Source organism: Parafrankia sp. BMG5.11, assembly GCF_004337455.1.
Genome location: NZ_SJXI01000027.1, coordinates 513595 through 570841, shown reverse-complemented (window position 1 = coordinate 570841; position 57247 = coordinate 513595). Strand labels below are relative to the sequence as shown.

51 protein-coding genes (1 of these 51 cut by a window edge) are annotated in these 57247 nt (G+C 64.8%); 20 read left to right on the top strand and 31 right to left on the bottom strand.

Translation table 11 applies throughout. From position 1 onward, the window contains the following. The 3 genes from prfB to E0504_RS20730 all read right to left on the bottom strand — a co-directional run. A protein-coding gene (gene prfB / locus E0504_RS20740; RefSeq protein ID WP_131625611.1) for a peptide chain release factor 2 crosses the window boundary here: on the bottom strand, positions 1-387 show its beginning. The gene continues 741 nt to the left of window position 1, outside the view; the window shows 387 of its 1128 coding nt (coding positions 1-387); the start codon lies at positions 385-387; its stop codon lies beyond the left edge, outside the window. Between the two features lie 225 nt (positions 388-612). Beyond that, on the bottom strand, positions 613-3135 hold the full coding sequence (locus E0504_RS20735; protein WP_131625610.1) for a penicillin-binding protein 1A: 2523 nt from the start codon (positions 3133-3135) through the stop codon (positions 613-615). Positions 3136-3176: 41 nt separating this feature from the next. Next, positions 3177-4049, bottom strand: coding sequence for an N-acetylmuramoyl-L-alanine amidase (locus E0504_RS20730; RefSeq protein ID WP_131625609.1), 873 nt, complete (start codon positions 4047-4049; stop codon positions 3177-3179). Positions 4050-4501: 452 nt separating this feature from the next. Here E0504_RS20730 and E0504_RS20725 point away from each other — a divergent pair, with 452 nt between their 5' ends. Next, a complete protein-coding gene (locus E0504_RS20725) occupies positions 4502-7219 on the top strand; it encodes a ribonuclease E/G (RefSeq protein WP_131625733.1) in 2718 nt (905 codons plus the stop codon). A gap of 90 nt (positions 7220-7309) precedes the next feature. Here the strand turns inward: E0504_RS20725 and E0504_RS20720 are convergent, their stop codons facing one another. After that, complete coding sequence (locus E0504_RS20720; RefSeq protein WP_131625608.1) at positions 7310-8863, bottom strand: lipopolysaccharide biosynthesis protein; 1554 nt, start codon at positions 8861-8863, stop codon at positions 7310-7312. A gap of 151 nt (positions 8864-9014) precedes the next feature. Between E0504_RS20720 and E0504_RS20715 the strand changes: the two genes are divergently transcribed. The 4 genes from E0504_RS20715 to E0504_RS20700 all read left to right on the top strand — a co-directional run bounded on the left by E0504_RS20715 (position 9015) and on the right by E0504_RS20700 (position 12136). Then, positions 9015-9797, top strand: a complete 783-nt coding sequence (locus E0504_RS20715) for a succinate dehydrogenase iron-sulfur subunit (RefSeq protein WP_131625607.1) — start codon at positions 9015-9017, stop codon at positions 9795-9797. Position 9798: 1 nt separating this feature from the next. Further along, complete coding sequence (locus tag E0504_RS20710; RefSeq protein ID WP_207974550.1) at positions 9799-10254, top strand: PaaI family thioesterase; 456 nt, start codon at positions 9799-9801, stop codon at positions 10252-10254. Further along, on the top strand, positions 10251-11366 hold the full coding sequence (gene zapE / locus E0504_RS20705) for a cell division protein ZapE (protein ID WP_131625606.1): 1116 nt from the start codon (positions 10251-10253) through the stop codon (positions 11364-11366). The genes E0504_RS20710 and zapE overlap by 4 nt, the downstream gene beginning before the upstream one ends. Positions 11367-11437: 71 nt before the next feature. Continuing rightward, a complete protein-coding gene (locus E0504_RS20700) occupies positions 11438-12136 on the top strand; it encodes a pirin family protein (protein ID WP_131625605.1) in 699 nt (232 codons plus the stop codon). On the opposite strand, the gene E0504_RS20695 is transcribed toward E0504_RS20700, so the two are convergent. The 12 genes from E0504_RS20695 to E0504_RS20640 form a co-directional block, all read right to left on the bottom strand. After that, complete coding sequence (locus E0504_RS20695) at positions 12133-14028, bottom strand: XrtA/PEP-CTERM system amidotransferase (RefSeq protein WP_131625604.1); 1896 nt, start codon at positions 14026-14028, stop codon at positions 12133-12135. The genes E0504_RS20700 and E0504_RS20695 overlap by 4 nt on opposite strands. Positions 14029-14038: 10 nt before the next feature. Further along, a complete protein-coding gene (xrtA, locus tag E0504_RS20690; protein WP_131625603.1) occupies positions 14039-15031 on the bottom strand; it encodes an exosortase A in 993 nt (330 codons plus the stop codon). Then, the gene (locus tag E0504_RS20685) at positions 15021-16244 is read right to left on the bottom strand and encodes a TIGR03087 family PEP-CTERM/XrtA system glycosyltransferase (RefSeq protein ID WP_131625602.1); all 1224 of its coding nucleotides are present in this window, start codon (positions 16242-16244) and stop codon (positions 15021-15023) included. The genes xrtA and E0504_RS20685 overlap by 11 nt, the downstream gene beginning before the upstream one ends. Further along, positions 16244-17308: a FemAB family XrtA/PEP-CTERM system-associated protein gene (locus tag E0504_RS20680; protein ID WP_131625601.1), complete on the bottom strand. Its 1065-nt coding sequence runs from the start codon at positions 17306-17308 to the stop codon at positions 16244-16246. Before E0504_RS20680 ends, E0504_RS20685 begins: the two co-directional genes overlap by 1 nt. Next, complete coding sequence (locus tag E0504_RS20675; RefSeq protein ID WP_207974549.1) at positions 17305-18183, bottom strand: XrtA system polysaccharide deacetylase; 879 nt, start codon at positions 18181-18183, stop codon at positions 17305-17307. The genes E0504_RS20680 and E0504_RS20675 overlap by 4 nt, the downstream gene beginning before the upstream one ends. Positions 18184-18192: 9 nt before the next feature. After that, the gene (locus E0504_RS20670) at positions 18193-19338 is read right to left on the bottom strand and encodes an XrtA/PEP-CTERM system-associated ATPase (protein ID WP_131625600.1); all 1146 of its coding nucleotides are present in this window, start codon (positions 19336-19338) and stop codon (positions 18193-18195) included. A 19-nt stretch (positions 19339-19357) separates the two neighbouring features. Next, positions 19358-20998 carry a preprotein translocase subunit YajC gene (locus E0504_RS20665; RefSeq protein WP_131625599.1) on the bottom strand — a complete coding sequence of 547 codons (1641 nt, stop codon included), beginning with the start codon at positions 20996-20998 and terminating at the stop codon, positions 19358-19360. After that, a complete protein-coding gene (locus E0504_RS20660) occupies positions 20998-22008 on the bottom strand; it encodes a capsular biosynthesis protein (RefSeq protein WP_131625598.1) in 1011 nt (336 codons plus the stop codon). The genes E0504_RS20665 and E0504_RS20660 overlap by 1 nt, the downstream gene beginning before the upstream one ends. Next, the gene (locus E0504_RS20655) at positions 22005-23510 is read right to left on the bottom strand and encodes an XrtA system polysaccharide chain length determinant (protein WP_131625597.1); all 1506 of its coding nucleotides are present in this window, start codon (positions 23508-23510) and stop codon (positions 22005-22007) included. Before E0504_RS20655 ends, E0504_RS20660 begins: the two co-directional genes overlap by 4 nt. Further along, positions 23510-24160, bottom strand: coding sequence for an XrtA/PEP-CTERM system exopolysaccharide export protein (locus E0504_RS20650; RefSeq protein ID WP_165938566.1), 651 nt, complete (start codon positions 24158-24160; stop codon positions 23510-23512). The genes E0504_RS20655 and E0504_RS20650 overlap by 1 nt, the downstream gene beginning before the upstream one ends. Before the next feature lie 174 nt (positions 24161-24334). Then, on the bottom strand, positions 24335-25564 hold the full coding sequence (locus E0504_RS20645) for a pyridoxal-dependent decarboxylase, exosortase A system-associated (RefSeq protein ID WP_131625596.1): 1230 nt from the start codon (positions 25562-25564) through the stop codon (positions 24335-24337). Then, positions 25561-27075 (bottom strand): acyl-CoA ligase (AMP-forming), exosortase A system-associated, encoded by a 1515-nt coding sequence (locus E0504_RS20640; protein WP_131625595.1) that lies wholly within the window; start codon positions 27073-27075, stop codon positions 25561-25563. The genes E0504_RS20645 and E0504_RS20640 overlap by 4 nt, the downstream gene beginning before the upstream one ends. A 25-nt stretch (positions 27076-27100) precedes the next feature. On the opposite strand from E0504_RS20640, the gene E0504_RS20635 reads away from it, so the two are divergent. Genes E0504_RS20635 through E0504_RS20620 form a run of 4 tightly spaced genes read left to right on the top strand, consistent with a single transcriptional unit; the run spans position 27101 to position 29846 of the window. Then, positions 27101-28069, top strand: a complete 969-nt coding sequence (locus tag E0504_RS20635; RefSeq protein WP_207974547.1) for a GNAT family N-acetyltransferase — start codon at positions 27101-27103, stop codon at positions 28067-28069. A gap of 18 nt (positions 28070-28087) precedes the next feature. Continuing rightward, the gene (locus tag E0504_RS20630) at positions 28088-28393 is read left to right on the top strand and encodes an acyl carrier protein (RefSeq protein WP_373693920.1); all 306 of its coding nucleotides are present in this window, start codon (positions 28088-28090) and stop codon (positions 28391-28393) included. Continuing rightward, entirely contained in the window at positions 28390-29076 is a 687-nt protein-coding gene (locus tag E0504_RS20625; RefSeq protein ID WP_207974545.1) for a hypothetical protein, read from the top strand. The genes E0504_RS20630 and E0504_RS20625 overlap by 4 nt, the downstream gene beginning before the upstream one ends. Continuing rightward, positions 29073-29846: a hydrolase 1, exosortase A system-associated gene (locus E0504_RS20620; RefSeq protein ID WP_131625593.1), complete on the top strand. Its 774-nt coding sequence runs from the start codon at positions 29073-29075 to the stop codon at positions 29844-29846. Before E0504_RS20625 ends, E0504_RS20620 begins: the two co-directional genes overlap by 4 nt. Here E0504_RS20620 and E0504_RS20615 read toward each other — a convergent pair. The 6 genes from E0504_RS20615 to E0504_RS20590 form a co-directional block, all read right to left on the bottom strand. After that, on the bottom strand, positions 29843-31027 hold the full coding sequence (locus E0504_RS20615; protein ID WP_131625592.1) for a class I SAM-dependent RNA methyltransferase: 1185 nt from the start codon (positions 31025-31027) through the stop codon (positions 29843-29845). The genes E0504_RS20620 and E0504_RS20615 overlap by 4 nt on opposite strands. After that, positions 31024-32418: an NAD(P)H-hydrate epimerase gene (locus tag E0504_RS20610; RefSeq protein ID WP_131625591.1), complete on the bottom strand. Its 1395-nt coding sequence runs from the start codon at positions 32416-32418 to the stop codon at positions 31024-31026. Before E0504_RS20610 ends, E0504_RS20615 begins: the two co-directional genes overlap by 4 nt. Beyond that, positions 32405-32755 (bottom strand): hypothetical protein, encoded by a 351-nt coding sequence (locus E0504_RS20605; RefSeq protein ID WP_131625590.1) that lies wholly within the window; start codon positions 32753-32755, stop codon positions 32405-32407. Before E0504_RS20605 ends, E0504_RS20610 begins: the two co-directional genes overlap by 14 nt. Positions 32756-32760: 5 nt before the next feature. After that, on the bottom strand, positions 32761-34608 hold the full coding sequence (gene ilvD, locus E0504_RS20600; protein ID WP_131625589.1) for a dihydroxy-acid dehydratase: 1848 nt from the start codon (positions 34606-34608) through the stop codon (positions 32761-32763). A gap of 65 nt (positions 34609-34673) precedes the next feature. Further along, the gene (locus E0504_RS20595) at positions 34674-35405 is read right to left on the bottom strand and encodes an N-formylglutamate amidohydrolase (protein ID WP_131625588.1); all 732 of its coding nucleotides are present in this window, start codon (positions 35403-35405) and stop codon (positions 34674-34676) included. After that, complete coding sequence (locus E0504_RS20590; RefSeq protein ID WP_131625587.1) at positions 35402-36211, bottom strand: 4-(cytidine 5'-diphospho)-2-C-methyl-D-erythritol kinase; 810 nt, start codon at positions 36209-36211, stop codon at positions 35402-35404. Before E0504_RS20590 ends, E0504_RS20595 begins: the two co-directional genes overlap by 4 nt. Positions 36212-36262: 51 nt before the next feature. Here E0504_RS20590 and E0504_RS20585 point away from each other — a divergent pair, with 51 nt between their 5' ends. Beyond that, positions 36263-36715 carry an ion channel gene (locus E0504_RS20585; RefSeq protein WP_131625586.1) on the top strand — a complete coding sequence of 151 codons (453 nt, stop codon included), beginning with the start codon at positions 36263-36265 and terminating at the stop codon, positions 36713-36715. 4 nt (positions 36716-36719) lie between these two features. Here the strand turns inward: E0504_RS20585 and E0504_RS20580 are convergent, their stop codons facing one another. Beyond that, on the bottom strand, positions 36720-38369 hold the full coding sequence (locus tag E0504_RS20580; RefSeq protein ID WP_131625585.1) for an electron transfer flavoprotein-ubiquinone oxidoreductase: 1650 nt from the start codon (positions 38367-38369) through the stop codon (positions 36720-36722). A gap of 35 nt (positions 38370-38404) precedes the next feature. On the opposite strand from E0504_RS20580, the gene E0504_RS20575 reads away from it, so the two are divergent. The 4 genes from E0504_RS20575 to E0504_RS20560 are packed head-to-tail and all read left to right on the top strand — an operon-like array spanning position 38405 to position 42646. Further along, a complete protein-coding gene (locus E0504_RS20575) occupies positions 38405-39226 on the top strand; it encodes a uracil-DNA glycosylase family protein (RefSeq protein WP_131625584.1) in 822 nt (273 codons plus the stop codon). After that, on the top strand, positions 39205-40968 hold the full coding sequence (locus tag E0504_RS20570) for a transglycosylase SLT domain-containing protein (RefSeq protein ID WP_207974544.1): 1764 nt from the start codon (positions 39205-39207) through the stop codon (positions 40966-40968). The genes E0504_RS20575 and E0504_RS20570 overlap by 22 nt, the downstream gene beginning before the upstream one ends. A 12-nt stretch (positions 40969-40980) precedes the next feature. Beyond that, entirely contained in the window at positions 40981-41508 is a 528-nt protein-coding gene (gene moaB / locus E0504_RS20565) for a molybdenum cofactor biosynthesis protein B (protein WP_131625582.1), read from the top strand. 28 nt (positions 41509-41536) lie between these two features. Beyond that, on the top strand, positions 41537-42646 hold the full coding sequence (locus tag E0504_RS20560; RefSeq protein WP_131625581.1) for a PA0069 family radical SAM protein: 1110 nt from the start codon (positions 41537-41539) through the stop codon (positions 42644-42646). Between the two features lie 9 nt (positions 42647-42655). Here the strand turns inward: E0504_RS20560 and E0504_RS20555 are convergent, their stop codons facing one another. From E0504_RS20555 to E0504_RS20540, 4 genes are all read right to left on the bottom strand, one after another. After that, positions 42656-44455, bottom strand: coding sequence for an acyl-CoA dehydrogenase C-terminal domain-containing protein (locus E0504_RS20555; RefSeq protein WP_131625580.1), 1800 nt, complete (start codon positions 44453-44455; stop codon positions 42656-42658). Between the two features lie 27 nt (positions 44456-44482). Then, positions 44483-44926: a MerR family DNA-binding transcriptional regulator gene (locus E0504_RS20550; RefSeq protein WP_131625579.1), complete on the bottom strand. Its 444-nt coding sequence runs from the start codon at positions 44924-44926 to the stop codon at positions 44483-44485. Positions 44927-44957: 31 nt separating this feature from the next. Continuing rightward, positions 44958-45305, bottom strand: coding sequence for a phosphoribosyl-AMP cyclohydrolase (gene hisI, locus E0504_RS20545; protein WP_131625578.1), 348 nt, complete (start codon positions 45303-45305; stop codon positions 44958-44960). Positions 45306-45607: 302 nt separating this feature from the next. Beyond that, positions 45608-46405 carry a ComF family protein gene (locus E0504_RS20540; protein WP_131625577.1) on the bottom strand — a complete coding sequence of 266 codons (798 nt, stop codon included), beginning with the start codon at positions 46403-46405 and terminating at the stop codon, positions 45608-45610. 44 nt (positions 46406-46449) lie between these two features. Between E0504_RS20540 and E0504_RS20535 the strand changes: the two genes are divergently transcribed. Beyond that, the gene (locus E0504_RS20535; protein ID WP_131625576.1) at positions 46450-47208 is read left to right on the top strand and encodes a methyltransferase domain-containing protein; all 759 of its coding nucleotides are present in this window, start codon (positions 46450-46452) and stop codon (positions 47206-47208) included. A gap of 14 nt (positions 47209-47222) precedes the next feature. Here E0504_RS20535 and ppdK read toward each other — a convergent pair whose 3' ends face one another. From ppdK to E0504_RS20520, 3 genes are all read right to left on the bottom strand, one after another. Next, on the bottom strand, positions 47223-49889 hold the full coding sequence (ppdK, locus tag E0504_RS20530; protein WP_131625575.1) for a pyruvate, phosphate dikinase: 2667 nt from the start codon (positions 49887-49889) through the stop codon (positions 47223-47225). Between the two features lie 70 nt (positions 49890-49959). After that, complete coding sequence (glyS, locus tag E0504_RS20525) at positions 49960-52011, bottom strand: glycine--tRNA ligase subunit beta (protein ID WP_373693919.1); 2052 nt, start codon at positions 52009-52011, stop codon at positions 49960-49962. A 50-nt stretch (positions 52012-52061) separates the two neighbouring features. Beyond that, the gene (locus tag E0504_RS20520) at positions 52062-52928 is read right to left on the bottom strand and encodes a glycine--tRNA ligase subunit alpha (protein ID WP_243657558.1); all 867 of its coding nucleotides are present in this window, start codon (positions 52926-52928) and stop codon (positions 52062-52064) included. 126 nt (positions 52929-53054) lie between these two features. Here E0504_RS20520 and E0504_RS20515 point away from each other — a divergent pair, with 126 nt between their 5' ends. The 5 genes from E0504_RS20515 (at position 53055) to E0504_RS20495 (ending at position 56953) form a co-directional block, all read left to right on the top strand. Further along, a complete protein-coding gene (locus E0504_RS20515; RefSeq protein WP_207974542.1) occupies positions 53055-54008 on the top strand; it encodes a TraB/GumN family protein in 954 nt (317 codons plus the stop codon). Beyond that, the gene (locus tag E0504_RS20510; RefSeq protein ID WP_131625573.1) at positions 54005-54883 is read left to right on the top strand and encodes a TraB/GumN family protein; all 879 of its coding nucleotides are present in this window, start codon (positions 54005-54007) and stop codon (positions 54881-54883) included. Before E0504_RS20515 ends, E0504_RS20510 begins: the two co-directional genes overlap by 4 nt. 106 nt (positions 54884-54989) lie before the next feature. Continuing rightward, positions 54990-55640 carry a 50S ribosomal protein L25/general stress protein Ctc gene (locus E0504_RS20505; RefSeq protein ID WP_131625572.1) on the top strand — a complete coding sequence of 217 codons (651 nt, stop codon included), beginning with the start codon at positions 54990-54992 and terminating at the stop codon, positions 55638-55640. Between the two features lie 108 nt (positions 55641-55748). Next, positions 55749-56330, top strand: a complete 582-nt coding sequence (gene pth, locus E0504_RS20500; protein ID WP_131625571.1) for an aminoacyl-tRNA hydrolase — start codon at positions 55749-55751, stop codon at positions 56328-56330. A gap of 62 nt (positions 56331-56392) precedes the next feature. After that, on the top strand, positions 56393-56953 hold the full coding sequence (locus E0504_RS20495) for a CPBP family intramembrane glutamic endopeptidase (protein ID WP_243657565.1): 561 nt from the start codon (positions 56393-56395) through the stop codon (positions 56951-56953). Here E0504_RS20495 and E0504_RS20490 read toward each other — a convergent pair. Beyond that, positions 56950-57180, bottom strand: coding sequence for a hypothetical protein (locus E0504_RS20490; RefSeq protein WP_131625569.1), 231 nt, complete (start codon positions 57178-57180; stop codon positions 56950-56952). The two genes, E0504_RS20495 and E0504_RS20490, sit on opposite strands and share 4 nt — an antisense overlap. Positions 57181-57247 lie beyond the last annotated feature (67 nt).

Sequence of the window (57247 nt, the reverse complement as noted above, 5' to 3'; positions counted from 1 at the left end):
CTCGATATAGGTGTCGTTGGCATCCGCTTCGCCTGAGAGCAGCGCCTGTACTTTGTCGGCATCGGCTCGCTCGGCGAGGCGCGCGAGGCTGGCCAGCCCCTCCTGCTCGATCTCCTGATCGCCTTCCGCCTCGCCCATTTCGACGAACTCGATCGCGTCGCCCATTTCTGCGGTGATCTGGTTAACGGTGCCGATGGCGGCGTCGAGCCGGCGGCGCTCCCGCATGACGGCCTCAGCCTCCCTGGGATCGTTCCACAGGTTCGGATCCTCTACCCGCGCGTTCAGCTCGTCGAGCCGGCGCAGGGCGCGCTCCCAATCGAGCGACTGGCGTACAAGCGCCAGCGCGGCTTCGATGCGATCGATGTGGGCCTGCCCTTCGGCACGCATGGAACTAGCCTTTTCAACGGAAGATGGGCCCGCCGCTTAGCCGAGGCGGGTGGGTTGCGAAAGGTGGCGGTGATCAGTTGCGAGGTTTCGCCGGTAGCTTCCTCAACGCCGCCCGCGTCACCGGGCGTGTTCCTTAATCGCCATCGGAACCGAGGAAAGCGATTCGCCCTGGGTGATCGATGATGAAGAGGTGTTTCGTCGCGGTGTGCAGGACGCTTCTCCGCATCAGTAGATGCCGCCCTGTTCCTCGACGAAATCAGCTTTCGCCTCGACCTCGCGTTTTCGGGTTACTGCAGCCGCTTGTGCGTTGACCTGTCGGCCCCGGCGAATGAGTTCGAGAATCTCGTTGCGTTTGGCTGCGACCTCGTCCTGCCGGGTCGCCCGCGGCGGTTCGGTGCTTGGCTTGAACGCTTCCCATATCACCGAAGCTTTCGGTTCATTGGTCGGCCACGCGTCAAACACGCGCCGCCCACTTTGGCGGTCGATCCGCACCATTCGGACGCCGGCGGGCGCGACAAACGGTTCATCGCTCCAGCGATCGCGGGTCGCCTTCACGAAATCGATGAAGATTGGCGCGCCAGTATTGCCACCCTGCACCCAGCCACCAAGATTCCGCGGCTTGTCGAAGCCGATATAGGCGCCAGCGACGATGTCGGGCGAGCCACCGATAAACCACGCGTTGGTCGGCCCCGTTGTGGTTCCCGTCTTTCCAAAAAGTGGGAGGCCCAGTGAAGCCACGCGCACGGCGGTACCGCGCTGGACCACGCCTTCGAGCATGTGGACGACCTGGTAGGCGGTCCGCGGATCCATCACCTGCCGACCCGAAGCGCCCAGTCGCGGCATGGCCGTCCCATCCCATTCGGCCATGTTACAGCGGGCGCACTCACGCTTGTCAGAGCGCCAGATCACTTTCCCCCGGCGATCCTGTACATAATCGATCAATGACGGACTGTGCATCCGACCAAAATTGGCGAGCGTGGCATACGCATTGACCATCTTCAGCACGGTCGTGTCGCCCGCGCCAAGCGCGAACGCCGGATACGGCTTATAGGAACCAATGCCCAGCCGCTCGAAGGTACGGACCACGTTCGGCATCCCGGCGTCCATCGCAATGTGCACCGTCATCAGGTTGCGGCTTTGCTCCAGGCCCCAGCGCATCGTGTGCACGCCGCCGCCGCCGCCGCCGAAGTTACGGAAGCATTTTTCCCCCAGTGCCGCCCCTTGATAGAAACAGTACGACTGATCGGGAACTTCGGTTGCCGGGGTCATGCCTTGGTCCAGGCCAGTCGCATAGACGAACGGTTTGATCGTAGATCCCGGCTGGCGCAGCGCCTGCGTGGCGCGATTGAAGTCGGTCAACCGATGATCAAAGCCACCTTGTAATGCCAGCACCCGGCCCGTGGCCGGCTCTTCTGCGACCATTCCACCCGAAACTTCCGGCACCGATCGAACGGCGTAGGAACTTCCGACAGGCGCCGCGGCGATGACATCGCCTGCTTTCAGAGCATCGGGCATGCCCGTCAGGGGCGCAGTGTCACCGTCTGAAAACCCGATTCGACCGCTGCCGCCGGATCGTTCGACCACGACGCCGACCCGCCAGTCCTTGTAAGAAATGCCAAGCGGAGACGCGGCAAGCTGGGACTGCCAAGTGTCGTCACTAACATCGATCTGCGCAATCGGACCCGACCATCCTTTGCCTGCGCTATACCGGAGAATGCCGCCCCGCAGCGCATCGCGCGCGGCTAGCTGCAATTCCGGATCAAGCGATGTGCGCACCCACAACCCGCCGGCGTAAACGCTGTTCTTGCCGTCTTCCGCGGTTTCGCCGAACTTCGCCATCAGCAGGCGGCGTACTTCCTCGAGAAAATACCCGGCATCCACTGAAGGCACCGCCGAGCGGGAGGGCTTCAGACCGAGTGGCTGCGCCTTGGCCGCGGCCCCTTCCTGCGCGGTGACGAAGTCGTTTGCGACCATCTGATCGAGGACGAAGTTGCGGCGGGTGATCGCCAGGTCTTCGTACCTCGCGCGGCCATAACGCTCCGGCGCCTTCGGCAAGATCGCGAGAAACGCCATCTCGTGCAGATTCAGCTCGCCGACATCCTTGTCGAAATAGGCTCGCGATGCCGCCTGCACGCCGTAGCTGCGCCGGCCCAGCGGAATCTCATTGAGATAGAGTTCGAGGATCTGGGGCTTGGTCAGAACGCCCTCGATGCGCCGCGCGAGGATCATTTCCTTCAGCTTGCGCGTGACCGAATACTCGTCCCCCAGGAGGATGTTCTTCGCCACCTGCTGAGTGATTGTCGATCCGCCGACCGCACGCTCGCCGGAACTGAACTTGGTCGCGTAATCGAATGCTGCGCCGATCGTGCCCGTGATATCGACCCCGCCATGGCTGAAGAACGTCTTGTCCTCGGCCGCGAGAAACGATTCAATCAGCTCTTGCGGGAAATCGGCATATTGCAGCTGCACCCGGCGTTCACGAGCATACGAATGGACGATTTGCCCATCGATGCCCCGCACGATCGTCGGCAGCGGCGGCTCGTAATCAACTAGCGTGTCCGCGCTCGGCAAGTCCCGTGCGAGGATGATCCACCCGATCACCAGCAGAAGCAGGCCACCAGCGATTAAACTCGCAAGCCACCGAAACCATCGCCGTTCGCGCCAGTTGTCGCGAAACCATTGAATTGCGCCATGGGTATCACGGCGAATGCGATACCGGATGTGCTCTAGGGTCGTGCTGTCCGCCATGTGGCGCGCGCCTTAGCATCGCCCGGCGCGTCTAGGGAAGGTCATTCCTGCGCGGACTGGCGCGCGAAATAGATGCGTACGGCGCGCGCCAGCACGACCGCAAACCGCTCGCGCCCCTCCTCGGAAGCGAGGCGCTTGGCGTCTTCTTCGTTGGAGATGAAGCCCGCTTCATACAGCACCGAAGGGACATCGGGCGCGCGTAACACGGCGAGGGAAGCCGACCTGCGCGCCTGGGGGTGAAACTGCAGCACGCCCTGCCCTTCTCGCTCGATGAGGCGGGCAAACTCTTCGCTGTCAGCTTGAACACGCCGTTGAGAGAGTTGCACGAGGATGGAGGTGACCGCTTCGCTCTGACCAGAGAGCGGGACGCCGTTCATTGTGTCGACTGCGTTCTCGCGCATCGCAAATCGGGCGGCCGCCTCACTCGATGCGTCGTCCGACAACGTATAGATACTCGCCCCGGTGACCTGATCTTCACTCCCGGCAGAATCTGCGTGGATCGACACCATGAGGTCGGCGCCGAGTTCGCGAGCGATGGCAAAACGCTCTGCCAAGACGAGGAAGCTGTCGTCGCTCCGCGTCAGCGCCACCCGCACCCCGCCTTCGGCCACAAGCCGGTCACGCAACGCCCGCGCCAAAGCCATGACGAGCTCTTTTTCTTCAAAACCCTGTCCCTGGGCTCCGGGATCGTGACCGCCGTGGCCTGCATCGATGACGATCAGTGGGCGGGAGCGGTCCGGTGGCCCTTCCACTTTCGGCAGGTCGATCGGTTCCCCCGCCGGCGGGAGCTCGAATTTTACGATGTAGCCGCGGCCCAGCGCGGGCACAGGCAAGGTCGTCCCCAAGGCATACAGTATCGCCAGCACCACGACGGGTGCCAGAAACACGAGCAAAAGCTGGCCGCGTAATGACATTGCGCACGATGGTTAAGGCGTTGCCGGGAGGCGGCGCAATATGGTTGCCGAGTTTAACCCACGATGCTAGCAGATGGCCCAACCGGGGCGATCAGCCTTAGAGCTCACTCAAGGCGCGTCGCACGCGCTGGCCGGGGGCCGGCCCGGCCGCTGACCTTCGCAATCGCGGCGGTCCAATACCAGGTTGACGCAAGCGATGAGCTTTCCTTCTCAGCAGACTGTGACGTCGCTTTTCAGCGGTCGCGCGGTTTTGACTGACCGGGGCGCGTACCGCGCACACGAGTGCACCCTTGCAGACACATCATCCCGGCCCGGCGCTGAACAGCGCATGGGCCGGTTCGCTTTCGCCGTCTCGCCTAATGCGTTTGGCGGCGGTCCAACATTAGCGCGCACGCCCCGCCCACCCTTCGATGGAGATCGAGGCCGGCCGGCATGCGCTCGGAGACAATACAATGGCAACGCGCATGCTTATCGATGCGCGCCACCCGGAAGAAACCCGGGTGGCGGTGGTTCAAGGTAACCGGATCGAAGAATTCGATTTCGAGTCTGCCGAACACAAGCAAATCAAGGGCAACATCTACCTCGCCAAGGTCACGCGGGTAGAACCCAGCCTCCAAGCTGCTTTCGTCGATTTCGGGGGCAACCGGCACGGGTTCCTCGCGTTCAGCGAGATCCACCCCGATTACTATCAGATCCCGAAAGAGGACCGCGAGCAACTTCTGGCTGAAGAAGCCGAGGCTGCCGACGAGGAAGCTCGTCTCCGGGCCGAAGAGGAAGAGGAAGGCCACTCCCCCGGCGACGAATACGATGCCGACGATGAAACGGGCGAGCAGCTTGTCGAGGAATTTGCCGAAGACGGCGTCGAAGAAATCGACACTTCGGAAAAGGACGATGTCTCGACAATCGAGGATGGTCAGGTCGACTACGACGATGACGCGAACCCCGGCGATGACGACACTCGCGACGACGAAGGACGCGAAGACGATCGGTCGCGCGGTCGCGGCCGTGGCCGGCGCCAGGGTAAAGGCGGCGGCCGCAGCCGGGCCAAGGAAGTGGACGAAGTTCGCGCGAAGCGGATGGCTCTGCGCCGCCGTTACAAGATTCAGGACGTTATCCAGCGCCGCCAGGTCCTGCTCGTGCAGGTCGTCAAGGAAGAGCGCGGCAACAAAGGCGCCGCGCTGACGACATACCTTAGCCTTGCCGGGCGTTACTGCGTTCTCATGCCCAATTCGAGCCATGGCGGCGGCATCAGCCGCAAGATCAGTTCGGCGGCTGACCGCAAGCGGCTCAAGTCCATCGTCAGTGATCTGTCGCTGCCGCGTTCCATGGGGCTCATCGTTCGCACCGCGGGCCTCCAGCGCACCAAGCCCGAGATCAAGCGGGATTTCGATTACCTTGCGCGTCTGTGGGATGAAATCCGGGAAAACACGCTCAAGTCGGTCGCACCGGCACTGATCCATTCCGACAGCGACCTGATCAAACGGGCAATCCGCGATATCTACAACAAGGAGATCGAGGAGGTCGTCGTCGAAGGCGAGCAGGGGTATCGCGCCGCTCGTGAGTTCATGAAGCTGCTGATGCCCAGCCATGCCCGCCGGGTGAAGGCTTACAGCGATCCGGTTCCGCTGTTTCAGCGTTACGGCGCGGAAGACCAGCTGCGCGCGATGTACGATCCGGTCGTGCAGTTGAAGAGCGGCGGTTATCTGGTGATCAACCCAACCGAGGCGCTGGTGTCGATCGACATCAACTCGGGGCGCTCGACCAAAGAACATGGGATCGAGGCGACCGCGCTCAGCACCAACCTCGAAGCAGCGCGGGAGATTGCCCGCCAACTGCGCCTACGCGACATGGCCGGCCTCGTGGTGATCGATTTCATCGACATGGAATACGGATCGAATGTCCGTAAGGTCGAAAAGGCGATGAAGGACGCGCTCAAGAACGACCGGGCACGCATCCAAGTTGGTCGCATATCCGGCTTCGGGCTTATGGAAATGAGCCGCCAGCGTTTGCGCACCGGCGTTCTGGAAGCCACTACGCGTTCATGCCCGCACTGCGACGGGACCGGTCTCGTCCGTACGGCGTCTTCGGCCGGCCTTAGCGCCCTGCGCTTAATCGAGGACGAAGCGGCCCGGGGCAAGGGTTCTGTCATCAGCCTTTACGCCTCGACCGAAGCTGCAGTGTACCTGCTGAACGCCAAGCGGGCGGATTTGGCCGAGATCGAAGATCGCTACTCCGTGGCCGTGGAAGTCTTGCCAGAGGGCGAGGATGAAGGCGCCAAGATGCGGGTTGCGAGCAGCGGCCCGCGCCCCACCACCCCGCCCAAGTTCGAGCCGATCATTGATGAGGTCGAGGACGATCCCATCGAGGAAGAGGACGAGATCGACGAGGAAACGGAGGAGAGCCGCGTCGACGAAGATACTGATCACTCCCGCAAGAAGCGCCGCCGCCGCGGCGGCAGGAACCGCCGCGACGACCGCGAAGGCGAGAACGGTGCGGAAATGTCTCCGTCAGCCGAAGAGGATGACGAGACCACCGGCGAGGAGACCGACGAACGGAGCGGTTCCGACGAGCCCGAAGGCGACGAGGACAAACCGCGTAAGCGCCGCCGCCGCGGAGGACGCCGCAGGCGGGGGCGTGGCCGCAGCGACGGCGACGAATCCAGCAGCGAAGGCGAAGGCGAGGCTCAGGCCATCGAAGAGACCGTCGGCCAGCAACTGGAGGACGACTTAGCTGTCGTTGCCAAGCCGGACGAGTTGGATGCACCGCAAGCGGAACCCGAAGAGCAGCCCAGGAAGCGCTCGCGCCGCAAGAAAGTGGTGACCGAAGCTTCGCCGACGGCGGAAGAGGCAATTCCGACGGAGGAAAATGCTCCTGAAGCACCAGCGGAAGAAAAGCCGAAACGCAGCCGCCGCAAGAAGGCTGTAGAGGCCGAGGCGCCGGCAGCGGACAGTGCGATCTCAGCGGATGTAGAGAGCGAAGCTCCTGCCAAGCCCAAGCGTACGCGCGCCCGAAAGGCTCCCGCCGCTGAAGCAAGCGCTGCACCGGTGAGCGCCGATCCTGTCACCACTCCGGCAGAAGAAGCTGATCCGGCTACTGAGCCAGCGGAGCAGTCGGGCGAAGAGCCGCGCGGCGGCAAGCGCGGCTGGTGGCAACGCACCTTCGGCGATTAATGAACCAATCTCCCCCGGTTAGTGAACGACCGGGGGAGACTTTCGATAAGCGGGGCCAGCTCAACTGCGGCAGAGCCGAAGGACCTCTGACTAAATCGGTGTGCCTTGCGGAAGGAGCCGCAATCGCACCGCTAGCTTGCCCAGCGAAGCGCGGTCATCCAGCGGAAGCGCAAGGCGCAAAGATGTCCAGATGGACGCAGCGCCGATTGCGATGATCAGCGGGATCGCGACCTCGTCGACAAACGCGATATCCACCACATCGGCGACCACGCCGGCCGTCACCGCAACTGCCGTGACGACCACGATGACCCGGGGAAAGCGCCGATCAAACGGATGCAGATTCTCAGTCAAATAAAGCTGGATCATCGGGATCGTCGCCATCGTGACAAACCCGATAGCCATGGCCAGCGTGATACCGGTGATGGGATCGAGCGGCCCGACCAGCTCGCGTCCTGCGAGGATCGCTACCGCCAGTCCAAACACGCTGGCGGTGATCTGGTGCTTGTAATGAGCGATGACCTGCAGAACCGGCAACGAAATGCCCAGCATCGCCTCCAGCGCGCGGGCAAACACCAGGATGACCACGGCCGCGGCAGCCACGTCCGCCTGCTTTCCAAACAGGCTCAGGATGGAATAGCGGCCGCCCCCTATTACGGCCGCGAGCGGGAATGCGATCGCCACGATCACCCGCACTGCATAGCTGTAGATCGATGCCACCTGTGCCCGGTCGGTCCGCTCGGCACTCGCCGCGAGAGGCGCCATGACATACACGAAGGCGACCCGGACCAGTTGCACAACGCTCGATAGCTTGCGTGCGATGGTGAACAGCCCTGAGGCGCTCGCGCCCGCAGCGCCCGGCAGCAACTGGTTGAGGATAAGCGTCGGAGATTCGCTGAACATACGCGCGACGATATTGCTCGGCAGGACAGACAAGCCCGCGAGCAGCGTGTGCCGCGCGCAGTCTCCCCACCACTTGCCGGCAAACAGCAGGTCAAGCCGGTAATACTGTCTCAGCAACCGTACGCAGAGCCCGGCGGTGATAGCCAGCGAGATGATGTGGGCGATGAACAGGCCCTTCAGGCCCATCCCCAGGAAGAAGAACAGTCCCGCCAGCACCAGCCTGATGATCTGCTCCCACACGATCCGCAGCCGAATCTCTGCGCCGAACACCATGCGAGCCCGCAAAGCTGAGGTCGCGACTTCGACAAAAGCCCATAGCGGCAGGGTCCAGACGAATATGCGCACCGCCGGGATCAACAGATGCTCGTCCTGTTCCGCTACGTTGAGCAGCGGCGCCAGATCGTGGGCGTAGAGCGAAATCAGGCAAGCGACCGCCAGACAGGGGCCGACGCCGAACAGCAGCGCGGTGCGCAGAGCCTCTGCCGCATCGGCATCGCTCGCGGCCTTGGGCACGGTACGCTGCATCGCGCTGGTCATTCCGAGGTCGCAGATATTTTCGATCAGATTGATCGTCGACCACATCACCGCGTACATCCCGTACCCGGCGAGACCGAACATCAGCACGTAGAGCGGCTGCGCCACGATCTCTACTACCGCACCCATTCGGGCGAGGATCGTCGAGCCGAGTCCGCGCGCAACGCGGCGGCTGTCAACGGTCTCGGGGGGAATAGCGGCGTCGCTCATCGGGCTGCGGCCCCCTAGGGGCAAACGCGGCTGAGGGGAAGCGCGCCGTCCGAAAGACGGTTGAAGATGGTCCGGTCCCGCGTGGCGGCCTTGCCCTCGGCCAGCGAGGCGCTAGATAGGCCACGATCCCTTGACCCGAGGAATGCCGACGATGGCCACCTTCACGCTGCCCAAGAATTCGAAGATTACCGGAAAGGGTCGCGCGCATCAGGCGGCGGGCGCCAGCCGCGTCAAATCGTTCAAGATTTATCGCTTCGATCCGGAAAGCGGAGAGAACCCGCGTTATGACACGTTCCAGATCGATCTGGACGACTGCGGTCCGATGGTTCTGGATGCGCTGATCAAGATCAAGAACGAGATCGACCCCACTTTGACCTTCCGCCGGTCCTGCCGCGAGGGGATCTGTGGATCGTGTTCGATGAACATGAACGGCCGCAACGGACTGGCCTGCACGACTGCGATGGAAGATCTCGATGGCGACGTGAAGATCACGCCGCTGCCGGCGATGCAGGTGGTCAAAGACCTGGTGCCGGACTTCAAGCATTTCTACGCCCAGTACGCGTCCATCAAGCCGTGGCTGCAGACCGTCACGCCCACTCCCTCGAACAAGGAACGGCTGCAGACTCCGGAGCAGCGCGAACGGCTCGATGGGCTTTATGAGTGCATCCTGTGCGCATGCTGCTCCAGTTCCTGCCCCAGTTACTGGTGGAATTCCGACCGCTTCCTCGGGCCCGCGATCCTGTTGCAGGCATACCGCTGGCTGGCCGATAGCCGTGACGAGATGACCGGCGAACGGCTGGAGCAGCTGGAAGACCCCTTCCGCCTCTATCGCTGCCACACGATCATGAACTGCGCCAACGTCTGCCCCAAGGGGTTGAGCCCAGCCAAGGCGATCGCCGAGATCAAGAAGCTGCAGGTCGAAAAGCACGCCTGACGTGGACGGGGACAGCGCGGTCTTCGATCACCGCGATCACCCGGACCACCCGGGCTGGAAGACCTGGCGGTTGCGCGATGACACGCGGTTCAATTCGGTCGTTCTTGGCGAGATGATCGTTCGCGTGGAAGGCGACAAATGCCGCCTGCGGATGTTCCCGGAACGCAAGCACACCAACCTGCAGGACATGATCCACGGAGCGATAACCTTGTCGCTCATTGATGTGTCCCTGTTCGCGGCGATGCGGACCCTGACCCACGGCGACGCGGGACCGGCGGTGACGTTGGAGCTGTCCACCCAGTTCATCGGCGCCGGACGACCCGATGAGCCGCTTGATGCGGTGGTGGAAGTCCTGCGGGAGACAGGGCGGATGCTGTTCCTGCGCGGCGATGTGGTTCAGGATGACCGCCTGGTCGCGGCCTTTTCCGGGCTGGTGCGCAAAGCGTCGAAGAAATGAGCGGGCTTTCGGCGCGGTACGATGCGCTCGTCGCAGCAGGCGAATTGCGGCCGGATGCCGATCAGCGAACCGCTGTGACGGCATTGGCCCGCCTGCAAGATCAACTCGAGGCTCCTGGACAAGCCGGCCTTCTGGGCAAGCTGTTCGGACGCAAATCGTCGCGCCCGCGCGGAATTTACCTGTGGGGCGGAGTGGGCCGCGGCAAGTCGATGCTAATGGACCTGTTCGTCGAGACACTCGCGATCCCAGACAAGCGGCGAACGCACTTTCACGCGTTCATGCTGGAGGTGGATAACCTGATCAGGGATGAGCGGGCCAGGGAGGCAGGCGACCCTATCGCTCCCACAGCAGCCCGGATCGCCCGAAACCTGCGCTGCCTTGCCTTCGATGAGATGGTCGTGACCAACACGGCGGATGCGGCGATCATGGCGCGGCTGTTCACCGCGCTGATGGTGGATCAGGGTGTCACGATCGTGACCACCAGCAACCGGCCCCCACATGACCTGTACAAGGACGGGCTGAACCGGTCGCTGTTCCTGCCGTTCATCGCGCTGGTCGAACATCAACTCGACGTGATCCCCCTGGATGGGCCGACCGATTATCGGCTCGAGCGCCTTGCGGGCATTTCGACCTGGCATGCATCGCTGGGCGATGCCGCCACGGCCAGCGTGCGAGAGGCGTTTTTCCGGCTGACCGATTACAACCCGGAAGACGCCGACCATGTACCAAGCGCTCAGCTCGACCTCGGCGGCGGACGTTCCCTGCAAGTGCCCAAAAGTCTGAAGGGTGTCGGGGTTTTCAGCTTCAAACGGCTGTGCGGCGAAAACCGCGGGGCCGCCGATTACCTCGCGATCGCTCACGCGTATCACACCGTGATCGTTGTCGGCATCCCGCTGATGGGTCCCGACAACCGGGACCAGGCGCTGCGGTTCACGAAGCTGGTCGATGCGCTCTACGAAAACAGCGTCAAGCTGTTCGCCACCGCCGCCGGTGAGCCAGGGGACCTTTACCCAGTAGGACCAGGCAGCTTCGAATTTGCGCGGACGGTCAGCCGGTTGGAAGAGATGCGCAGCGCCGACTACATGGCGCGCGGGCACGGGGTTGCGGGTTGAAGGTGCGCCCGGGCGGCGCCACATAGCTTATATTCCGGCGTAAACATCCCGCCGAGGTGGACTGATTTTCGATGATCGACATTCGACCCAAGGCGAGCCTGGCGCACCGCGACCATGGCTGGCTTGAAACCCGCTATCACTTCAGTTTTTCCGACTATCATGATCCGCAGCGCATGGGCTGGGGCGCACTGCGCGTGTGGAACGATGACCGGATCGCGGCGAAGAGCGGTTTCCCCCCTCACCCGCACCGGGACATGGAAATCGTTACGTTCGTACATTCCGGAGCGATCACGCATCAGGACTCGCTTGGTAACCGCGGCCGGACTGGCGCCGGCGATGTCCAGGTGATGAGTGCCGGCACGGGCATCACTCACGCCGAATACAATCTCGAAGACGACGAAACGACGCTGTTCCAGCTGTGGATCATGCCCGATCGCGCCGGTGAACAGCCGAGTTGGGGAGCGCGCGAATTTCCGCGCGGGGAGCGCAGCGGCAGTTGGGTCACGCTCGCTAGCGGCACCCCCGATGCTGACGATGCACTTCCCATTCGTGCCGATGCGAAGGTCCTGGCGGCCACGCTCGGCGTTGGGGAAACCGTGCGCTACACGGCTGATGAGGCCCGGCATCTGTATCTCGTGCCGGTCAACGGCCAGGTGCGAGTGAACGGGCTCCAGGCGTCTGCTCGCGATGGCGTGGCGATCACGGGCGAGAGCGAGATCACGGTCGAAGCGCTCGACGACGTCGAGTTGGTGCTGGTCGACAGCCGCTAGACTACGCCGAGCCGCGAGAGTGAGCGGTCGAGCATCAGAAGCTGCCACAGCAGGCGAGAGTGATCGCTGCGGCCGGAAATGTGCGCTTCTGCGAGCGTAGAAATCCTCGCGCTATCGAACCATCCCGTACGGGCGAGCGAGGCACCGCGAGCGATCGCGCGCGCCTCGCTCGCCAACGGACCGCGCAGCCACTGCGCGATCGGCGTAACGAAGCCCTGCTTGGGCCGATAGAGCACCTCCCGCGGCAGGTAGCGCTCCATCGTGTGTTTCAGCAGCCATTTGCCCTGCCCCCGGCGGATGCGCAGGTTCTCCGGGAGTGCCGCCGCGAATTCGATGAGGCGATGATCGAGCAGCGGCTCTCGCGCTTCAAGGCTCACCGCCATACTGGTGCGATCGGTTTTCGTCAGGACGTCACCGGGCAACCAGAACTTGAGATCCGCATATTGCGCCCGGTCAAGGCCGGATCGTGCGGGCGCGTTGCGCATCAAGTCGACGAAGGGGCGCTCCGCCTGATAGCCGGCGAGGCCACGGCGGAAGGCATCGCTGTATAACTGATTGCGCAGTTCAAGGGCGGTCACCGAAAGGCCGCGCGCATAACCATCTTCCCCGGATGCAGCGAGCGATTGGAAGGTGCTCTTGGCCCGAAAGGCACGCGGTGCCCAGTCCGCTTTCGGCCAGGCGCGCCCCAGCGCGCCGAAGACGGATGAGCGCACCGATTGCGGCAATACAGCCCGGGCCCGTTCCTCAGCGGCGTGGAACCGGTGGCGGCGGTAACCTGCGAAAGCTTCATCCGCCCCATCTCCCGACAGCGCGACCGTAACCGTCTCGCGCGCTAGTTCGCACACGCGCAGAGTGGGCAGCGCGGAAGCGTCGGCGAAGGGTTCGTCGAACATGGCCGCAAGCCGATCGATCTCGCCGAACTCATCCGCCGAAACGATCCGCTCGCGATGATCGGTGGCGAACCTTTCGGCAATCTGCCGGGCATAGGCTGTCTCGTCGAGCGATGCTTCGTCGAAACCGATCGAACAGGTTCGCACCGGAGCGGACGAAACCTCCGCCATCAACGCGACCACGCTGGAGCTGTCGACCCCGCCGGAGAGGAACGCGCCGAGCGGCACGTCGGCGACCATGCGGCTGCTGACAGCCTCCCGCAGGTGAAAGAGAAGTTCGGCCTCAAGGTCGGCCGCTTTGTCCTTCCGCCGATCAGCGAACGAAACGTCCCACCACCGAACGGGGCCCGCCGGAGGTGCATCGTGTTTCAGCAGTCGGTAGTGTCCCGCCGGCAGCTTCTCCACTCCCGCCAAGATCGAGCGATGGTCGGGCACGTACCCCCAGGTGAGGTAGTCTTCGACCGCAAGCGGATCGACCGAGCGGCGCAGCAACGGGTGGGCGAGAAGTCCCTTGAGTTCCGAAGCGAAAGCCAGGCTGCCATCGCTGAGCATGGCTGTGAACAGGGGCTTCACGCCCAGCCGGTCGCGGGCCAGGAACAACTCTCGCCGCTCCGTATCGTAGATAGCGAAAGCGAACATTCCGTGCAGCTTGTCGAGGCACCGCGGTCCCCATTGCTGCCATGCCGCCAGGATGACCTCGCTGTCTCCATGGGTGTCAAAGCGGGCGCCCAGCCCTTCAAGCTCGCGGCGCAACTCGCGAAAATTGTAGATCTCGCCATTAAATACCAACATGGCCCGACGATCGGGCGAGGCCATGGGCTGCGGCGACCCCGCCAGATCGATGATCGACAGCCGGCGGTGGCCCAACGCTACGCCCGGCGCACTCCACACCCCTGCGCCATCAGGCCCGCGGTGCGCGATTGCATCGCACATCTTGGTCACCCGCGCCGGATCGACCGGCTTGGGCGTGCCGCAATGAAATATCCCCGCAATTCCGCACATGCCGCCGGCCCTAGATCAGGCGCGCAAGAACGGCAAAAGCTGCGGCGATCACGCAGAGCAGCACGAGCGCGAGGTCAGGTGCGATTACACCCGCGGGAAATCGCTGGGCGATCGCGTCGGCCTCGGTCGCCGAAAGCCCGGCATCCGCCGGATCGCGGTCGATGAACCGCCACCCGACCCCAAGCACTAGCGCGATCACGAGAGCGAAAAACACCCAGCCATAGACGATGTGATCAAAGCCCCCGGCGCGCTCGGCGCCGATGTACTGGGCCACAAAGATGGTTGCCCATGCGCGTATTCCGTTTGCCACCACCGATACGCACGCCGCGGCAAGGACGAAGATCACGCGCCTCTTCCAGCTGGTAAAGGAGGTCCAGGCAACCAGCGTGGCGAGCGCTACCATCGCGATGAGAAATTTTACCCCGGAACATTCCTCGGCAACGACAAAACGCCCCGCAGGAGTATCGATGAACAACCCATTTGAGATCGCGGGGACTCCGCTCGCATGTGTCAAAGCCACTGCGATGCGTGCGGTCAATTGCTGCAGGGGCGCGATGATCTCATCCCCGAATGGCACCAGGAACAACGAGTAGGCGACCGGGAACGCCGATATAAGCATCACCCGCATCCCGCAGATGGTCATCACGGTAGCGGACATCGCGGCGACGGCGCCGAACTGAGCGACAAGATTGATCCCTGCCGCTCGGCCGCACAACCAGATCAACAGGCTGCCGCAAAGAAGGCCAAGTCCAGGGACGCAAGCCGAGAAGCTGGACTTGGATAACTCGGTCCGCCGCAGCCAGATCAGCCACACGAGAATCGGCGGAATCAGCAGAATGTGAGCGTAAGTGTCACTGTTCCACCATTGGTGCGCCATCTCGCCCCACTCACGCGCGGTCAGTACGAACAGCGCGACCCATCCTGCGGCGAGGCGCAGGAGCAGCGATTTCCAATCATCATCGGCGACTGCTGCCGGGCGGAGGGTCGAGCTGTCAGGCGGCATGGCGATCGCGCTGCGCAGCCCGGCCCATGATGCCGGCGAGTGGCGCAAGAGCGGTGGGCCAGCTCTTCTCCTGCACTACGAACTTGCGCGCGGCAGCGCCCATGTCCTGCGCCGTAATCGTATTGCCAAGGAGGCCGATCGCGCGTTCGATGAGCGCTGCATCGTCGCTGCCTACCGCCATGTGCTCGCCATCGGTCGCGTTGATGCCTGTCGCGGCTTCGGGAGACAGGACGACCGGGCGCGCCATCGCCATCGCTTCCAGCACCTTGTTCTGCACGCCGCGAGCAATGGTAAGCGGAGCAAGTACGAGGCTGCATGCCGCCAGAAATGGGCGCACGTCACGCACCTCGCCCCACACCCGGGTGCCGTTCAGCCCGTCGAGGGAACGCACTTTTGCTGAGGGTGCGCGACCCACGATGTGAAATGTGGCGGACGGGTACGTCGCGCGGATCGCCGGCATCAGCTGCATGGCCGCCCGCCGGACTGCATCGACGTTGGGCAGGTAATCCATCTGCCCGGTAAACAGCAGGTGCGGACCGCGGTCTTGCATCAGAGCCGCTTCAGGCTTCGTCGCCTGGGGATCGAACAGGTCAGTATCGATACCGTTGCCAAGAGCAACCACGTCAGAATTGACGTGGCCGGTGCGGCTGCGGAACAGTGCGGCCTCTGCATCGGAGATCAGCAGCACGGTATCGGCGCGGTTTGCGAGCTGGCGCTCTTCGGCTGCCAGCAACCGCCCCTCCCGCTCGTCGATCCACGCGCGCGGGCCGGTGCGCTGGTGCGCGTAGGCCTCGAACTTGGCAGAATCGACATCGCACAGGTCGACCACCAGCCGGCCCCCGAAAGAGCGCGGCACGTATTGTCCCATTTGCCCGGAAAAAACGAAGATCGTGTCGATCGGTCTCCGCGCTAGCGTATCCTCGATCCATTGCCGGAGAGGGTCGCTGGCGAATGCGGTCAGGCTGACGGGTTTTCCGGACGCTATTGCGCGCAAACCCGCCGAGATCAGGTTCATGGGTCGCCGCTGCAGAGAATAGCTGGCGCATACTTCAGCCAAGAGCGGTTCCGCGGCGAAATCGGCACTCTCGCCAAGGGTCGCCACATGCACCGGCCCTAATTCGGCGACTGCCTTGAGCAAATGATGCGAGCGGATCTTGTCGCCCCGATCGGGCGGAAACGGAATGCGATGGGCGATGAACAGAGTCTCGCCCATCACGCAAGCCCGCGGGCGATGATCGGTCCCAGGCGGTTGGCGACCGGGAGCGGCAGACGCTTCCACAGCGCGATCTTGCCCGAATACACTTCGCTGGTTGGATCGATGTCGCGCGCTGCTTCACCGGGCATTTGCCAGATTGCATAGGTCAGCGGTTCGGGCGTGAAGCCCCAGTTCTTCTTATAGGCAAAGGCGCCGCTACCGACCTTGGATCGCCCGAAATCGAATGTGCCGCATCCGCGCCGGCGGGCATGGCCCATCAATTCGAAATACAGCCGCTCGTTTGCTCGCGACGCGCGGGCGGCGTGGGTGCCCCCGCCCCAGTACGGATACGCCACCCCCCGGTGGTAAACCGTAAGAACGGCCGCAACCGGCTTATGTTCGAGCGAGATCGTAAGGATATCGGCATCGGAACCGAAACCATCCAGAACCGCATCAAAGAGCGCACGCGGGAATACAGGGGTGCCTAGGTTGCGCACGCTTTCGCAATAGACGGCATAGTGCTTCCGCCGGTCTTCGTCGCTCGTTCCGACCGTTACGGCGAAAGGCTGCTGCAGACCTTTGCGCACCTCGGCGCGCTGTTTGCGCGGGATGGCCAGCAGCTGCGCATCGTCGCTTTCCGCCAGAGGAGCCGCGAAGTTCGCATGCTTGCCGGTGACCTGCCGCCATCCTTCCTCGATATCGGCGCAGCGCAACTCAACCGAAGAGCAGGACAGCCGTTGGGCAAGCTCAATCGCGGCTTTGGTGAGTTGCTGAACCGTTGCTTCGCTGTCGGCGACAGCGCCGCCGCCAACCGCAAACGCACTAGAAACCAGTGTGGGGGGAAATAGCGGCGATCGCACTTCAGTGACCGGTAGCCAACCGGTCAAGTTGCCGCCCCTCTCTGCAATCAGTCCGAGTGCTCGCTGCCCGGTCCCCCGTTCGACGGCGCGAAGCCAAGCTGGCCGATGGAACGGGGTCCCCTCCCTTTCGACGACGAAACGTTCGATCCGCGCGAGTTCGCCCGGATCGGTCAGGTCGGCCAGAGTGACGGTCTCCAGCGGCGGAGTGAAGGGCGCGTTCATGCCGCAAGGCTGCTGGCGATTGCTGCCTCGCGGTGTGCCAGCACGTCCATCCGGCCCCATTCGAACTCGCGCACCAGCTCGGCCAGCTTGCCCGCCATCTTGTCGAGGTTCGTATAGTGCCGCAACCGGGAACGGACCGAGGCATTCGGCACGCGCGGCTGCTTCGGATCGATCTCCCAGGGGTGGAAGTAGAACACGGCCGGCCGCCGGTCCTGACGATTGACTTGCCGGATCGCCCAGCGGCTGAAGGCGTAGGGCAGCACCCGGAAAAAGCCCCCTCCGCCAGCCGCCACGCGCCGACCACCAAGAATCGCGGTGGTCACCGGAATCTCCACCAGCGGGTGCCAAGGCAGCGGATTGAAGGCGAACCGCGGCGCCTCCCGCCAACCATAGTGATCGTGAGTCACCGGCGCGACGGAGGAACTGTAGGCGTACCCCTGTTCGGCGAGTTCGGCATAAGCCCACGGGGTGCGCTGATCGATCGAGAAGCTGGGCGCCCGGTAACCGGTAACGGCCGCCCCCGAAGAATCTTCCAGTGCCTGGCGCGCGCGCTTCAGATCGGCGCCGAAGCTTTTGCGATCCAGCGTGAACACGCGCGCATGATCCCAACCGTGACTGGCAACCTCGTGCCCTTCCTCGGCGATGCGGCGGATCAGCGCTCCATGGCGCTGCGCCACCCAACCGAGCGTGAAGAAAGTCGCCTTTACCTCGGCTGCCGCGAACATATCGAGGACGCGCAGCACATTGTCGCTCACGCGCAGCGGCAAGCTGTCCCAAGTGTCCCGCGCGATCACGTCTTCAAAGGCGCCCACCTGGAACCAGTCCTCGACGTCGACCGAGAGCCCGTTGACGATCCTGGAATGGGGGATGGTCATCGACGCCCGTCACGCCGCCGCGCGCGGAGAGGCATCTTCGAACCATTCGATCAGCATGGTCAGGACGTGGCGGACGGCGTCTTCCTGATCGGCGATCCGCTGCTCCATTCGTTCGAAACGTGCGGACCATTCGCTGTTCGCCAAGTCATCGTTGGCTGGGCGTTCCTCCGCCAACTCGTCAATCGCGCGGCGCAGCTCCATGATCTGTGCATCACGTTCTGCGAGCAGATCCTCGATCCCAGCAGCGGGGGCTGCTCCTTTGGCGCTAGTGGAAACGTGCCGCTGCTCTCCGGCGGGCGCGGCAGGTATAGTGCCGGCCCGCGGTACGGCGGCCGGTATGACGTTGTCGCCGGCCATCTCCTTGCGAACCGCAGCGAGCATGGCGGCGTCGATCCGGGTGCGCTGTTCCACTGCGCCCAGCAACATGAGCCGACTCATGAGCTGATTGACCTTGCGAGGGATGCCGCCGGTCGCCTCGAAAAGCTCCGCGAAAACCCGCTGATCGAACGCCGGGTGGCATTTCCAGCCGACGCACTGCAGCCGGTGGCTGACATACGGTTCGATTTCGCTCGGACCCATTGCGTCGAGGTGGTGAGCGGCAATGACGCGCTGGCGCAATTGTTCGAGCGCCGGGTGCTCAGCCAGCATCCGTTTGAATTCGGGCTGGCCCAGCAGCAGGGTCTGGAGCAGCGGATGTGATCCGAGCTGGAAGTTTGACAGCATCCGCAACTCTTCCAGCGCCTCGACGCTGAGGTTCTGAGATTCGTCGACAACCAGCAGACAGCGGCGGCCCGCGCGCGCTTCGTCATGCAGGAACCCTTCGATCGCGGCGAGCGCGGAGGCCTTGTCGTGGCCGTCGATGTCGAGGCCAAAACTTTGCGCGGCGACATGGACGAGCTCTTCACCATCCAGGTTGCTGGTGACGATCTGCCCAACTGTTAGCTGCGCAGGATCGACCTTGCGCATCAGGTGCGCGACCAGCGTCGACTTGCCTGCGCCCACTTCACCGGTGATGACGATGAAGCCTTCCCCCTGTGACAGGCCATAGCCGAGGTAGCTCAGCGCTTTGCGGTGAGTGGCGCTCTCGAAATAGAACTGCGGGTCAGGGGTAAGCTGAAAGGGCCGCCCGCTCAGAGCGTAAAAGTCGTCGAACATATCAGTCTATCCCAAGCCCTCAATTGAAGTCGTAGCGCAGGCCGAGCAGTGCCGACGCAGTGGTCAGATCCTGACCCGCAATCGATCCGTTCAGGTGGTCCAGTCCCACCGCGGCATTGGCGGAGAGCCCGTCTAGCAGATACCGGCGGTATGCGGCCGATGCGCCGATCACGCTGGCATCCCGCGCTCCCGCGAAATCGCTGGTCAGCCAGTTCGCGTAGGCATTGACGTTGAAGCTGGAGCGCGCGTCGATCTGGCCCGACAAGTAGGCCGCTGCCCAGTAACTTTCGTCCACCACGCCATTGGCACTGCCGAGAACTGTGCCGGGGGCCGCGATGAACTTGCTGCGATCGTAACCCATTCCGACGCCGGCACTCATGCGGCCGATTTGGCGCGCATAGCTTGCGGTGATACCCCGCCCACGGAACACTGCCGAGCGGATTGAACCGAGCACACCGGTGAGACAATTGCTGCCCTGCAAGCTGGCAACGCAGCCGGTTACATCCCCGGTAATCGCGTTGCGGTTCGCCGCGAAATCGGTCGGCAGCGCGACCAGGGCGTTGGTCAATTGCCCGCCAAATCCGGTAATTCCATCATAGACCGCTATGTTGACCGAGCTGCGGCTGCTGGGTGCCCACGCAAAGCTGCCATAATAGGTCGTTGAATCGTAACGCTTGCCGACGTGCGCCTCAGCCCGAGTGCGGCGGCTGGGGCGCCACATCACGCCCACGTCCCAGATCAGCCCTTCCGTTTCATAAGCAAGTTGGCGCGGAGCACTCTTGTCGGTGACGAAACGGCCGTTGGCGCCGATCACCGGCGCGCCATCGGCGGTCCGCACGGCATCGCGGCTGGATATTTTCACGTTTTCGTACCCCGCCCCCGCCACGGCGGCGAGCGCTGGGGTCAATGGGACGCTCACGTCGGCGCGGACGTGTGCGTCACGCACCCGCTGGTCGAGGTTCGAAATATCTTCTTGATAGTAACCGGCCCCGACGCCGACGCCGACCGGCAGTCCGTCTCCCGCGCGCGTTGCTGCGTGCACGCCAGCGCTTTGCACGAGGCTGTCTTCGAACACGTCTACTGACGGCGCGCCCGGCGCGGTCGCGAGCCCTTCGGGCGCTTCGGCCCGAGTGTAACCGATCCGGTAGTTGGCATTCACTTCCGCGTCGCCGAGGCGGGTGTGAACGGTGGGTCCGGCATAGGCTGAATAGACGCGGCTTTCGTTGTCACGATCCGGTCCGGATCCGATCGTGGCCCCGCCGTTGTTGTCGATGCGGGTGCGCGTGGCCAGCGCCCCGGCCTCGACCGTGACGGCGCGAGGAACCACGCTGGCGTATCCGCGGGCCACCCCGGACAGCGCTGAGCTGTCGGCCATCCGCGCGTCGTAGCCCAGCGTCTGTTCGAATCGAACGGAGGCGGCGCCGCCGTTGTTGCGGCCCTGAACGCTCAAATCGACCCCGGCTGCCACCTGCGTATAAGTCACGGCGTCACTGCCCGGCGACAGTTCGGCGGTCAGGACCTGATTAGCCTCGATATACGGGGCGATCCGCACGTCGCGTGCGCGCTGGCCTTGGTCCTTCTGCTGAGCGGAAGCCGGAACCACGGCAATCGTGGCCGCCAGCCCAATGGCCGAGGCAAGGGTCCATGCCTTCACGGGCATTACCCCTTGTGCCCATAGTAAGTGCCGAAGCGCCGTCCGCTCGGGCTGAAATGCGTTGCGTTCAGCAGTAGCTTTATGTCCGGGCAGGCGCCGAGCAGGTGCACCGCGTCCTCGAGCGCACTTCGACCCGTCTTGTCAGCACGGGCGACGAGAACCGCCTGACCCACGTGCTGCGCCAGATCCGCGGCTGGAGAGGCGGCCAGCGCGGGCGGACTGTCGAACACCAGCATCCGTCCAGGCGCACCCTGGGTCAACCGGTCGAGAACTTCGGCGGTTCTGGCGCTGGCGAGCCATTCGCTGTCCGTAGTCGTCGTATCCCCCGCCGGCAGCACGAAAAGGCCGTCGATGTCGGTTGCCATCACCAGATCTTCGACGCGGAGCGACGGGTCTGCCAGCGCATCCATCAGACCGGGCGCGGACGGCAGCCCAAGTGTCGCAAGGATGGAAGGCTTGGCGAAATCGGCATCGATCAGCACCACTTCGCCGCCACGTTCCCCGGCCATCGCGATCGCAAGGTTAGTGGCACAAAACGTCTTTCCGTCGCCCGGAAGCGGCGAACAGATGAGAATTCGCTGGGCGGCGGCATCTCCGGCAACGTGCGCCGAAGCGAGCACTTGCCGTTTGATGATGCGAAATTCTTCCAGCAGCGCCGTCGCGCCATCTTCAGGCACGATCAGGCCCTTGTCTCGCAGGCGCTCGCGATCGATCGGATGGCGCGGACCCGTGAGCGAAACCTCCGATGGAGCCTCCGGTGCAGCGGGTTCGGGCACGACCGAAGCAGAGGCTTCGAACTGCGGACCCGGCTCGGGCGGCGTTGCCGCCTCTGGCATCGAGCTGGCATGCGCGGCAGTGCGCCGCACGCGCCTTGTCACTGGCACCGCAAGCTCGCTCGGCACTGGCGCAGCGCGAAACGGATTTAGTGCAAAAGCGCCACTCGCGCGTTCGAACAGCGACACCTCGCTTGCATCCTCGCCCTGCGGCGGGAGGGGGATCTTCGCGTGTTCGGTCATGCCACCATCCCCCGCTGGACGAATTCGATCGTCAGAAGCATGAGGAACACTCCACCCAAGGAGCCGGTCGCGGCATAAAACAGCTTCATCCGCTTGGCCCGCAGCGCCCTGGCGTCTCCCGTCAGGTTCTCTGAAATCGCGCCGATCACCGGCAGGTCGAGCGCGCGCTCCAACCCGGCCGTGGTCGCGAAGGTCGAGCGGAGCTGGCCCAAGGCAAGCGCCGAGCCCACCCCAGCTCCGAGTCCCAGGATCAGCACGCCAAGCAATAGCAACGGCCGATTTGGCGATGCGGGGTTGCGGGGCGTCGACGGCGGATCGACCACATCGAACTTGAAGCTCGACCGTTCGTCCTCCACCTGCCCGCGGAGGCGCATTTCCTCGCGGTTCTGGAGAAGCTCGTCGTACTTCTTCTTGAGCACGTCGTAGTCGCGGCTGATGCGATTGGCTTCAGCCGATGCAGATGGCTCGCTCGCCTGATCCGCCATCGCGCCGCTAACGTCCGCTTGAAGCGCCGCCATGCGTGCCATCAGCGCCTGGACGTTGGCTTCCCGTTCCGCCTTGATCGAGATCAAGGAGCTGTATGCTGGATTGGGCATGCCGCTCGCCTGTCCCCCGCCCGCCCGCTGGAGCAGCGTGATCTGCCGCTTGAGCGCGACCACGTCCGGGTGACTGTCAGTCAGCCCTCGCGCCTGCATCGCGGCAAGTTGCGCTTGGGTCTGGCCGAGCGCGGAACCGTCGCTGCCCCCCGGTGCGGCCAAGGTCCGCGGCGTGCCGGCGAGTTGCCCGTTGATCGCGGCGAGCGCACTTTGCGCCGCTGCAAGATCTGCATCGACCCCGCGCACTTCCTGGCGCGTCGCGGCCAGACGGCTGGAGATCGCGCTGCTCCCACCCACCAGATCGGGGTGCGCGGCTTCAAATGCGGAAAGCTTGGCTTCGGCCGCTTCCAGTTCAGCCTTGCGCTGTTCAAGCTGCTGATCGAGAAACACGACCGTGTCGGCGACTTCGCCGCGGTTGCCCGCGATGTTCTCTTCGCGGAAGATATCGATCAGCTTCTGAACGACGTCCTGCGCCAGCTTGGCATTCTGCGCGTCCGACAGGCTCGGCTTGCCGATCAGCGCCGTGATTGTGAACAGGCTGTCTTCCTGGCTCTCGACCTTCACGTTTTCGGCGAGATTGGCGACGGTCTGCTCCATCTCTCGCGGAGTGGCGACGTCGGCACCCAGATCGGTTCCGCGAACGACTTTTTCGAGGTTTACGCCGCCCGCGAGGGTCTTGCGGACACGGTCGATTTCGTCCTTGCCGCCGTTCGCAATTTTCAGCTGATCGGACAGGACATCATCGAGTTCGACGAAGATCCGCGCTTTTGATTCGTACTTGTTGGGGATCATCGCCACGGCCATCCAGCCCAGCAGGCACACGCCCCACGCGACCCCGAGCACCAGCCAGCGTCGGTGCCACACCGACACCGCCGCCGCGCGCAGTTCCCCGAACATCTCGTTCATCAAAACATGCTTTCGGGGATGATGATGACGTCACCCGGCTGAAGCATTACGTTCGCCTCGCTCTCGCCCTTTTTCAGCAGATCGCCGAGGCGCAGGGCGTATTCCCGTTGCCGCCCGGCCTGCTTGTCGAACCTGATCAGCTTTGCGCGGTTGCCAGCGGCGAACTCGCTCAGCCCTCCGACCGCAATCATCGCGTCGAGCACGGTCATGTTGGCACGAAATGGAATGCTCGCCGGCTTTTCGGTCGCGCCAATCACCCGAATCTGCTGGCTGAAGGTGCCAGCGAAATCGGTCACGATCACGCTGACCAGGGGGTCTTCGATATATTGCGAGAGCCGAAGCTTGATGTCCTGGGACAGCATCGCCGGCGTTTTCCCCACCGCCGGCATATCGTTGACCAGCGGCGTGGTGATCCTCCCGTCGGGACGGACCTGGATTTTCTCTGCGCTGAGTTCCGGATTGCGCCAGACGTTGATTGTCAGCTCGTCAAGCGGACCGATCACGTAATCTTCGCCTGGCCCCTGTTGCATGGAGACGAATGCCGCGGGCGGCAGCTGGTTGTCAGTTCCGCTGCTTGCGCAACCACTCAACGCGAGCGAGGCAGCCGCGACCATGCTCGCAATGATTTGGACGGGACGGAAAGAGCGCATCGATAGATCCTTGCCTTCAGGCGGCCCATTCGACGCATGTTCCGGGAGCGACCCGGCACACGGCGAAGGCGCGCGTATCCGGCCGTCATCTCGCGGAAATTGGTGAACATACTGTTAGGCTTGAAGGTCGTTAACGCGGGCAGTCCCGCTCCGGGACAACGGTTAGCAAAAGCGTTAAACGAGTATTTCTCGCGCCGGTCCTTGCCCAAGAAACATCGCCGGTGAAGCGCTCGCCCCATAAGCGCCCGCGCAGAACACGGCGACCACGTCGCCGACATCGGCGCGAGGAAGCAGCGCCTTGTCAGCCAGCCGGTCGAGCGGAGTACACAGGCAGCCGACCACGGTCGCCACCTCCTCAGCTGCCGCGCCGAAACGGCTGGCGATGGCGACTGGATAGTTGCGCCTGACGACGGTGCCGAAATTGCCGGATGCCGCCAGTTGATGATGCAGACCACCGTCAGTGATCACGTAGGTTTCGCCCTGGCTGTCCTTGCGATCAACCACGGTGCACAGGTAAACCCCCGCCTCCCCCACCAGATACCGGCCAAGCTCGATGCAAAGTTCGGTCTCGCGCAGAGATAATGGCAGCCTGTCGAAGCGCTCCGCCAAGCGGTCACCGACCACTCTGACGTCCACTGGCGTGTCACCCGCAAAATAGGGGATGCCAAGTCCGCCGCCCATATTGAGCTTGGGCAAAGCTCCGTGGCCGATCTCGTCAGCAAGCTGACCGGCAAGGTCCAGCACGTTGCCCTGGGCCTCGGCAATTGCTTCGGCATCAAGTGCCTGGCTGCCTGCGAAAATGTGCAGACCTTGCCAATCCGCGCCAGCCGCGATAATTTCCTTGGCAAGCGCCGGAACACGCCCGGCGTCGACTCCGAACGGCTTTGCTCCGCCGCCCATTTTCATCCCGGACCCGCGCAGCTCGAAGTCGGGATTGACCCGGATTGCGAGCCGAGGCTTTATCCCGAGTTGCTCGCCGATACCCAGCGCACGACGCACTTCATTAGCGCTTTCGCAGTTGAGGGTCGCGCCCGCCCGGATGGCGGCCTCAAGTTCAATGTCACGCTTGCCCGGCCCGGCGAAGCTGACCCGCGCCGGATCGATGCCCGCGTCCATGACCAGCGCGAGTTCCCCGCCGGATGCGATGTCGAAGCCATCGACCAACCCTGCCATGTGCTGCAGCACAGGCTGCCATGGGTTCGCCTTGACGGCATAGTGAACCGCCAGCCGCTCGGGCATCGCCGCGCGCAGGTCGATCATCCGGCGATCCAGGTGCATTCGTGAATAAACGAAAAGGGGCGTACCGCCCGCTTCTGCAATCAGCGCGCTCGCGGTGCGGCCGCCGATAGCCAGTTCGCCGCCTATGGTGTCGTAGCCTGCCGGAATGGGGCCGAGCGGCTTCACTGGATGAAATCCAGCAGGATCGCGGTTCGGTCCAGCTTTCCATTCGGATTGCGCGGCATCGAATCGTAGCGGCGCATCTGCCTGGGCTGCATGAAGTTCGGCAGCGATGTCGCCAGCGCCTTTTTCAGCGTCTCATCATCGAAGTTGGTTGCGGGGCGAACCGCAAGGCCGATCGCGTGCCCCAATTTCGCGTCCGGCACGCCCACCGCGACCGCCTCAGCGACAAGGCCCGTGGCCAGGGCGGCGTCCTCGATCTCTTGGGGGCTGACGCGGTTTCCCGCGGTCTTGATCATCGCGTCCCTCCGCCCGACGAAATAGAGCAGGCCGTCTTCCTCTCGTCGTACTCGGTCCCCTGACCAAACCGCGGTCCCACCGTAGGTGGATGTGCGCGGCGCGGCGCGGAACCGTTGGGCCGTGCGCTCGGCATCGCGCCAGTACCCTTGCGCGACGAGCGGACCTGCGTGAACCAGCTCTCCCTCCATGCCAATCGAGGCTTCCTCGCCGTCCTCACCGATCACCATGACCTCGGCAAAGGGAATGGCCCGGCCCATCGACGTGGGATGACTGTCGACCAGCGAGGGATCAAGATAGGTCGAGCGGAACGCTTCCGTCAGCCCATACATGGGGAACAGGCGTGCGGTGGGGAAAATTCCCCGCAGCGTTCGTACAAGAGGTTCCGTCAATGCTCCGCCGCTGTTGGTGAGCCTCCTCATCGCCCGCGTGGCATCTAGCGGCCATTCGACCTCACTGAGTTGCATCCATAACGGCGGCACGGCGGCCAACGTCGTGACGCCATGCCGTGCGCAGGCTTTCACCACGTCGCGCGGCATCAGATAGTCGAGCGGGGCCACCGCGCCGCCTGCATACCACGTGCAGAACAACTGGTTTTGTCCATAGTCGAAGCTGAGCGGCAAGACGGCCAGGGTGATGTCATCCATCTCAAGCCCGAGATAGTGCGCGACACTGACCGCGCCGAGCCACATGTTCGCATGGCTCAGCATTACACCCTTGGGCTGGCCGGTCGACCCGCTAGTATAAAGGATCGCCGCCAGATCGCTGGGGTCGTGATCCGACCGGCCCAGCGGTGCTGCTTCGTCTAACAGTCCCCACAGATCGTCTTCCGCTATCGCCGTGCACCCGGGCGGCAGATCGCCCTGATTGAGCGTTTTCAGACGCGAGCGGGTCCCGATGAGCAGGTCCGAACCGCTATCTGCCAGGATGTGCGCTGCCTGAAGCCGCTTGAGTAGTGGATTGATCGGCACGTGAACCATTCCTGCCCGCGCGCAAGCAAGCGGCAGCAGGCACGTCACATCGCCCTTCGCTGCCCAACTGGCGACCCGCGCCCCCTTCCCCGCTCGAGACTGCAGCCACCCCGCCAGCCGGGCGACACGGTTCCTTAAATCCTGATAACTAAGGGTCTCCGACCTCAGGATCAGCGCAGGCGCAGACGCATCGCCCCGGTCAACGAGGTGATCGAGCGGCCTGGGCCGGGGATCGAGCGCTACGGGCATGAATACTCCGAAGGGAACAAGCGCGTTGGACGCGGTCAGCTATCATCGCACGGTTAAGGTCTTGCAAGACGTTGCAGCGGCGCCGGTCGGGCCGTTCGATCGCGCCGAATGGTTCGCCTTGCTGGAAACTGCCGGACACCGTCCCCTTATTGCGGTTGCCCGCCAAGGCGAGAACGCAATCGCGCTTCCGTTGTCAGATGCGAATGGCCGGATCGAGGCTTTGCGAAACTGGTACACTTTCAGCTGGCGCCCCGTCGGAATGCTGGACGATCATCTGATCGCCGTCGTTGCACGCGATTTGCGCACACGCGCCGCGGGCGTGACGCTGTGGCCGATCCCCGACGAAGACGGTGCCGCCAGCCGCCTTGCCAGTGGGTTTCGATCTGCAGGTTGGGCGGTGAGCTGCACGCCTTGCGACCACAATCACGTGCTTGAGGTCGCTGGTCGCAGCTTTGCCGAATACTGGTCGGGTCGACCCGGACAGATCCGCGCCACCCACAAGCGCAAGGCCAATAGGGTCTCAGTCGATCTTTTCGATCGTTTCGATGGAAGCGCATGGGAAGCGTACCAGGCGATTTACGGAGATAGTTGGAAGCCTGCCGAAGGGGACCCGGAGCTCCTACGTCAATTTGCGCAGGCCGAGGGCGCCGCGGGCCGCATCCGGCTGGGCGTCGCTCGGGCCGAGGGTGAGCCGGTTGCGGCACAATTCTGGACCGTCGAAAACAAGATCGCCTACATCCACAAGCTCGCGCATCGCGAGAGCGCCAGACACCTCTCGCCTGGCACCATCCTGACTGCGGCGCTCTTTGAACGGGTGATCGATACCGACCGGGTCGACCTAGTCGACTTCGGGACGGGCAACGATCCCTACAAACGGGATTGGATGGAACACGACCGGCCCCGCTATCGCATTGATTGTCTGGATCCGAGACAGCCCCGCGCCTGGCCTGCCCTGGCGAAGCGGGCGCTTGCGCGCTTCTCGAGCGAAGGCTAGGTGCCGCGCGCATTTCGGATGGGGAACCGTATGACGGTTGATCAGGATCACCTGGGCGCGAGTCGCACTGAGATCGACGCCCGGCTGCGCTCGATTCTGGTCGACGCGCTGGGCCTCGACCCGGATCGCGTCGCGACGTTCGACAACGACACCGGGCTGTTCGGGCACCTGCCTGAGCTCGATTCCATGGCCGTCGCCGGGCTGCTGACCGAAATGGAGGACCAACTCGACATCGTCATTGATGACGAGGACGTCGACGGCGAAATGCTTGAAACCTATGGCGGCCTGCTCGCCTTCGCCGAGGTCAAAGCCGCCTCGGCGTGACCCTTTTCGAATACATCGACTGGCCGTGCCCCTCAATCAACGGAGGGACGCACGACGAACTGGCGCTCGTCTTCGACAAGGGGCGCCAGCATCGTCTGCTCGTGCTGCCGGCCTGGTTCGATGAGGCAAACAAGCTGCGGCGCCAAACCGTCGAAATCATGCGCCGCCTCGATCTGTCAGGTATCGACTGCTTCCTCCCTGATCTCGCGGGCTGCAACGAGAGCGAGGCACCGTTAGCCCAACAGACGTTGGCAAGCTGGCGACACTCAGGCACCGCCGCTGCCAGGGAGTTTGCCGCGACACACGTGTTCGCGGTTCGCGCAGGCGGGTTGATCGCTCCCGAAGAGCTGCCCGGCTGGGCATTCGGGCCGGTCACCGGCGCCAGGGTGCTGCGAACCATGCTGCGCGCCCGCGCCATTACCGCGCGCGAAGCTGGCAAAGCCGAGCGGTTGGAGGACCTTCAGAACGGTGCCCGGACCGACGGGATCGAACTCGCCGGCTGGACCATCGGTGCAGAAATGTTCCGCAGCCTCGAAGCGGCCACCCCGTCAGGGGAACTTGTGCCCATCGATCAGGATCTGGCAGGCGGAACTGGCCTGTGGCGGCGGGCCGAACCCGGTGAAGACCCCGAACAGGCAGATGCTTTGGCAGCCATGCTCGCGATTGGCATCGCCGGTACATGACACGGCTTCACCTGACCTTCGAATGCGCCGACACCACCCTGGCGGGCTCACTGGACACGGCTGCCGGCGTCAGCGGGCTGCTGCTCGTCAGCGGGGGCAACGAAGTACGGTCGGGCGCCTTTTCAGGCCAGGCGGCACTTGCGGCACGCATTTCCGCCGCAGGCTACCCCGTGTTCCGTTTCGACCGGCGGGGGGTCGGCGACAGTGGTGGTGAGAACAAGGGCTTTCGCAAGAGCACGCGCGATATCCAGTCTGCGCTCGCAGCCTTCCGAGTCATCGCACCCCAAATCGAACGGGTCGTCTGCTTTGGCACCTGCGACGCAGCAAGTGCCCTGATGCTGGCGAGCGGGCTCGATTGCGATGCACTCGTGCTATCAAACCCCTGGACCGTCGAAGATGACCGCGCCCTGCCGCCGCCCGAAGCGGTGCGTGCGCGCTATGCTGAAAAGCTAAAGAATCCTCGAGAACTCGCCCGATTGCTGAGTGGCGGAGTTGATCTCGGCAAGCTTGCGAAAGGTTTGGTGCGAGCCGGTCGGCGTACGTCTGCCCCCACAACACTCGCAAGTGAAATGGCCACCGGCCTGGCGGCATTCGACGGCCCCGTTCGCATACTGGTTGCAGGATCGGATCGCACGGCTCAGATTTTCGCGAGCAACTGGGATGCCGACGATACGCGGGTGGTGCGCTGCGACGGCGCTGGTCATGCCTGGAGTGAACCTCACGCGCGGGAGTTCTTGGAGCGGAACCTGCTCGAGATCTTGCGCGGCTAGCGCACGAAAAGGCTGGCAAGCTCTACGTGCGTGGACCAGCGGAACTGGCCGACAGGGCGCAACTCGGCAAGACTGAAGCCGGCATCGATCAGTGTTCGTGCGTCCTTCGCCCAGCTTGCCGGGTTACAGCTGATATAAACGACCCTTGAGACCGCGCTGCTGGCGATGTGAGCCACTTGCTCCCGCGCACCTGCCCGCGGCGGATCGATCAGTACTCCATCGAAGCGCGACAGTTCATCTTGCTGGAGTGGGTTGCGGAACAGATCCCGATGGTGCGCTTCCACCCGAGACGCGGTTCGGCCCGCGGCCGTGCGGCATGCGAGGTAGGCATCGCGGGCCCCTTCAAACGCCGCGACCCGACCAGGCAACGCGAATGCGAACGTGCCAAGCCCCGCGAACAGATCGGCGGAGTAGGTGCTGTCGGCCAGCCATTCGCGCGCTGCGGCAACCAGTGCTGCCTCTCCGTCCGCGGTCGCTTGCAGGAACGCGCTGCTGGGCAGGGGGATGCGCATCCCGCCCAACGTGACGGTAACGGGTTCCGGCTCCCACAGCGCTTCCGCCCCGAATCCCAGGTCCGCCGTCAGCCGAGCCAATCGATTGGTCTGCGCAAAGTGCAGCGCGGCCTCTGTCGCGGCGAGACCTTCCATTGCAAAATGACGCAAGTTGCAGTCGACCCCTTGGTCGCTCAGCGTCAAGTCCACATCCACCGCCCATCTCCCTCGCTGACTGGCGAGCATTTGGCGGAGCGGCGCGACCAACGAGAACAGTTCAGGCCGGAGGACGTGACATTCGCGCATGTCGACGATCTTGTGAGAGGCGAGTTCTCGAAAACCGACTACGACGCGTCCGCCCTGCGCTGACGCATGCAGCGATGCCCGACGGCGTGAGCGCGACGGTGACAAATGGGTTGGCGCGACCATCACGGGCAGTATTCCCTGACCCTCGGCGGCTAGCACGACCCGATCACGTACGAAGGTTGCCAAAGCGCCTTCGTCGAGATGCTGAAGCTGGCAGCCGCCACACTTTCCGAAATGACGGCAGGGAGGCGCGGCGCGGTGAGGTCCAGGCAACAGGCTGCCGTCGTCTGCAATCACATCTCCTGGCGCGGCGAACGCCACGTGGCGCCCGCTTGGGGTCACGCCGTCTCCTTTCGCTGCAACCCGGACGATCTCCTCTGTCACGTGCGCAAGAACCGATCGTAAGCGGCTGAAAGATTGCGGATCAGATCATCGGCAATCAGTGCCGGACCGGCGACGCGAGCCGCCTCCCCGTGCAGCCAGACCGCCTCGCCTGCCGCTCGGAAGGGGTCACGTCCCGCGGCCATCCGGCTGGCCGCGATACCGGCGAGCACATCGCCGGTGCCGGCCGTGGCAAGCCAACTCGGTCCCGGAGCGAAGAAAGCCAGTTCGCCACCTGCTCCCGCCAACAGGGTGTCCGGACCCTTCGCCAGCACAGTCGCACCGATCGTTTGGGCAAGCGTCTTGGCACGGTCGATCTTGCCTGAAGCGGCGATTGCAAATCGCCGGCACAGCGCGGCAAGCTCGCCTTCATGCGGGGTTAGCAGTAGCCGAGCGGCGGCAACTCCTTCCAGGTGGTCATCGTCGAGCACATGCAACGCATCTGCATCGATGACCGTCGGTATCCCCCTTTCCAGCACCATGCCAAGGTTCTGCCGAGCAGCTTCGTCCCGGCCCAGCCCGGGTCCTATGACCAATGCCGAAAAGCGGGGATCGGCAAGCGCTAGACCAATCGGGCGACTGTCATTCACCAACGCGCGCGCGTGCGTGGCAGGGAGTGGCTGTGCGAGGTGTTTGACGTAACCCGCGCCGCTGCGCATCGCCGCCTCGGCGGCGAGTAGCGCTGCTCCCGGCATCACGCCCCCCACCACGCCGACCATGCCGCGCGAATACTTGTGAGCGCCGCGTGCGGGAGCACTGAAGCGCGGCGCCGTGAACAGGTGCGCAACCGTGCTGGCTAGCTCTATGCCGATATCAACCAGGCGTACTTCCCCCATGCAGTCGCTGGCCGGCATCATGAAATGCGCCGGCTTCCACGCGCCCAGCGCCAAGGTGAGATCGCAGCGAACCGCTGTTCCCAGGATCGCTCCGTCATCCGACGAAACGCCGCTCGGCAGGTCCACCGCGATCACGAAATCGTGAGCGTCGGCAAGCTTGGCAAGAAGGTCGCTGTGTTCGCTAGCGAGTGGTCGGGACAAACCGGACCCGAACAGGCAATCGACCAACACGCCGCCCCGGGCGCCTTCCACCTGGTTCCCTTGCCAGCGCGCTTTTGCGCGGCGGGCAGCGTCTGTCGCCGGATCCACCGGAGCGATGACTCGCACGTCAGACCCTAGATGGCGCAGGTGCTCGGCAACGACATATCCGTCACCGCCATTGTTGCCCGGCCCGCATAGCACCGTCACGGAACGACCCAACGCCGTCCGGTGGACCCAATCCGCCGCCCCTCGCCCGGCGCGCAGCATCAGTTCATCGATCGATACTCCTTGCGCTACCAGCACCTGCTCAGCGCCGCGCATCTGATCGGCGGTGAGGACCTGGTCAGGGTTGCGCATCGATGTCCGCCGGGAAACGGTAGCGGTCCGGGCCGACGGCCACCTCCATCACCGGGGGATCGCCGACAAGCGTGCTGACTGCATCGTCCGCGCCATCGATCGCCACCATGCTGGTGCGGTCCTGCGCGATACGAAAACGCCGGAACGCGCCATCCGGATGCCGCACCACGAATTCCGAACCTTCTTCGCCTGCAAACCGCTCGACCAGGCAATCAGCTGCAAAGGCACTTCCTGATCCTTGCGCGCACTCGATCTGGCGAGCGCCCGGGCTGGCCTGCGGCTGCGCTTCTCCTTGCGAGCACGCAGCCAGGCCCAGCACCGCCGCGACAAGACACAATCGCATCACCCGCGCCTTAGCCGGCTGAGGTCCCGCACCGCCCCACGCGCGGCGCTGGTGGTCATCGCGGCATACGCCTGCAGTGCGGTCGAGATCGCCCGTTGGCGCGGCTTCGCCGGATGCCAACCGCGCTCCGTCTGCTCCGCCGCACGGTGAGACAACACATCCTGGGGCACAACCAACTGGATGGTCCGAGCAGGGATGTCGATTTCTATCCAGTCGCCGTCGCGGACCAGACCGATCGTCCCTCCCTCCGCTGCCTCCGGGCTTACGTGCCCGATCGACAGGCCGCTCGTGCCGCCGGAAAAGCGGCCGTCAGTGATCAGCGCGCACTCGGCGCCGAGGCCTTTCGATTTCAGGTAGCTGGTGGGGTACAGCATCTCCTGCATCCCCGGCCCGCCGCGTGGCCCTTCGTAGCGGATCACCACCACGTCTCCGGACACGACCTGATCGGTCAGGATGGCCGCCACCGCGGCGTCCTGGCTTTCGAACACCTTCGCCTGACCGCCGAACGAAAGAATGCTTTCATCCACTCCCGCGGTCTTCACGATGCAGCCATCCTGCGCAAGATTACCATGCAGGACGGCAAGGCCTCCGTCCTGACTGAAGGCGTGTTCGCGTGAGCGGATCACCCCGCCTGCACGATCCGTGTCGAGCGCCTCCCAACGCTTGTCTTGGCTGAACGCAGTCTGCGTGGGGACGCCCCCGGGCGCGGCGCGATAGAAATCCTGCACCGCGGGGTTGTTGGTCAGCCGCACATCCCAGTCGGCAAGCGCATCACCCAGCGTCGGAGAGTGCACGGTCGGTAGCGCGGTATGCAACAGGCCGCCGCGGTCAAGCTCACCGAGGATAGCCATGATGCCCCCGGCCCGGTGGACATCTTCCATGTGCACGTCCGATTTGGCCGGCGCGACCTTGCACAGGCAGGGCACTTGCCGGCTGAGACGGTCGATGTCGTGCATGGTGAAATCGACCCCGGCCTCGTGCGCGGCTGCCAGCAGGTGGAGCACCGTGTTGGTCGAACCGCCCATCGCAATGTCGAGGCTCATGGCGTTTTCAAAAGCTTCGAAGCTGGCGATCGAGCGTGGCAGTACGCTGGCATCCCCATCCCCGTAATAACGGCGGCACAACTCCACGACGAGGCGCCCTGCCCGTTCGAACAGCCCCTGCCGGTCGGCATGCGTGGCCAGTACGGAGCCGTTGCCGGGCAACGACAGGCCGAGCGCTTCGGTCAGGCAGTTCATCGAATTGGCGGTGAACATCCCGCTGCACGATCCGCAGGTTGGACAGGCCGCCCTCTCGATATCCGCGACTTCTTCGTCAGAGAAGCTCTCGTCGCCCGCGGCGACCATCGCGTCGACGAGGTCGAGAGCGATCTCCTTGCCCTTCACCACCACCTTGCCGGCTTCCATCGGCCCGCCGCTGACGAAGACAGCGGGCACGTTGATCCGCAGCGCAGCCATCAACATGCCCGGCGTGATCTTGTCGCAATTAGAGATGCACACCATCGCGTCAGCGCAATGGGCATTGACCATGAATTCGACGCTGTCGGCAATCAGTTCGCGTGACGGGAGCGAATACAGCATCCCATCATGGCCCATCGCTATGCCATCATCGACCGCTATCGTGTTGAATTCTTTCGCGACTCCTCCCGCCGCCTCGATCTGCCGGGCGACCAGTTGGCCCAGGTCCTTAAGGTGGACGTGCCCGGGCACGAACTGGGTGAACGAATTGACCACCGCCACGATCGGCTTGCCGAAATCGCCGTCCTTCATGCCCGTCGCGCGCCAGAGACCCCGGGCGCCCGCCATGTTGCGGCCATGAGTGGAGGTGCGGGAACGGAGTTCGGGCATGTGCAGGGTCCTTGGCTGTCGAGAAAGGCTAGGCCAGGATGCTGCTCCGTCCCAACGGCATTTCCTTAAGGCGCCTCAAGCAGCAGCGCCACCCGCGCCGCGACATCGCTGATCAGGTGCGCCCAGAGCGCTTGCCCCGCGGGCTCAGCGATCTGATCCTGCCGCACCTCGATCGCGAGATACGGTCGACCATGCGCCTCGGCATGGCGGTTCATCGTCGCGTTGAGTTGGCGGCCGGAGTACGGTTCGTTGTCGCCGACCGTGAAGCCAGCCGCTCGAAAGAGGTTCATCGCAAGCCGAGCGGCGCGATCATCCTCGTTATAGAGCAGCGCGACTTCCCACGGCCGCGCCGCTGGTGCGCTGCGGAGCGAAGGGGTGAAGCTGTGCAGCGAGATGATCAGCGACGGTTCAACCTCGTCCAGCCATGCAGCCAAAGCAGCATGATATGGCCGGTGGAAAAGGTTCAACCTCGCTTCTACATCGGCTCCCGCGTTCCCAGGTATCGCATGCCCGTCGCTGATCGCTGGAACCACGGCGGGATGGTCTTCTTCCCGGTGAAGATCGCATACCAGCCGGCTGACGGTTGCCAGGTGAGCGGGGATCCCGCTGTCCTGCGCCATCAGTTCGGCGACCGGCTCCACCCCGATGTCGACGGCGATGTGCTGGTCGAGCAATTCAGGCGCGATACCGAGGTCGATCCCGGCCGGCACGAAGTTGGACGCGTGATCCGCTATCAGTACGATCCCTGCCGGGGAGCGTTGAGGCCCGATGCGGCGCCAGGGTTGCCAAGATGTCATGGTCGCAGCTTACCTTCCATGATCCACCAGCCTGGATGCTCGCCGGACAGCTGGGCCGCCGCTGCCGCTTGCGCGGCAGCGTCGGAATAGAGGGCAAAACAGGTCGCTCCCGATCCCGACATCCGCGCGACCGACGCGCCGGTTCGGCGGAGGGCGCTGAGGACACCTGCGATTTCCGGAACCAGGGCAACGGCAGAATCCTCAAGATCATTGCGCCCTTGCTGGGTGACGATGGACGCCGGTCCGACCGGGAGCGGACCGCGATCTTCTCCGCTCCAGCCGGCAAACACCGCGCCGGTCGCCAGCGGCGCCCGGGGGTTCACAAGGATGACAGGCGCGCCCTCTAGATCATTGATTATAGGAGCTAAATCGATGCCCGAGCCATAACCGAGACACATCCGGCTTGCGACGCACGCCGGAACGTCCGCCCCCAGGGACGCCGCCCGCCGCAGCCAGTCGCCCGGCAAACCATGGAGCGCATCCACGATCCGAAATACCGCGCCGGCATCCGCCGATCCGCCGCCAAGCCCCGCCGCCACCGGAAGGTTCTTTTCAAGCGCAAGCGAAAGCCCGCCCGCCCGCGGCAACTTGCCCAGAGCAGCGGTCACGAGATTGCCAAATGGATCAGTCAGTTGCGGGGCGAACTCACCGCTTACCGTCAGCTCGTCCCGGTCTGACGGCCGGGCGACCAGCAGATCGCCCGCATCGACGAACGCGAACAGTGTCTCGAGTTCGTGATAGCCATCGTCGCGCCGGCGACGGACGTGCAGCGCCAGGTTGATCTTGGCGTATGCAATCTCGCGCATTCAGCCCCTTCCATCCGGAACAGGAACGCATCGGTCCCGACCACCATTTGCATGGGTATGATGGAACAGACGTCCGACACGATCGCGCTTGGCAAACAGTTGAGCGCCGCAGGCGGCTTGATGGTGGCCATGACCGTGGTTCATGCGTTCGGCATCACTGCGATATCGCACCTGCTCAATTTGCGGGAAGAGCGCCTCGACGAGCTCAATTTCGGCATTCACAGCATCATCAAGATGTCGGCGATGGGGTTCATGCTCTTGCTGCTGCACTCGCTGGAGATCGGCCTGTTTGGTGCATTCTACTTGTGGGTCGGCGGGGTCGAGACGGTCAAGGAGGCGCTGTTCTACTCTGCATCCACATACACGACGCTTGGCCGGACCGCCGAATACTTCCCGCCCGACTGGCGGCTGATCGGCGCGTTCGAGGCGCTGATCGGCTTCCTGCTGATCGGCTGGTCGACCGCCTTCATCGTCAGCAAGGCCAACAAGCTGATGCCCGACTAGCGCCTCACATGTTCGGATAATTGGGTCCGCCCCCGCCTTCGGGTGCAACCCACGTGATGTTCTGGTTCGGATCCTTGATGTCGCACGTCTTGCAGTGGACGCAATTTTGCGAATTGATCTGAAACCGCGGCTCACCGGTCGCATCGTCCACCAGCCATTCGTACACGCCGGCTGGACAATAACGCTGCGACGGGCCGGCATAGACGCCCAGTTCGCTACGCTTCTGCAACTCCATGTCCTTGACCACCAGGTGGACCGGCTGGTTTTCGGCATGGTTGGTATAGCTGAAGGCGACGCTGGTCAGCCGGTCGAAGCTGATCACTCCGTCGGGCTTGGGATAGGCGATCGGCTGGTACAGGTCGGCCCGCTCGGTCATCTCGCTGTCGCGGTGGTGCTTGAACGCGGGAATGATCGGCATCTTGAGATAGCGCAACCACATGTCGAGGCCTGCGACGATCGTGCCCATGTCACCGCCGAACTTCGCGACCGCCGGCTGCGCGTTCTGCACCAGTTTCAGTTCATGCGCGATCCAGCTGTCGCGGAGCGCCGCGTCGTAATCCATCAGCTCGGTCCGCTCGTCACCTCGGCCGATCGCGGCAGCAGCCGCTTCCGCAGCCAGCATGCCGCTCTTGATCGCGGTGTGCGTGCCCTTGATCCGGGGCACGTTCACGAAGCCGGCGGAGCATCCGATCAGCGCGCCGCCCGGGAAAGCCAGCTTGGGGACTGATTGCCAGCCGCCTTCGTTGATGGCGCGCGCGCCGTACGCGACCCGCTTGCCACCTTCGAGGTACTCGCGAACCGCCGGGTGATGCTTCCAGCGCTGGAATTCCTGAAACGGGCTGATGTAGGGATTGCGATAGTCGAGCGCGGTGACAAACCCGATGGCGATCTGGTTGTTCGCCTGGTGGTAGATGAACCCGCCACCCCAGCTCTCGCTTTCGTTGAGCGGCCAGCCCTGGGTATGGATCACCCGTCCGGGCACATGCTTTTCGGGATCGATATCCCATACTTCCTTGATGCCGAGGCCATAGACCTGCGGCTGGCAATCGGCCTCAAGATTGTACTTGGACTTCATCCGCTTGGTGAGGTGGCCGCGCGCGCCTTCTGCGAACAGGGTGTACTTGGCGTAGATTTCCATGCCCGGCTGGAAATCGCCCTTGTGCTCGCCGTCCGCCGCCACGCCCATGTCCTGGGTGATGACCCCGGCGACGGCCCCGTCTTCGCCGATGATCACCTCTGCCGCGGGGAAGCCGGGGAATACCATGACCCCCAGCGCTTCGGCTTGTTCGGCCAGCCAGCGGCACAGGTTGCCCAGCGATCCGGTGTAGTTGCCATCGTTCGACATGAACGGCGGCATGATCAGGTGCGGCAGGTTGGTCTTCTTGCCTTTCGACAGAACCCAGTGCCAGTTGTCGGTCACGGGCACTTCAGCCATCGGGCACCCCTGATCCCGCCAGTCGGGCAGCAGTTCATCAAGCCCGCGCGGATCGACCACCGCGCCCGACAGGATGTGCGCGCCGATTTCGCTGCCTTTTTCCAGCACGATCACTTCGAGTTCGGAATTGATCTGCTTGAGGCGGATCGCGGCGGACAGGCCAGCGGGGCCACCGCCGACGATCACCACGTCACACGGCATCGATTCACGTTCAATCATGCCTGAAAGGCTCCAGTTCTTGCGTTGCTATCCGCTTGATTGCAGCGGCGGGGCAGGTCAAGACCCAGCCGCTCCTGATCATGCCCACCCCGACCTCTTCCGTGCTCGCAAGAGACATTGCCGCCGCGCTGGACTGGTGGCGGGAAGCCGGCGTCGATGCCACGTTCGGTGATACGCCGCGCAAGTGGCTGGGCGAGCAAAAGGGAGCCGCTCCCGCTGCGGAGCCGAGCCAGACCGCTGCCGCAGCACCGCTGCCCACGCCGCCGCCAGCGCCCGCGATTGGCGGCGATCGGGCGCGGTGGCCAGGCGACCTGGAATCCTTTCGTAACTGGTGGCTTGAAGAACCTTCGCTTGATGAAGGCGGACTTGCCCCGCGCATCGCACCCCGCGGCGACGTGGGCGCGGAACTCATGGTGCTGGTGGCGATGCCCGAGGAGCATGATCGCGAAACCATCCTGACAGGCCGGGAAGGCCAGCTCCTGTCAGGCTTCCTAGCCGCGGCGGGCCTGCCCGATGAGCGCGTCTATCTCGCAAGCGTGCTGCCACGGCACACGCCGATGGCAGACTGGCGCCAGATCACGGCGGATGGGATGGGCGCGGTTCTTGCTCACCACGTGATGCTGGCGCGTCCGAAGCGGCTGCTCGTGCTCGGTCAGAGCATCCTGCCGCTTTGCGGGCACGATCCAGCGCAAGGCTCACCAAATTTACAATCGTTTAACCATGAAGGCGGCAGGGTACCGGCGCTGCACGAAGCGGGGCTCGACCGGCTGCTGGCCAAACCGGCACTCCGGGCGAGGTTATGGCAACGCTGGCTGGATTGGACGGACGGGCAAACATGGGACGAACCACACGGATAGCTCTGGCTGCGGCGGGCGTGATCGCCTGCGCGGTGTCGTCCCCAGCTCTCGCCAATTCGAGCGCCGCCGAATATTTCCGCGCCCGCGCCAACTCCACCAACGTTCCGAAGCTGCTGAGCAAGGCTGAGAGCGATTGGTACAAGTCGCTGTTCGCCGCGATCGACCTTAACGACTGGACCCGGGTCGATGCGATGTTCGCCGAGAAAGCGGACGGCCCGCTGCACCAGGTCGCCCGCGCTGAATATTTTCTTCACGCCAAGAGTCCAAAGGTTGAACTGCCCGCCATCCAGGCTTGGCTCGACAAGGGAACGGCGCTGCCGCAGGCGCAGCAGATCGCCAGCCTGGGTCTGAAGCGCGGACTGGCGACCGTACCCAGTCTTCCTGTACCGCAGCAACTGGTCGCACAGCCCTACGCGCCCAATCGGACGCTGCCCCGTTCGGTCAATGACGGGACGATGCCGGCCGAAGTGTCGGCGGCGATCCTCGAGCGGATCAAGGCGGACGATCCCGGCGGCGCGCGGATCCTGCTCGACGGAGTTGACGCCGGCCTTTCGAGCGCGGCGCGCGCCGAATGGCGCCAGCGCGTCGCGTGGAGCTATTACATCGAGAATGACGACGCCTCCGCGCTGGCGATGGCCAATACCGTCCGTGATGGCGGCAGCGGCGCATGGGTCGGCGAAGGCGACTGGGCGGCGGGCCTTGCCGCGTGGCGGCTGGGCGATTGTGCCGGCGCGGCAGATGCGTTCCGGCGCGCGGCGGGCTCCGCGCAGAACCTGGAACTGACCGCAGCCGCGTATTACTGGTCCAGCCGCGCCCTGGTGCGCTGCCGCGAACCTGAGCGCGCCGCTGAGCAACTGCGCGGAGCAGCGCGGCTCGATGAAACGCTCTACGGTATGCTCGCCCGCGAGCAGTTGGGCCAGGACCTGCCCGGCGGCAAGCGGACGGCCGACTTCGATCTCGCGGACTGGCAGCGGCTGCGCGACGAGCCCAACGTGCGCACCGCCGTGGCATTGGCCGAGATCGGCCGCGACAGCCTGGCCGACCAGGTGCTGCGCTACGAGGCGAAGATCGGGCCCGCCAGTCAATACGATGCGCTCAGCCGGCTTGCGCGGGAGCTGGGTCTGCCATCGACACAACTGTGGATGGCGGCGAATGCCCCGCGGGGCGCCCGGGCTGAAACCGCCCTGCGCTACCCCGCCCCGCGCTGGCAGCCGGCGACCGGTTGGAAAGTCGATCCAGCGCTTGCCTTTGCCCACACGCTGCAGGAATCGCGGTTCCAGGTGAACGCCGTCAGCCCGGCTGAGGCGAAGGGGCTGATGCAGATCACCCCGATCACGGTGCGCCAGCACGCACCGCGGCTGAACATGAGCGCGAGCTACGTCAACCTGTCGGACCCGGCGACCAATCTCGCATTCGGGCAGGAGAACCTGGAAATGCTCCGCGACAGCGCCGCGACCGGCGGTTTGCTGCCCAAGATCATGGCCGCCTACAACGCGGGTCTATCGCCGATCACCCGATGGAACAGCGAAGTGCGCGATCTGGGCGATCCGCTGCTCTACATGGAAAGCATCCCGTACTGGGAGACGCGCGGCTATGTCGGCATCGTGATGCGCAATTACTGGATGTACGAGCGGCAAGCCGGCGGCGCGAGCGACAGCCGCAAGGCGCTGGCCCAGGGCATGTGGCCGACCTTCCCTGAGCTTTCCGGCAGCCGCGCAGTCCGTCTGACCCGCGCCAACTAGAGGGGCAGATTGATGCCGATCGATCCGGCGCGCGAGTTCCGCCCGGTCAACATCGCGCTGCTCACCGTCTCCGATACCCGCACGCCTGCGGACGATACCAGTGGCGATATTCTTGCTCAGCGCATCCGGAACGCGGGCCACCACCTCTTCGCGCGCGCGATCGAGCGCGACGATCTGGACGCGCTGGCTGACCGGCTCAATGGCTGGATCGACGACCCTGCCATCGACGTGGTCGTCACCACCGGGGGCACCGGACTGACGGGGCGCGATGTCACGCCAGAAGCCTTCGACCGCGTGAAGGAGAAGGACATTCCCGGTTTCGGGGAGCTGTTCCGACGGCTCAGTTATCGCTCGATTGGCAGCAGCACCGTCCAGAGCCGCGCCTGCGCTGTCGTTTCGCGCGGGACGTACCTCTTCGCCCTCCCCGGATCGAACGGCGCGGTGAAGGATGGCTGGGACGGCATCCTTGCCGAGCAACTCGACAGCCGTAATCGCCCCTGCAACTTCGTTGATCTGCTGCCCCGCTTGCAGGAGCAATAGCGGCTACCACCCAGCCGATGTTCCTTCTATGTTCCGCCATGTGGAACGGCGATTCGCACCAGAAATAAGCGGCCGAGGCGCCCAGTCGGATGGTGCTCCCACCCGGTTTGGCCTCAACACCCGTGAGGAAGATGGCGACTGGCGCGATTACATGGAACAGCTTGCCAGGGAAGCTGGGGGCCCGCCGGTGAAGCTGCGCACGACGGTCACGGCAGAACACCCCAAGACGATCCTCAGTTTCAACACCTCGCCGGACATCGGTTTCGACCGATCCGTCAATGCGTACCGGGGCTGCGAGCATGGCTGCATCTATTGCTTCGCGCGCCCGACCCACGCCTATCACGATCTGTCGCCCGGCCTGGATTTCGAAACCCGGCTGTTCACGAAACCCGACGCCGCCCGCCTGCTGCGCGATACGTTCGCCAAGCCCAGATACCGTCCGCAGCCGTTAGCCATGGGCACGAACACCGATCCGTATCAGCCGATAGAGCGGAATTATCGGATCACGCGCGAACTGCTGGAGGTGTGCCTCGATGCCCGCCACCCGGTGACGATCACCACCAAGTCAGACCGGGTATGCGACGACATCGACCTGCTGGCAGAAATGGCCCGGCTGAGGCTGATCGCGGTCTGCGTGTCGGTAACGACGCTGGATCCCGCACTCTCCGGCAAGCTCGAACCGCGCGCAGCAGCGCCTGCCAAGCGACTGGCCGCGCTCGGCAAGCTGGTGGATGCGGGCGTGCCGACGCACTGCTCGGTTTCCCCGATCATCCCGGCGATCACCGACCAGTTCATGGAGGAGATCATCACCCGCGCCGGAGCGCTTGGCGTGCGATCGGCAGGTTGGATACCTTTGCGTCTGCCCTATGAAGTCGCCCCGCTGTTTCGCGAATGGCTATCGGTCCATTTTCCCGAACGCGGCGACAAGGTGATGAGCATCGTGCAGTCGATCCGGGGTGGGCGCGACAACGACCCGGCATTTTTCAGCCGCATGAAGCCGAGCGGCGTGTGGGCCGATCTGTTCCGCGCCCGTTTTCGCATCGCCGCCTCCCGCGCAGGCATGCGCAAGGAGCGGTTCGAGCTCGACTGCACGCAGTTCCGCCCGCCACCGAACGGAGGTCAGTTGCGGCTGCTGTGACGCAGAACGCTAAGCCGCGGTGAGAAAGGCGTCCTCGTCCAGCGCCATCAAGGCTTCGGCGCCCGTTTCGATCTTGCGTCGCAGCGCTCCAACGTCCGGCACGAAGCGTTCGAAGAAGTAGCGCGCGGTGGTCAACTTGGCCTGGTAGAACGCGCCGTCGCCGTCGCCGTCGGCCACCCGCACCGCCGCCGCTTTCGCCATGCGCAGCCACATCAGTCCCAGGCACACCACACCCATGATGTGCATGTAGTGATGCGCGCCTGCGCCCAGGTTGTTGGGGTTGGCCATGGCGTTCTGCATGAACCACATGGTGGCCGCCTTCTGCTCACCCACCGCTTTGCCGAGGGCTTCGGCCAGCGGCGCGAGCTCCCCGTCGCTGGCAGCGACTTCGTCGTCGACCATCTTGAAGAACGCCTGGATGGCTGCCCCGCCCTTGCTGGCAAGCTTCCGCCCGCACAGGTCCATCGCCTGCACGCCGTTGGTGCCTTCATAGATCTGGGCGATGCGAGCGTCGCGGACGAACTGCTCCATGCCCCATTCGTGGATGTAGCCGTGGCCACCGAACACCTGCTGCATGTTCACCGCGGTGTCGAAGCCCTTGTCGGTGCCATATCCCTTGATCACCGGGGTCAGCAGCCCGAGCAGCGCATCAGCTTGACCGCGCTCCTCTTCGCTCGGGGCGTTGTGCGTCAGGTCAACCAGCAACCCGCCCCACAGGACGAGCGCGCGCATGCCCTCGGTAAACGCCTTGGCGTCCATCAGCATCCGCCGGACATCGGGATGGACGATGATCGGGTCCGCCTTCTCGGCCGGGTCAGCCGGACCGGTCAGCGCCCGGCCCTGGCGCCGATCCCGGGCATAGGCGACCGCGTTCTGGTAGGCGACTTCCGCCTGGCTCAGCCCCTGGATGCCCACGCCAAGCCGCGCGGCGTTCATCATGATGAACATCGCGGCCAGTCCCTTCATCTCCTCGCCGACCAGCCAGCCCTTGGCACCATCGTAGTTCATCACGCACGTCGAGTTACCGTGGATGCCCATCTTGTGCTCGATGGAACCGCACTGGACCGCGTTGCGCTCCCCGATCGAGCCGTCGTCGCCCACCAGGAACTTGGGCACGATAAATAGGCTGATGCCCTTGCTGCTGTCAGGGGCGCCGGGCGTCTTGGCGAGGACCAGGTGGATGATATTTTCGGCAAGATCGTGCTCACCGGCAGAGATGAAGATCTTGGTCCCGGTGATGGCGAAGCTGCCGTCGCCCTGCGGCTCGGCACGGGTGCGGATCAGGCCCAGGTCGGTGCCGCACTGTGGCTCCGTCAGGTTCATCGTCCCGAGCCACTGATTGGCGATCATCCTGGGCGCAAAGAGCGCCTTCTGTTCGTCGCTGCCGGTGGCCAGAATGGCGCTCACCGCGCCTTGCGTCAGCCCCGGATACATGCCGAACGACTGATTGGCGGACGAGATGAATTCCTCCAGCACTGAACCGAGCACGTGGGGCATCCCCTGCCCGCCGAATTCCTCCGGCGCGGTCAGCGTGCTCCAGCCCGCTTCCACGTACTGATCGAACGCCGCCTTGAAGCCGGTCGGCGTCGTTACCGATCCGTCCGGGTGACGGGTGCACCCCTCGTGGTCGCCCACTTGGTTGAGCGGCGCCAGGACCGCGGCCGCGAACTTGCCGCTTTCGTCCACCACGGTGTTGATGAGATCGGGCGTGGCGCTCTGGAAGCCGGGCAGGTTGCCATAGCTCGCCACGTCCAGCACCTCGTTGAGGATGAACTTGGCGTCACGGGTCGGGGCAGTATAGCTCGGCATTGAATGTCCTTAGTATAGCGTGAGCGTTCAGCGCTCTTCGGCGACGCGCTCGACGTGCGCGATGAAAGCGGTCAGCTCGGCAATCGCCGAATCGATGTCGTCTCGCTGCGCTTTCATTTTGGCGACGTGCTCGCGGCATTTTTCGATCGTCACGCGGCGCTGCTCGACCCGGCCGTCGCCCAGATCGTAAAGGTCGATCATCTCGCGGATCTCGCCCAGGCTGAAGCCGACGTTCTTGGCCCGCATGATCCAGGCCAGGCGCGCGCGGTCACGCGTCGAGTAGATCCGCGCCAGACCGACACGGCGCGGCGCGATCAGACCCTCGTCCTCGTAGAACCGCAGCGCGCGCGCGGTGCAGCCGAATTCCTCCGTCAGGTCGGAAATGGAGAACTGCTCTCGATCAAGATGATCGGGCCGTTCGAGGTGCGCCCCTTGATGAGCGGATTCGGCGCTGCGGGCGGGTTCGGCCATAAGTCACGATACTCGCTGCTTTACGTGCGCGTCAAGTTGTGACGGGACGGAGAACCTCGCCGTCGAGTTCACTGAAGAAGCAGCTCTGCGCGCCGGTATGACACGCCGGTCCCGCCGGGACGCACTCGAGCAGCAGAGTGTCTTGGTCGCAGTCGACCAGAATGCGCTGGATGCGCAGGACATTGCCCGAGCTTTCGCCCTTCTTCCACAAGCGGCCGCGCGAGCGGGAATAGAAATGCGCGAACCCTGTCGCCCGAGTTGCGGCAAGCGCTTCGGCATCCATGAACGCGACCATCAGCACGGCCTTGCTGGCGGCGTCGATCGCGACGGCGGTAAGCAGCCCTTGCTGATCGTACTTGGGCTTAAACTGCGCGTGCATTCGTCACTCTCCTTAACGCCACACCTTGTTGCATCATAACCACAGAGATTGGGCAAAATCAGTGTCTTTGCCACATGTCTATTTGATGAACCGGCGAACGGTGAGACACAGGCTGTGCAGTCCGCAAGGGCGGCGAGCCGGAACGCGGCAGCCATAGCGTGCCAGGTTCAGGGACCGCCGATCACGGCAAACGCGCCAATGCTTGCATCAGGTCGCGACGGGATCGGCAGACGATGAGGGATCGAACCTGGCGGCCATAGGGGGTGGCCGCTGTTGCCGAAAGGCGGGTTCAGCGTATTTCGTCACGGTGCGCCCGGGGTTAACGCCCCGGGCGTTTCGTTTTCCGGCACCTCTCCATCCGTCTCATCCAGCACGCGAGCAAAGCACGCAACGATGACCTTGTCTGCTCCGGCACGTTTCAGCGCCCGGACGCAGGCATCGCTGGTCGCGCCACTGGTAAGCACGTCATCCACCAGGATAACCTGCGCGCCCTTTAGGCCGGCGGCGTAACGCGGATTCACGGTCAGCGCGCCCCTCAACGCGCGCGCGCGCGCCGTGCGTCCCAGCCCGCCAAGCGTGGCAGTGTGCTTCGTGCGGATCAGCGGATCGAGGGCCAGCGTCTGCCCGGTCAGCCGGGCCACCTCTCGCGCCAGCAGAGCGGCCTGGTTGTAGCCGCGCGACCACAGGCGCCAACGGTGGAGCGGCACCGGGGCCACCAGCCACGTCCCCTCCAGAGCCGGCAAGCGGGCGACGATCAGCCGGGCGAGCATCGGCGCGAGCGCGATCCGCCGGCCATGCTTGAAGGCCAGCACCAGCTTGCGCGAGCCATGGCCATAGAGCGTACCGGCGGCGATCCCGTCGTGGCGCGGCGGCTTGACGAGGCACACGGCGCAGACCGCTCCGCTCCCGGCCGCCGAGTGGCCGAACGGGCGCTGGCAGGTGACGCAAGCTGGCTCCGACGGGATGCGCAACTCGCTCCAGCAGTCGCTGCACAGGCCGGTCTGTGCGCCGATCGCCGCGCCGCATAGAGGGCAGCGCGGCGGGTAGATAAGATCTACCAGCGGCGCGAGACTGTCGCGCAAGATCGCTTTCGCGCTCATCGTCTCGCTTGCATCGCGCGCGACGATGGTGCGTGAGGTTTGCCATGACCGATGCCGCCCCACCGACAATTTTCAGCGCCCGGCGCCGGACCGCGCGCGCCGCCCGGGCGCAGGTCCTCCAGCAACAGGCAGATGCTGCTCACTGGTTGGCCGAGGCGATGGTTGAGGACATGCTGGACCGGGTCGCCTTCATGCGGCTCGAACCCACGCGCGCGCTGGTAGTGGGGGTGGGAAGCACCAGGCTTGGCCGCGCGCTGGAGCGGGACGGCGTCCGCGTGACCGTGGCTGAACCGGAGGCGATCGATCTGGAGCGGCCACTGCCGTTCGGAGAGTTCGGCCTGATCGTCAGCCTGGCCGCACTCGATGTGATCAACGACTTGCCGGGCGCCCTGATCCATCAGCGCGCCGCGCTGGCGCCGGGCGGCGTCATGCTGGCCGGAATGATCGGCGCCGGCAGCCTGCCGCGGCTGCGCTCGGCCCTGCTCGCCGCCGATGGCGAACGGCCAGCGGCGCGCTTGCACCCGGCTGTCGATGCTCGCTCGGGCGCCGGCCTGCTGCAGCGCGCTGGTTTCGCGCGGCAGGTGGCAGACGCCTGGACCTTGCGCCTGCGGTACGGCGCGCTCGACACGCTGGTCGCCGATCTGCGTGCGCAAGGGCTTACCAGCACGCTCGCCGACAGTGCGCCGCCCCTGACCCGCACCGGTCTGGATCGTGCGCGAAAGGCGTTTCTGGCGGATGCCGACGACGACGGCCGGGTGATCGAAACGCTCGAGATTCTGACCCTTACCGGCTGGAAAGACTGAGCAACCGCGAACGATCAGGCGCGCAGCGCCGCCTGAGCTGCCGCCAGCCGCGCAATCGGCACGCGATAGGGACTGGCGGAGACGTAATCGAGTCCCACGCTCTCGCAGAACTGGATCGACGCGGGATCGCCGCCGTGCTCGCCGCAGATGCCCAGCTTGATGTCTGTCCGGGTCGACCGCCCGCGCTCGGCAGCGAGGCGGACCAGTTCGCCGACGCCCTCGACATCCAGGCTGACGAAAGGGTCACGCGCAAAAATCCCCTGATCGACGTAGGCCCCCAGGAAGCGGCCTGCATCATCCCTCGACAAGCCGAGAGTAGTCTGCGTCAAGTCATTGGTGCCGAACGAAAAGAACAGTGCCTCTTCGGCAATCTCGTGAGCCATGAGGGCAGCGCGTGGGAGCTCGATCATCGTACCCACCAGATAGTCGACCGATCTGCCCTTCTCGGCGAACACTTCAGCGGCCACGCGGTCCACCAGCGCACGCAGAATCTCCAGTTCGCGCTTGGTGGCGATCAACGGGATCATCACCTCGGGGACTGGCGCCGCGCCCGATGCCGCGGCGACATCGCATGCGGCTTCGAAAATGGCACGCGCCTGCATCTCGTAGATTTCGGGATAGGTGATCCCGAGCCGGCAACCCCGATGGCCAAGCATCGGATTGAATTCGTGTAACTCGGCCGCGCGGCGCTTGAGGTGATCGACGCCAAAGCCGGTGGCCTCGCCCAGGTCGGCGAACTCGGCGTCGTCGTGCGGCAGAAACTCGTGCAGCGGGGGGTCGAGCAAGCGGATCGTGCATGGCAGGCCGGCCATCACCTCGAAAATCTGCGCGAAATCCGCCCTCTGTTCGGGTAGCAGCTTGCTCAGGGCCTTGCGCCGGCCAGCCTCGTCTTCGGCCAGGATCATCTGGCGCACGGCGCTGATCCGGCTGGCATCGAAGAACATGTGCTCGGTACGGCAGAGACCGATGCCCTCGGCGCCGAACTGGCGCGCCATTCGGCAGTCGCCGGGCGTTTCGGCATTGGCGCGCACGGCCATCCGGCGATGCCGGTCAGCCCATTCCATCAGCACGCCGAAATCGCCGGCCAGTTCTGGTTCGATCGTGGCGACCACCCCCGCCATGACCTGCCCTGTGCTGCCGTCGAGGGTCAGCACATCGCCTTCGGCCAGTTCGCGCCCGCCAATGCGCAGCGTGCGGGCTGCGCGGTCGATCTGCACGGCGGACGCGCCTGAGACGCAGCAGCGGCCCATTCCGCGCGCGACCACCGCCGCGTGTGACGTCATGCCGCCGCGCGCGGTAAGGATGCCTTGCGCCGCATGCATCCCGTGGATGTCCTCGGGACTGGTCTCCACACGCACGAGGATGACCTTCTCGCCCCGCGCGGCCCAGCTTTCCGCGGTATCGGCATCGAGCACGATCTTGCCCGACGCGGCGCCGGGGCTCGCGGGGAGGCCGGTGGTGAGGACATCACGCGGTGCCTGGGGATCGAGCGTGGGGTGTAGCAACTGATCGAGCGCCATCGGATCGACCCGCAGGATCGCGGTTTTCTCGTCGATCAGCCCCTCGCCCGCCATGTCGACCGCCATCTTGAGCGCAGCCTTGGCAGTACGCTTTCCGGAGCGGGTCTGGAGCATCCACAGCTTGCCCCGTTCGACGGTGAACTCGATGTCCTGCATGTCGCGGTAGTGGAGTTCCAGGATGTCAAACACCCGGGCAAGCTCGGCATAGGCATCGGGCATCGCCTCTTCCATGCTGAGCGGCTTGGCGTTGGCGCGTTCGCGGGCGGCGCGGGTGAGGTACTGGGGAGTGCGGATGCCGGCGACGACGTCCTCCCCTTGCGCATTGACCAGCCATTCGCCGTAGTAGGCGCGCTCGCCGGTGGCGGGGTCGCGGGTGAAGGCGACGCCGGTGGCGCTCGTCTCGCCCATGTTGCCGAACACCATGGCCTGTACGTTGACCGCGGTCCCCCAGCCGGCGGGGATGTCGTTGAGCCGGCGATAGACCTTGGCCCGGTCGCTGTCCCAGCTGTCGAACACCGCCCGGATCGCGCCCCACAGCTGCTCGGTCACGTCCTGCGGGAACGGCTGGCCGAGTTCCTCCTCGACGATGGCCCGGTACTGCGCGACCAGCGCCTGCCAGTCTTCAGCCTCCATCTCGGTGTCGGCGTAGAGACCCTTGTCTTCCTTGGCGATTTCCAGCGCCTCTTCGAACAGCCCGTGGTCAAGTCCAAGGACCACGTCGGAATACATCTGGATGAACCGGCGGTAGCTGTCCCAGGCGAAGCGCTCGTCCCCGCTGACGACTGCCAGGCCCTGCACGGTCTGGTCGTTGAGACCGAGATTGAGCACCGTGTCCATCATGCCCGGCATCGACACCCGCGCGCCGGAGCGCACCGACACCAGCATGGGATCGGCCGGGTCGCCGAACCGCTTGCCGACCGTTTTCTCGATATGTTGCAGCGCCTTAGCGATGGTTTCTTGCAGATCGCCTGAGAAGTCGCCGCCCTCGGCCAGGTAGCGGACGCATTCTTCGGTGGTGATGGTGAAGCCGGGAGGCACGGGCAAGCCGATGCCGGCCATTTCGGCGAGGTTGGCGCCCTTCCCGCCCACGATCGTCTTGTCCCGGGCGCGCGGATCGTCGTGCACGGCGCCGCCGCCGAAGGTGTAGACGGTTCTGGTCATGCGGGCCCCTGTCTGGCTGTGTGGTTTGATGGAAGTGTCACACGTGTCACACTGTCCAGGGCAAGAAGTGCTATCCTTCGATCCGGCTGAAATCCGCCACCCGGTGAACCGCGTCGCGCAGGCGCGCCAGCAGGTCCAACCGCGCCGCGCGCTTGGCGACATCGGGATCGTTCACGGTCACGCTGTCAAAGAACGCATCGATCGGCGCCCGCAGCGAAGCGAGCGCCGACATCGCCGCGCCGAAGTCTTCCGCCTCGACCGCACGGCTTGCGGTAGGCTCGGCCGAATCCAGCGCCTGGATCAGCGCTACTTCCGCAGGTTCGGGGGTGTAGGAAAGCGCATTCTCGCGCCGCTCCGCCATCTTGGCGGCGATCACCGGTGCAAGATCGGGATCGTCGACCAGGGCGAGCGGGTCTTCCTCGCCGGTGCGGGCGATCTCGCCCTCCGAACCGTGCCAGTCCTCCTTCTTGAGGATGTTGGCCGCACGCTTGTAACCGGCGAGCAGGTTGGCGCCGTCCTCGGTGGCCATGAACGCTTGCAGTGCTTTCACCCGAGCGAGCAGGCGGACGAGATCGTCCTCGCCGCCGAGCGCGAAAACGGCATCGATCAGGTCGTGCCGGACGCCGGCCTCGCGTTGCTGGACCTTGAGACGGTCTGCGAAGAAGTCGAGCAGGTCGCCCTGCGCGATCGGCAAACGCAGCTGATTGTCCTGGACGAGCCGGATGATGCCCAATGCCGCCCGGCGAAGCGCGAAAGGATCTTTTGACCCGGTTGGCTTCTCATCGACTTCGAAGAAGCTGCGCAGCGTATCAAGCTTGTCTGCCAAACTCACCGCCACCGTCACCGGCGCAATGGGCACATCGTCGCCCTGCCCGACCGGCTTGTAGTGGTCGCGGATGGCGTCGGCCACGGCAGCGGGCAAGCCCTCGGCGCGGGCATAATAACCGCCCATAAGTCCCTGTAGTTCGGGAAATTCACCGACCATTTCGGTGACGAGGTCTGCCTTGGCAAGGCGCGCCGCTTGCTCGGCCTGCTCCGGGTCAGCGCCTTTGACGATGCCTTCCTCGACCAGCCAGCGCGCCAGCCTGGCGACCCGCTCGACCTTGTCAGCGACGGTTCCGAGCTTCTCGTGGAAAGTGATCCGCTCGAGCTTCTTCGCGTGGTCGGCCAGCGACGTCTTGCGGTCCTGCTCCCAGAAGAAGCGCGCGTCGCTCAGGCGCGCGGCGAGGACCTTGCGGTTGCCGTCGACGATCGCCGCGCCGCCGTCAGCCGCCTCGATGTTGGCGGTGCAGACGAACGCGTTGGCGAGCTTGCCCGACGCATCTTCGCACACGAAGTACTTCTGGTTCACGCGCGCGGTGAGCTGGATCACCTCGGGCGGGACGTCGAGGTAGGCCGCGTCGAAGCGCCCGAGCAGCGGCACCGGCCATTCGGTGAGGCCGGCGTTCTCGACCACCAGCCCTTCGTCCTCGATCAGCGTCAGCCCTGCGGCAAGCGCCGCGGCGCGGCTCATCTCGCGGACCAGCGCCTCGCGCTCCGAATGATCGACGATCACGTGGCAGGCGCGCAGTTTTTCCTGGTAGTCATCCGCCCCGCCGATGGTGATCGGGCCGGAGTGGTGGAAGCGGTGGCCCAGCGTCATGTATCCGCTGGCGATCTCGCCCACCTGGCACTCCACCAGGTCTTCGCCGAGGATCGCGACGATGCCCGACAGCGGCCGCACCCAGCGCGGGCTTTCGGTCGAGAGCGATGCCGCGCCCCAGCGCATGGACTTGGGCCAAGGAAACGCGCGCACGATTGCGGGGATCGCGTCGGCAAGCACCTCGCGCACGGCGCGGCCGGGTTTCTCCACAATGGCGAACCACACCCCGTCGCGGTCGGTCAGTTGGTCCTTCGACAGCCCGGTCTTTCGCAGGAACCCCTCAAGCGCCTGATCGGGCGCGGTGGTGCGGGGGCCCTTGGTCTCCTCGCTGACCGCCTGCGTCGCTTGCGGCAAGCCGCGCGCGATCAGCGCGAGGCGGCGCGGTGTGGACCAGACGGTGATCTCGCCCAGCGGCACGCCGGCGGCGTCCATCTGGGCGCGGAACAGCTTTTCGAGGTCGGCGCGCGCGCCCTTCTGCATGCGGGCGGGGATTTCCTCGCAGCGCAGTTCGAGCAGGAAGTCGGCGGCGCTCACAGCGTCCACCCCGGATACTTGTTCTGCCACTCGGGGGTCATCTTGGCGGCATAGGCCTCACAGCTGGAGCGCGCGAGATCGCGCACCCGCCCCATGTAGCTGGCGCGTTCCTGCACGCTGATCACGCCGCGCGCCTGCAGCAGGTTGAACACGTGGCTCGCCTCGACCGCCTGTTCATAGGCGGCGATCGGCACGTCGGCGCTAAGCGCATTGCGGCACTCCGCCTCGGCCTTGGCGAACAGGTCGAACAGCGCGGCCGTATCGGCAACCTCGAAGTTCCACTTCGACATCTGCCGCTCGTTTTCCAGGAACACCTCGCCATAGCTTACGCCGGCGGAGTTGAATGACAGATCGTACACGTTGTCGACGCCCTGGATGTACATCGCCAGGCGTTCGAGGCCGTAGGTCAGCTCACCCGCGACCGGCTTGCAGTCAAAGCCGCCCATCTGCTGGAAGTAGGTGAACTGGGTCACCTCCATCCCGTCGCACCAGACTTCCCAGCCCAGCCCCCAGGCGCCGAGCGTCGGGCTTTCCCAGTCGTCCTCCACGAAGCGGATGTCGTGCTTCAGCGGATCGATGCCGATCACCTCCAGGCTCTTGAGATAAAGCTCCTGCAGGTCGGGCGGGCTCGGCTTCAGGATCACCTGGTATTGGTAGTAATGCTGCAGCCGGTTGGGGTTTTCGCCATAGCGGCCATCGGTCGGGCGGCGGCACGGCTGCACGAAAGCGGCGTTCCACGGCTCCGGCCCCAGCGCGCGCAGGGTGGTCGCCGTATGGAACGTGCCGGCGCCCATCCGCATGTCATAAGGCTGCAGGATCAGGCAGCCGTTCGCGCTCCAGAAATCATGGAGCGTCAGGATCATGTCCTGGAAGCTGCGGGAGGGGTCACGAGCGGAGGTCATTGCCGCGGCAAATGGCCGAGCGGCCTGCACCCGTCAATGGCGCCCCAACAACGGCGCCGCGGGCGCGGAACGGATGGTCGCGGCGGCGTGCTGCTGTTCGCCGTTTCGCTTGCGCGAGGCACCGCGCGAATTCACAGGCACGCAATGAACTTCAGAACGAGCAAGGCAACCGGCGCACTGGCCGCGCTGCTGCTGGCCGCAGGCTGCGCCACCACGCCCGCGCCTGTCCCGGCCAGCACGGGACCGGCGCTGTGGGCAGTCGCTGACGCGGACACGACGATCTATCTGTTCGGTACCGTGCACGCCCTGCCCAAGGACGTGCCGTGGATGCGCGGCAAGATCGGCCCGGCGTTGGCCGCTTCGGATACGCTGGTGACGGAAATCGATCTTGCGACCGCCGACACCGCCGCGATGCAGGCGTTCGTCATGAAGAACGCGCTGCTCGGCGAGCAGGAGAACCTGCGCGATCTGCTGACCCAGGCCCAGCGCGCGCGCTTCGAGGCGGGAACCGCCAAGCTCGGCATGCCGGTGGGGGCGTTCGACCGGTTCGAACCCTGGTACGCGGCCCTGATGTTCGCGCTGGTCCCGCTGGCGAAGGCCGGAGTGGTGGGCGAAAACGGGGTCGAGCAGGCGCTGGTGGCCCAAGCCGGCGCGCCCCGTGAGCGGGCCGCGCTGGAGACGATGGACTATCAGCTGTCGTTGTTCGACAGCCTGCCGCGCGAGGCGCAAATCGACTATCTGATGAAGGCGGTCGATGGCAGCGACGATATCAGGGCGATGCTCGATGCGATGGTGGCCGAATGGCTGGAAGGCGATGCCGATGCGCTCGCCAGATTGATGAACGAGGACATGGCGGGCGACACGGCGCTGATGGAGCGATTGTTGTGGCAGCGCAATCGTGCCTGGGCAGACTGGGTGGCGAAGCGGCTGGACACGCCGGGCACGGTGTTCGTGGCGGTGGGCGCGGGGCACCTGGCGGGTCCGCGCAGCGTGCAGGCCGATCTCGCGGCCAAGGGCTTGCGGGTAAGGCGCGTGCAGTGATCCGCTGGCTGTTCGCGTCGGTCGCAGCCCTGCTGGTCGCGTCCTGCGGTCACGAGGGCGCGCGCACCGACCTGCCCGCCCCCACGCCCGCGTTGTGGCAAGTCACCGCGCCCGATGGCTCGTCCGCGGGCTGGCTGTTCGGCACGATCCACGCGCTGCCTGACGGGGCCAAGTGGCGAACCCCGGCGATCGACCGGGCGGTAATCGATGCCGATGTGCTGGTGGTCGAGGCGAAGGACCTGGAGGACACCGCCAAGCTGTCGGCCACCTTCACCCGCCTGTCGCACAGCGCCGGTCTGCCGCCGCTGTCGGAGCGGGTGCCGGCGAGCCTCAGGGCGAACCTGCGCACGCTGCTGACCAAGGGCGGATACCGCGAGGCGGACTTCAAGGCGGTCGAGACCTGGGCCGCCGCGATCATGCTGGCGCAGCTGGCGGACGATTCAATCGGCGAGAACGGGGTCGACCGCGCTCTGCTGAGGGACTTCAGCGCGCGCCCGGTCGAAGAACTGGAAGGCGTCCAGGGCCAGTTCGCGATCTTCGACCGGCTGGCGGAAGCCGACCAGCGCGACCTTCTCGGCGCGGTGGTGGAAGAAGACACGATGAATTCCGACGATAGCGCCCGGCTTGCCAGGCTGTGGCTCACGGGTGACATGGACGCGATCGCACGTGAGGGTGACGAGGGGATGCTGGCCGATCCGGAACTCCGCCAGGCCCTGCTGGTGGACCGCAACCGCGCCTGGGCCGACAAGCTGCTGGCCCTTTACGCACAGGGCAAGCGGCCGCTGGTGGCAGTCGGCGCGGCGCACCTTGCCCCGCCCGGGGGCCTGCCCGAACTGCTGGCAGCCAGGGGATACACGATCACGCGCGTGCGCTGAGCTTGCCTTTTTGCAACAGTCCCGCTAACGGCCCGCGCACCGGCGTCATGGTCATCCCTGGAGGCGTGGCGGACCGGTTACTCTACCGCATTCGAAAGGCATCAAGATGAGCGACGCTCTGACCCTGCCGGCTGAGGCGCGCGAGCGGGCTGGCAAGGGAGCCTCCCGTGTATTGCGCCGTGAAGGCCGTGTTCCCGCCGTGATCTACGGCGGCAAGGAAGAACCCACTCCCATCCACGTCGAGGCGAAGGAACTGGTCCGCCAGCTTGGCACCGGCCACTTCATGAACTCGATCGTGATGATCGACATCGGCGGCCGGTCCGTCCGTGCGATCCCCAAGGACGTGGCGTTCGATCCGGTGAGCGATCGCCCGATCCATGTCGACTTCCTGCGCCTGTCGAAGGATTCCAAGATTCAGGTCGCCGTGCCGGTCTTGTTCACGAACGAAGAAGCCAGCCCCGGCCTCAAGCGCGGCGGCGTGCTGAACGTCGTTCGCCACGAGCTGGAACTGGTGTGCGAATCGGACAAGATTCCCGATGACATCACCATCGACGTGACCGGCAAGGAAATCGGCGATTCGATCCACATCAGCGAGGTGACCCTGCCCGCCGGTGCGGAAAGCGCGATCACCGACCGCGACTTCACCATCGCGACGCTGGTCGCCCCCTCGGCGCTCAAGCGCGCTGAAGGCGAAGGCGATGCCGACGAGGTTCCCGCCACCGAGCAGGGCGGCGACGCGCCTGCGGCTGGCGAATAAAGCGACATCCGCGGCTGAGCCATCAGCCGCAAACCAACAGCACGACGCCGGCCCTCGCAAGAGGGTCGGCGTTTTGCTTTGTGGGGGGCCTTCGCCTAAGGGCGCGCGATGCAAATCTGGGCAGGCCTCGGCAACCCCGGTCCGCAATATGCGATGCACCGGCACAATGTGGGATTCATGGCGGTCGACGTGATCGCCGAGATGCACGGCTTCGCGCCGGTGCAGAAGAAGTTCTCCGGCTGGGTGCAGGAAGGCCGCATCGGCAGCGACAGGATTCTGTTGCTCAAGCCCGCCACGTTCATGAATGAAAGCGGGCGCGCGGTGGCCGAGGCCTTGCGCTTCTACAAACTGGACGTGAGTGCCCTGACGGTATTTCATGACGAACTCGATCTGGCGCCGTTCAAGGTCAAGGTGCGCACCGGCGGCGGCCTGGCGGGCCACAACGGTTTGCGATCGATCGACCAGCACGCCAGCCAGCTTGGGGGGGCGGACTTTCGCCGCGTCAGGATCGGCATCGGTCATCCAGGGCACAAGGACCGGGTCACGGGGCATGTCCTCGGCAACTATGCCAAGGCAGAGTTCGACGATCTCACCGACATGCTGGCCGCGATCGGTGCCGAGGCGGAGCATCTCGCCAGCGGCGACGACGCGCGGTTCATGAGCGACGTGGCGTTGCGGCAACAGGCGTGATCCCGTTGGCCGGCCTACCGGGCGGCCGTCTCGCCGCTGGCCTGGGCGTGCAGACCTTGGTGATGGTCGGCGCCGGCGCGGCCATGTGGGTCTATTCCGGACGCGGTCTCGACACCTTCGTGGACCTTGGCTGGCGCCCTGTCGCGCAGGGGCTGATCTTCGGCCTCATCCTGATTGTCGTCATCGCCGCGATCTTTCGCCTGTTCCCCGGCTTCCTGGAAAAGACCGCCCGGCTGCAAGCGAGGATGGCCGCGTTGTTCGCCCGCGAACCGAACGGAGCAGCGTTCGTGGGCATCGCGATCTGCGCGGGCATCGGTGAGGAGGCGGCGTTCCGGGGCGGGCTGCAGACGCTTGCCGGCGATGCGATCGGGCCGGTCGCGGGGATCGCCATCAGCGCGCTCGCCTTCGCGCTCATCCACATGGCCAGGCCCCTGATCACGGCCATTATCCTGCTGATCGGCGTGGTGTTCGGCCTGGTCTTCTGGTGGACCGGCAGCCTGCTGACCGTGATGATCGGTCACGCGGTGTATGACGTCTGGGCGCTGCGCGTGCTGCACCGTGAGCTCGGCCGCCTCGGGTACCTCGACGATCCGGATACTCCGAAGACGGAACCGGCGGTCTAGACCTCTATCGAGGCACCCGGCCGGGGCGTCCAGCCCAGCGCGCCCATGCAGCCGATGAAGAATTCACGCCGATCTTCTTCCTTCGACACGCCCGTGAGAAGCTGATTGCAGCTCCGCTCCGCCTGTTTGAACGGGGTGCGCTCTCCTCCGGCCCAATCAGAAGAATTGGTGGATTCGCACGCTGCCAAAGAAAGGGCGCAAACGAGGGCAAGAGCGAAGCGGCGCATGGGCTGACGATTGGACGGGCGGGCGTTGGCGCGCAAGCAAAATGGCGATAGGTTCCGGACGAAGGAG

What these genes read in the sequence shown, in the direction of transcription:
- E0504_RS20735 (WP_131625610.1), bottom strand. Translation starts at nt 3,135, where the DNA reads ATGGCGGACAGCACGACCCTAGAGCACATCCGGTATCGCATTCGCCGT.
- E0504_RS20730 (WP_131625609.1), bottom strand. Translation starts at nt 4,049, where the DNA reads ATGTCATTACGCGGCCAGCTTTTGCTCGTGTTTCTGGCACCCGTCGTG.
- E0504_RS20725 (WP_131625733.1), top strand. Translation starts at nt 4,502, where the DNA reads ATGGCAACGCGCATGCTTATCGATGCGCGCCACCCGGAAGAAACCCGG.
- E0504_RS20720 (WP_131625608.1), bottom strand. Translation starts at nt 8,863, where the DNA reads ATGAGCGACGCCGCTATTCCCCCCGAGACCGTTGACAGCCGCCGCGTT.
- E0504_RS20715 (WP_131625607.1), top strand. Translation starts at nt 9,015, where the DNA reads ATGGCCACCTTCACGCTGCCCAAGAATTCGAAGATTACCGGAAAGGGT.
- zapE (WP_131625606.1), top strand. Translation starts at nt 10,251, where the DNA reads ATGAGCGGGCTTTCGGCGCGGTACGATGCGCTCGTCGCAGCAGGCGAA.
- E0504_RS20700 (WP_131625605.1), top strand. Translation starts at nt 11,438, where the DNA reads ATGATCGACATTCGACCCAAGGCGAGCCTGGCGCACCGCGACCATGGC.
- E0504_RS20695 (WP_131625604.1), bottom strand. Translation starts at nt 14,028, where the DNA reads ATGTGCGGAATTGCGGGGATATTTCATTGCGGCACGCCCAAGCCGGTC.
- xrtA (WP_131625603.1), bottom strand. Translation starts at nt 15,031, where the DNA reads ATGCCGCCTGACAGCTCGACCCTCCGCCCGGCAGCAGTCGCCGATGAT.
- E0504_RS20685 (WP_131625602.1), bottom strand. Translation starts at nt 16,244, where the DNA reads ATGGGCGAGACTCTGTTCATCGCCCATCGCATTCCGTTTCCGCCCGAT.
- E0504_RS20680 (WP_131625601.1), bottom strand. Translation starts at nt 17,308, where the DNA reads ATGAACGCGCCCTTCACTCCGCCGCTGGAGACCGTCACTCTGGCCGAC.
- E0504_RS20675 (WP_207974549.1), bottom strand. Translation starts at nt 18,183, where the DNA reads ATGACCATCCCCCATTCCAGGATCGTCAACGGGCTCTCGGTCGACGTC.
- E0504_RS20670 (WP_131625600.1), bottom strand. Translation starts at nt 19,338, where the DNA reads ATGTTCGACGACTTTTACGCTCTGAGCGGGCGGCCCTTTCAGCTTACC.
- E0504_RS20665 (WP_131625599.1), bottom strand. Translation starts at nt 20,998, where the DNA reads ATGCCCGTGAAGGCATGGACCCTTGCCTCGGCCATTGGGCTGGCGGCC.
- E0504_RS20660 (WP_131625598.1), bottom strand. Translation starts at nt 22,008, where the DNA reads ATGACCGAACACGCGAAGATCCCCCTCCCGCCGCAGGGCGAGGATGCA.
- E0504_RS20655 (WP_131625597.1), bottom strand. Translation starts at nt 23,510, where the DNA reads ATGAACGAGATGTTCGGGGAACTGCGCGCGGCGGCGGTGTCGGTGTGG.
- E0504_RS20650 (WP_165938566.1), bottom strand. Translation starts at nt 24,160, where the DNA reads ATGCGCTCTTTCCGTCCCGTCCAAATCATTGCGAGCATGGTCGCGGCT.
- E0504_RS20640 (WP_131625595.1), bottom strand. Translation starts at nt 27,075, where the DNA reads ATGCCCGTAGCGCTCGATCCCCGGCCCAGGCCGCTCGATCACCTCGTT.
- E0504_RS20630 (WP_373693920.1), top strand. Translation starts at nt 28,088, where the DNA reads ATGGGGAACCGTATGACGGTTGATCAGGATCACCTGGGCGCGAGTCGC.
- E0504_RS20620 (WP_131625593.1), top strand. Translation starts at nt 29,073, where the DNA reads ATGACACGGCTTCACCTGACCTTCGAATGCGCCGACACCACCCTGGCG.
- E0504_RS20610 (WP_131625591.1), bottom strand. Translation starts at nt 32,418, where the DNA reads ATGCGCAACCCTGACCAGGTCCTCACCGCCGATCAGATGCGCGGCGCT.
- ilvD (WP_131625589.1), bottom strand. Translation starts at nt 34,608, where the DNA reads ATGCCCGAACTCCGTTCCCGCACCTCCACTCATGGCCGCAACATGGCG.
- E0504_RS20595 (WP_131625588.1), bottom strand. Translation starts at nt 35,405, where the DNA reads ATGACATCTTGGCAACCCTGGCGCCGCATCGGGCCTCAACGCTCCCCG.
- E0504_RS20590 (WP_131625587.1), bottom strand. Translation starts at nt 36,211, where the DNA reads ATGCGCGAGATTGCATACGCCAAGATCAACCTGGCGCTGCACGTCCGT.
- E0504_RS20585 (WP_131625586.1), top strand. Translation starts at nt 36,263, where the DNA reads ATGGGTATGATGGAACAGACGTCCGACACGATCGCGCTTGGCAAACAG.
- E0504_RS20580 (WP_131625585.1), bottom strand. Translation starts at nt 38,369, where the DNA reads ATGATTGAACGTGAATCGATGCCGTGTGACGTGGTGATCGTCGGCGGT.
- E0504_RS20570 (WP_207974544.1), top strand. Translation starts at nt 39,205, where the DNA reads ATGGGACGAACCACACGGATAGCTCTGGCTGCGGCGGGCGTGATCGCC.
- moaB (WP_131625582.1), top strand. Translation starts at nt 40,981, where the DNA reads ATGCCGATCGATCCGGCGCGCGAGTTCCGCCCGGTCAACATCGCGCTG.
- E0504_RS20560 (WP_131625581.1), top strand. Translation starts at nt 41,537, where the DNA reads ATGTTCCGCCATGTGGAACGGCGATTCGCACCAGAAATAAGCGGCCGA.
- E0504_RS20555 (WP_131625580.1), bottom strand. Translation starts at nt 44,455, where the DNA reads ATGCCGAGCTATACTGCCCCGACCCGTGACGCCAAGTTCATCCTCAAC.
- E0504_RS20550 (WP_131625579.1), bottom strand. Translation starts at nt 44,926, where the DNA reads ATGGCCGAACCCGCCCGCAGCGCCGAATCCGCTCATCAAGGGGCGCAC.
- hisI (WP_131625578.1), bottom strand. Translation starts at nt 45,305, where the DNA reads ATGCACGCGCAGTTTAAGCCCAAGTACGATCAGCAAGGGCTGCTTACC.
- E0504_RS20540 (WP_131625577.1), bottom strand. Translation starts at nt 46,405, where the DNA reads ATGAGCGCGAAAGCGATCTTGCGCGACAGTCTCGCGCCGCTGGTAGAT.
- E0504_RS20535 (WP_131625576.1), top strand. Translation starts at nt 46,450, where the DNA reads ATGACCGATGCCGCCCCACCGACAATTTTCAGCGCCCGGCGCCGGACC.
- ppdK (WP_131625575.1), bottom strand. Translation starts at nt 49,889, where the DNA reads ATGACCAGAACCGTCTACACCTTCGGCGGCGGCGCCGTGCACGACGAT.
- glyS (WP_373693919.1), bottom strand. Translation starts at nt 52,011, where the DNA reads ATGCAGAAGGGCGCGCGCGCCGACCTCGAAAAGCTGTTCCGCGCCCAG.
- E0504_RS20520 (WP_243657558.1), bottom strand. Translation starts at nt 52,928, where the DNA reads ATGATCCTGACGCTCCATGATTTCTGGAGCGCGAACGGCTGCCTGATC.
- E0504_RS20505 (WP_131625572.1), top strand. Translation starts at nt 54,990, where the DNA reads ATGAGCGACGCTCTGACCCTGCCGGCTGAGGCGCGCGAGCGGGCTGGC.
- pth (WP_131625571.1), top strand. Translation starts at nt 55,749, where the DNA reads ATGCAAATCTGGGCAGGCCTCGGCAACCCCGGTCCGCAATATGCGATG.
- E0504_RS20495 (WP_243657565.1), top strand. Translation starts at nt 56,393, where the DNA reads ATGGTCGGCGCCGGCGCGGCCATGTGGGTCTATTCCGGACGCGGTCTC.
- E0504_RS20490 (WP_131625569.1), bottom strand. Translation starts at nt 57,180, where the DNA reads ATGCGCCGCTTCGCTCTTGCCCTCGTTTGCGCCCTTTCTTTGGCAGCG.